Here is a 57,671-nt window from a genome sequence, read left to right as displayed (position 1 = left end):
ATTGCCGCGGGGACACGGCGCGGGCCTGGAAGCCGCGGCAACCTTACAGGAGCACTGGACGCCGACCCTGGAACTGGCACGGGAAGCGGCTTCGCAACTGAATGCGGGCGGCATCAACGCCACTCCCAGCAAGGACTATTATCGCCTGCCCATGGCGGCGGGCGATCGGAACGCCTATCTCGGTCACTGGCAAGCGGCCATCCAGCAATGGTACAGGCAAAATACATCGCCGGTCGATTATAGCGGCGTGGCATCAGCCGATGCCGTGCTGGAGATCGGCATCGGAACCTACAAAATTTTTGCCGGGCAGACCTCGCTGCAGGTTTTGATCAAACTGGTCGATCCAAAAAGCGGGCGTGTAATCGCAAGAACCGACAAGAAAATGTTCTCGGCCGAGGATTCCGCGCAAACCTTGCTGAGTCGTGAAGGCAAAGCGTTCAAGGGCTTGATCGCCGAAACCGGCGCGCGGCTTATCGATCAAGGCTTCAGCGAAATAGGCCTGACGCAGGCGCGTTTGGCTCAAGTCGATCTGGAGAATGAACGGCCTTATGACGACTGAAGCAAAGCCTGATACAACGCTTATGAAGCAGAACTGTAAAAACCATGAGGACATAGTTGTTGTATCGAATCGATATCTGTCGATACAATACTTAAGCACCGCCGGAAACAATGCCGAGGATCTTCAGCCCCTCGACTTGAAGGGCGGTGCGCTTGTACAGACGGAGAAACCGGGGATTCATGGCGATCATCTTCAGTAAACGGCTGCGAGGCTGGCGTTTTATCCTGTTCAACTTCTGCATGGGGGTCGGGCACGCTATCGTCATTTTCAATGCCGGCGCCTATATCGCCATGCTGCCCCGCGTGGCCGGCGGCCTGGGCATTCCGCCCAGTTTCGCGACCTGGACCCAGACCGATTACATGATCGGGCTGGCTCTGGCCTTTCCGGTGGGCGGCTGGCTGGCGCGGCGCGTCGGCGAGTACCGGCCGTTTGTGGCGGCCTTCGTCGTGTTTGCGCTGGCCTCGATGATCTGCGCCTACGCCACGTCGCTGTACAGCTATCTGGCCGGCCGTATCCTGCTCGGGTTTTCCGGCGGGCTGACGCTGCCCCTGGGGCAATCCATGATCCTGAAGGAATATCCCGACAAGCGCAAATCCCTGGGTATCGGGGTCTGGAGCCTGTTCACGCTGACGCCTTTCACCTTCGGTCCGCCGATCGGCGGCTGGATCGCCGACAACCTGGGCTGGCGCTGGCTGTTTATATTCAATATTCCGATTGCGCTGGCGATCGCCGGCATAGTCGGGGCGCTGTTGTACCAGCGTGGTTATCAGGCGATACAGCGCCGTTTCGACATGGTCGGTTTTGTGCTGCTGGTGGTTGTTCTGGGCGGCTTTCAGACCCTGCTGAATCAGGGCAACGATTGGGACTGGCTTAATTCAGCTTATCTGACCGGCTTGATCGCCATCATCGTCATTGCCTTGATGTACTGGGTCACCTGGGAATTGAACACCAAGCATCCTTTTGTCGATCTGACTTTATTCGCGCATCGGAATTTCACGATCGGCGTCTTGATCATGTTTACCGGCTTTCTGTGTTTTCAGGGGCTGTTATCGCTGTTGATCATACAGCTTCAACTGTCGCTGGGCTATTCCTCCTGGCTGGCGGGACTGGTATTTTTGCCGATGGCGATTTTTGCGAAACCCGTAGCCGGGGTATTCCATGAAATCGTCAAACGCTTCGATGCCCGCCTGCTGGCCTTTTTTAATCTGCTGGGCTTTGCCGCGACTTATTTCTGGCTGAGCCGCTTCGATGTGCACGATGCGTATGACCAGCTGTTCTGGCCCAAACTGCTGGAAGGTGTCTGCCTGGGCAGTTTTTTCGTGCCGCTGACGGCGCTGCTGCTGCACGGGCTGCCGCCGGAACGCCAGTGGCGGGCCGTGGAACTGGCCAGCCTCATGCGCATCGCGGCCGGCGCCATCGGTATTACGCTGCAGGGCATTATTTTCTACCGCCGGGCGCCCTTCCACATGACCCGCTTCGCTGAGACGCATACCGTCTTTGACCCGCGTTATGACCAGTCGCTGAATATTCTGGTCGAGGCCGGGTTCACCGAGTCCACGGCCCTGATCAAGTTCGCGAAACTGGCGGCCCGCGATTCGGCCATTCGTGCCGTCAACGATGCCTATTGGATCGCCGGCTGCATTTTTGTCGGCCTGGCGATTCTGGTCTGGTTTGCCTATCCGACCAGGCGCCCTGTCAAACGCACGCCGGAACAGGCCCTGCGGCGCAGGGCTCAGGAACTACTCGCCGAGGAACCGTAATATGTTTATTTTTCCGCGCCGCGCTGCAAGCCGCGGCATGCTGTTTACTGTCTTTTTATCTATGCTGCCCGGCTGCGCCTGGTTTGGGGAAGAAACACGGCGCGCCGAGATGATCAGCCTGCCGTCCATGGAGCGGACCCTGTCGGCGGCGCATGACGCGCTGACGACCGACGGCCAGTGGCCTGAACAGACCTGGTGGCGGGTTTTCGGCAGCGCGGAACTGAATCGTCTGATCGAGACGGCCGTGGCCGACAACCCGGATTTCAAGGCCGCGGCGGCGCGCCTGCGGCAATCCCAGTCCATGGTCGATGCCCAGGCGGCCGAACTTTATCCGACGGTCGACGCCAATGTCAGCTTCAGCGCGCAGCGCTTCTCGGCCAACAGCACCGAGGCCAAGCTCGCCGGCGAACACTTCCGGAAACTGGTGATCAACCCATTTGTATTGCGCTATCACATCGACTTCTGGGGGCGGGACAAGGCGGCCCTGGAAGCGGCCGTCGGCGAGGCGCTGGCCGCCCAGGCCGAATTGGCCGACGCCAGGCTGTTGCTGTCCGTGGCGGTCGCGCGCGGCTATTTCGATCTGGCGGCCGCCAGCGAAAAACAGCGTATTGCCAGGGAGGTCGTGGCTTATCGTGAAAATCTGCTGAAACTGGAGCAGGTACGTCTGGATACGGGCCTCGTTTCCACGGCGCCGTTGCTGTATGCGCAGACGCTGCTGAGCGCGGCGCGCGAGATCGAAGCCGCCGTTCGCGCCGAGGTCGATCTGCAAAAGAACCTGCTGGCCACGCTGGCCGGCAAGGGACCTGACTGGGGGCGGGACATTGTGGCCGAACGCGGGGTTTTACCCAAACCGTTGGCGCTGCCCCGTGATTTGCCGTTGCGCCTGCTGGCGCACCGGCCGGACGTCACGGCCGCGCGACTGCATGCGGAGGCCGCGGCCCAGGACATCAAGGTCGCCGAAACCGCCTTTTACCCGGACGTCAACCTGATCGGTTTCGCCGGTCTGCACAGCGTCAGTCTGACGGACGTATTGCTGCAGGGCTCCAGCCTGGCTTATGCGGTCGGTCCCTCGATCGATTTTCCGATTTTCGAGGGCGGCCGGCTGCGCGCCAATCTGAGTTACCAGGAAGCGGCCTATGACGCCGCCGTGGAACGTTACAACGGCAGCCTGCTGCACGCGGTCCAGGAAGTGGCCGATTCCCTGACCCGCTGGCGCGATATCGACACGCGCCTGGCCGAACAGCGCCAGGCCGTGGAGGCCATCGCCGAAACCAGCCGACTCGCGCAAACGCTGAATCGTACGGGTCTCAATGACCGCAGCGAGTTGCTGGAAGCGGGCGCCGCCGAATTCGAGCAGCGCTTCCGGCTGGCCGTGCTGGAAGGCGAGCATTTCAAGGCGGCCGTCCATGTCATCAAGGCCCTGGGCGGCGGCTATGTCGATGGCAAGTCTCATTAAAACCCGATATGCAAAATCATAGTCATTCAAAAGAAATCATGCGCCGACGGAATCGCCGGCTGAAGCTGACCACCTTGTTCATACTGAAGGGCGTCCGTCCTCGCCATCAGGGAACCCGACGGTGGCTGACCCGGCGTAAGGCTCGTTAAAATTCAGATATGCGGAACAATACTATTCGACCCAAAGAAATCATGCGCAAGCGTAACCGCCGGCTGAAGCAGGTTACGTTGATCATATTGCTGGCTAGCCTAGGCTATTTCGGCTATCACTGGTACGCCAACCGGAACTGGGTGGCTACCGATGACGCTTTCGTTATCGGCCATCTGGTCACGCTGAAAGCCCAGACCGAGGGGACGGTCGTCGAGATTCTGGCCGAAAATACCCAACATGTGAAAAAAGGCGACGTACTGGTCCGGCTCGACGGCAACATCGCCCAAATCGCCCTGCAACAGGCGGAGGCGGAACTGGGCCAGATCGTGCGCGACATCGTCACCCAGACCGCGAAAATCGACACGCTGAGCCAGCGTATTGTCGCCAGGCAGGCGGCGTTGACACAGGTGCGGCACGATCTCAAGCGCTTTATCGTGGCCGCGCGGGACGGCGCGGTTTCTGACCAGCAGGTACAGAACACGCGGGACAAGATCCGCGAACTGGAAGCCGCGATCCAGGAAACCCGTGCTGAAAAGGCCGGCGTCGAGGCGCAGGTGAAAGGTGTGGCGATCGACCATCATCCGGCCGTTGAAAAAGCCAAGAGCCGTGTGCGGCGCGCTTTTCTGGATTACCATCGCCGTAACGTGGTTGCGCCGGTATCGGGCTATGTCGCCAAGCGCCGCGCCCAGGTCGGCGATAACGTCAAGGCCGGCGCCACGCTGCTGGCGATCGTGCCGCTGGACGATCTGTGGATCGAGGCCAATTTTCTGGAAACCCAGATTGCCGGAATCCGTCCGGGGCAATCGGCCGAGATCAGGGTCGATGCCTACGGCAGCGAGTTGGTCTATCATGGCACGGTCGAGGGCCTGAATCCCGGCACCGGCAGTACCTTCGCACTGCTGCCCACCGACAACGCGACCGGCAACTTCATCCACATCGCCGAACGCGTGCCGGTGCGCATCGGCCTTGATCCCAAGGATTTGCAGGACAATCCCCTGCAGCCGGGGCTGTCCACGCTGACGCGCATCAACATCAGCGAAGCGGGCGAGCCGCTGCTGACGTCTTCGGCCCGCGCCGACGGCGACGCTTACCGGACCAGCATTTACGACAACGAACTGGACGGCGTGGAAGCGCGGATAGAGCGGATCATTGCCGAAAACAGTGCATTATTTCATCAGGCCGGAAACAAGTAGGCCTTTGTAAGGCATGCGGGCAGGGCGGCAGGATTGCGTCTGGACCGGCAATCGGGGCACGAGAGGACCGTAGGTGCGATTACGCTGCGCTAATCGCACCTACGGGCTAAAAATAACATCCCGATGTCATTTTTTATGATCTCCTGTGGGAGCGATGCCCTCATCGCGACTTGCGGCGCCTTTAGTCGCGATGAGGGCATCGCTCCCACAGGCGCCGTTTAAAATAATAAGACAGTTATTGATTACCGAATCCTTAATCAAGGCTTATTTTTCCCCCCACATCGAAAAAGGGTGAGAATTTCCCGAAGCCGGAAAAAACGGGGAGAAAGAGGCTTATGGCAAAGGCGGTTTTGGGAGCGCTTTATCCGTGACGAAACGGATTATCGACAGCACGTCGATTACATCCATTGGAATCCGGTGAAGCATGGATACGTAAAATGCGTTAAAGAATGGCCTTATTCCAGCTTTCACAGCTATGTCGCGCATGGGATTTATCCTGAAAATTGGAGTGATGCGGTCGAGTTATTTCCGGCAATGGCTGGGGAATAACTCGATCGATGCGGTTCGTGCCTTACCGCATCCTACCTGGCTTTGAATTTTTATATTTTTTAAACACTACTAACCGCCGACGATAATTCCGAATATGCAACCAATGAAAAATACCGCTTATAAAGAGAATAAAGGGAACAAAGCCGCTAACAAAAACCACTGCACGACCTAATAATCCCAAGGCCTCACCAGAATGCAGCGGGAACAATACATTTAAAAAAGTTTCACCCGCTGTATACTCATAAGGGTTCAAATAAGCAAGAACCTTTCCACTGTATTGATCAATCCAAATTACGGTAGAAGGCCACGCATAATTAGCCTCTTCAGCTTGATATTTTCTGATGATATAAACCCCATCTTCATTATCGGGCGTCGTGATCCTTCTTAATACCGCATCTGGAAAAACTTGATTGGCAATTTCCACCGCTTCAGAAATGGAGATAGCCCGTTTGCCATTGATTTTTGTGGACTTAACGTCTATCCCATGCCCATGAGGTGCCCCGTTTCTTACAGATGAGAACACACTGACAATCGGTTTTAAATCAAAAGCCAGGGAGACCCCACTGAAAGCCAGTACGAATAAGACCACAAAACTGTAGATACCAAAAGCCCGATGAATATCGAAGATTAATCGAGCGAAACCCGCATTCAATTTTATTGAAAATGCCTGTTTTATTTTTTTACCTTTGGGCCACCACAGATATAGACCACTCCCAAGAGATATAATAAAAAGAATTCCTGAAGCCAGAATAATGAAATGTCCTGTACTACCGAGTAATAAGTTGGAATGCAGAACATAGAACCAAGTGCCGAATGTTTCGCCAAAGTTACGGCTTGATACAATCTCCCCGGTATACGGATTAACATAGACCATCAGCCGCCGTTTACTCATCGGATCGGTATTCCATGCATTCAGCGTTGCAGTCGGATACCGAGGTAAACGTAAAATCCATGCGCCTTCACGCCCGGGATAGGCTTCCTTTACAATCGATAGCAATTCTTCCCATGATCGAAATTGCTGCCCAGGATTGCTAATCTTCAATTCAGGATAAATTATTTCATCAAGCTCTCTGTAAAATACATTGATGCTGCCGGTAAGCCCTTGTAATACAAACAGCACGCCAACGATCAATCCTAAATAAAGGTGGACTTTAAGCCACAGCTTCCGGCGGGTTTTAACACCTGCAGTAAGCTGGTATGACGATTTTGACATCACCGTTAATACTCCAACCGTATCGAACCCAGTACAGTCAACGGCTCTGCCGGTATGTTTTGACTTCTTTGGCGCAACGTAAAATATTCAGTGTCGGTTACATTATTAATATTTACTTGGGTGGTGAGACGCGTCGGTCCGATATTAAATTTATAGGCCGCCATCACATCGACACGCGCATAGGCGGCATCGGAAAAGCTGTTCGCATTGTCACCGTAACGTTTATCGGCGGCGAACACGCCGGCGCCAAAACTGAAACCTCTCAAAAATGCTTGCTGTGGATCGTATTTCAGCCACAGACTACCTGAATGCAATGGCGCAAACGGTAGGCGGTTACCTTGATCGCCACGATTGTCTTGGGTGATTTTGGTATCGGTCCAGGCATACGTGCCGATCAGATTCAATTCATCGGTTATTTGTCCTGAAATATCGACTTCTATGCCTTGACTTCTGGTTTCTCCGATCGCAATGCTGAATTGTGGATCATTAGGATCAGGCGTAAGAACATTGGTTTTAGTTAGATGAAAAAATGCGACCGTCGAAGTCAAACGGCCATCAAACAATTCCGTTTTAAAACCGGCTTCATACTGTTCGGCAGATTCCGGAGCAAAAGGTGTGCCACTTCGCGTACGCCCATTATTCGGCGAGCCAATGGATTCAATATAATTGCCATAAACCGAGAGCCATTGCCAGGGTTGATATAAAATACCGACTCTTGGGTTGAATTTGTTGATTTCGATGTCGCTGAAACTAGCATTCGCTTCATCCAATGAGTTAGCTGAAAAACCGGTACCTGATGTAGTGATGTCATAACGTCCACCACCTAAAATATGTAATTTATCCCATATCGTTATCTGATCTTGGAAATAAATACCGTACCAGGAGTTCTCGCTTAAGAAATTGACATTTCTTGGAGCATTCCTCAATTGATTGAGATCTAAATTTGGAAAAACCGGATTGAAAATATCAATGGTATCTAAACTAACATCGGTAACCGATTGCTCGATATGTTCGGAAAAATAGTCTCCACCGACCAATATATTATGCTTTATGCCAAATGTATCAAATTTGCCGTTTAAATCTAGATGTACCGTTTGTAGGTCACGGTTTCGGTTACCAAACCATGAACGCCGTACTAAACTTCTATTATCAGTTAATAATGCGCTGGAATAGGTTTCTTGCCAATCTTCATCGAGAAACATCGCAGTCACACCATTACGCAGTTGCCATTGGTCGTTGAATTTATGGCTCCAGTTAAGATCCACCAAATGATTCTGATAATTATCGAAAAGCCCAGGTTGATCAAATTGTCGATTGATCGGTAACTGACCTAAATTCTTGTCAATTGCCGGATGCCCGGAGTCAAAAGGTCGATCTTCATCGAGATATTCATAGGAAAGATTAAATTCGGTGCTTTCCGTGGGTTTCCAGGTCAAGCTGGGGGCGACGAAAATACGTTCATCAAAAAGATTGTCACGAAAGGAATTGGTATCGAGATAAGATAAATCGACACGATACAACAATGATTTATCATCTGTAATGGCACCGGTAGCATTCGCCTCAGTCCGATATAAATCATATGAACCAAAGCGTTGTTCTAATGAATAATATGCATCCTCTTGAGGGCGTTTTGTAACCGCATTAACCATCCCGCCAGGCTCTATTCGGCCAAACAGAATACTGGCAGGGCCTTTTAAAACCTCAATCTGTTGTATATTGGCAAAGTCCAGGTTTAACAAAGGAATTCTGGTGCCATTACGAAATAGCAGACGCCCTGAATCAAAACCACGTATGATGAAATTATCAGAACCACCGAAAGCCTTCTTTTGAACACCACTAACATTTTTTACAGCATCCTCAATTCTAAACGCCTGCTGATTTTTTAGAACTTCTTGGGTTACTACTTCAATCGACACCGGCGTTTCCATAATCGGCGTATCGGTTTTAGTGGCAGTAGAGCTGTTAGTGACTGTGTAGTCTTTGTTATAAGGATCATTCGGATCATCTTCCATCTTGCCAACCACTGTCATCGCTTTCAACGTGGTGACTGATTCGGCTTCAGGTCTGCCGGCAACTGTAATCACCGAGTTATCCACCACTTTGTAGTCAAGGCCGCTCTCGCCCAGTGCAATAGCGAGCGCTTGCCGAGCCGTGTATCTGCCCTTCACCGGGGCTGCGGTTAAACCTTTCACTGTTGAGTCGGCATAAAGCAGCTGGGTGTGGGTCGATTCGGCCAGATTGTTCAGCGTTGTGGATAGAGGTTGCGCGGGCAGGTCAAAGATATGAGTTTCGTCGTCGGCATAAGCATTTCTCATCAGCAGCGGAGCGATCAGGACGCCATGCCGGATTAATTTACAGATTTCAAGTCTGTGCTCAATACGCCCGGCATTGCTGGTAGCGATAGTCGGTAAGCTTTTAACCATGTTATTTTCCCTGTTTTGGTTTGAGTCAAGATTCAACGTTTTTAGTCGTCTTAACTTTAATAACAAAGCAAAGCCGTCGAACTGGTCATTTTTTGAAATTATTTTCTGATGTTGCGCAATGCATAGGATGTCCATATATGGGCAGAACGCATCCTATGTAAACAGGGATATTGTTGACGACCTAATCCTTAGTCGCAATGAGGGCATTACTCCTGCCAGCTGTTTATTAAACTGTGTTATTTAACGTATAACTATGTCATATGACATAGTTATACCGAGTCAGTCTCAAGATTCTGCTGGCGCAAACGCGATTGTCCTCTTGGGCTTTGCCGCCTTACGAGTATCAAAAATAGTCTCGCGCATCACTTCATGCTTTAGTATTTTGTCAATAAAATCAATTTGTCCTGGCATCCTGATCGTCAATGCTAAACAATAAAACGTTCCGTAATGGCAGCCGAACCCAAGCTTGTGGTGCAAAAATTGCTTGACTTAAGCGGAACCATTCGAAGCTTTTGCGATACAGCTTCGCAGCTGAGTAAAACAATTTTCTGAAGACCTGAGTTATGTCAATCCTGCCGCCGCTCACCAACGATCAGATTTGCCAACTGTTTCAAGACCATCGTAAGTCTCTGTCCCAATTCCTGGTAAACAGGGTTCGCTGCCCTGAAACGGCCCAGGATTTATGCCAGGAAACATACCTGCGCTTGCTGCGCGATAATGCGGTGAAGCATGACGAAAACCTAATCGGCTTACTGTTCCGTGTGGCCGACCGACTGGCCATCAATTATCTGAAATGGCAGCAGCACCCGAGAAACAGCGGGATTGCTCTCGATGAAACCTTGGTTTGCCCAAGGCATCTTCCGGATGAAGTAACGGCGTTGCGTCAACAATGCGAGCTATTGTTGGATGCCATCCACTCAATGCCGAGAAAATACCGGGATGTGTTCTTGCTACGCAAAATCGACGAATTAAGCTATGCCGACATTGCCTTGAAAATGGGGATCTCTGAAAAAACGGTGCAAAGGCGTTTAGTCAAAGCCATGCTGCATTGCCACGAATACATGGAAAAATTCTGACAAACGGTTTGTAAAAATCCCTGATGAGTTCATCTTCTTCATACAATGAAAGGCAATTGAAACAGGCTATCGAATGGTTTGTGCGCTTGCAGGCAGAAAAATGTCCCGCGGAAGCCAGGCTTCGCTTTGAAGCCTGGCTGGCAAAAGACGAAAGCCACCAGGCGGCTTACGTGGAAGCCGAAAGAATCTGGGCCAATATGGATGATATCAAGTTTATGCCGGTGTCCGGATTGGCTGAAGCTCGCTCGGCAAAACCACGAAAATCGGCATCCGTATTGACATCACTGGCTTTTTTTATTGTGACGACTGCCTTGCTCGGCGGCGCATGGCTAGAATATAGCGCCGAAACCGTTAGCTATGCGACCCGCATGGGCGAGCGCCGGCGCATCGATTTGACGGATAATTCTCATATCGACTTGAATACCGATACCCTGGTTTCGGTCAGAATCTCTTTATTGCAGCGTAGCGTTGTGTTGACACAGGGCGAGGCGCTGTTTGAAGTTAGTCACGACCGTCTGCGTCCATTTACCGTACAGGTAGGCGATTTGCATATTCGCGATGTTGGTACCCGCTTTAATGTCCTAAAACAACCGCAAGGCGCGACCGTTTCGGTATTGGAAGGCGAAGTGGAATTGAATAACGATCAAGATGTGGTCGATGTACATCTTAGCGCAGGCGACGAGAGTCGTTATACAGAGGCGACCGGTTTAGGCCGGCTGCAAGCTGAGGAAGCCGATCAACTGACCGCCTGGCTGCATGGGCGATTGGTCTTTAAACGCACGCCATTGCGTGAAGTTGCGCTTGAATTGGAACGTTATCATCCGGTCCGATTTATTTTCGCCGATCCCAAACTCGCGGAAGAGACGCTCAGCGGGATTTTTAATTCGGATGATATTGATTTATTTCTGCATGCCCTTGAGGATATTCTGCCTCTCCAGGCCAAGCGGGACGGCCAGCAAATTCAGTTGCGGCGAACACGGAGAAAATAAACGGGGCGGTGTTGAACCATCACTTGTTTACGATGTTTGGGTGAACTAAAAGGCGACCAGGAAACCGGGGGGCGGATTACGACGAACGCAAAGGGCTTTTCCCAGGCACCTGGTTTTGCGGGTGGCGCGAGCATACAAGGCTATAACAGTTTATTCAGGCATTTTCTTGCTCGGCTACGTCGAAAATCAAAGTGATACAGCAAAAGCAAAGTTATGCTCAAATGTTCCGTTATGCTTTTGATGCTTAAATGGAACGGTGAGTTAAATACCATACTTAACTGATGTTACGCACGCACGGGTGGTTTCATCCCGTTTGCCGCGCCGAGCACCGCAGCTTTCGCCGAGAATAGCCCGAAGGGGCGCTTCAGGGATGAAGCGCGTTGCCAAAGGGACAGGAGTCCCTTTTGGCAACCCTCGGCGAAAGCGAGGAGCACAGGATGAAAGCGGCAACCGGGCGGCCTTTTCTTTGGTTACTTTCTTTTGGCCGCGCAAAAGAAAGTAACTCGCCTTCGGGTGCGATAAACCCGATTAAATAAAACCGTCGCGATAGCGACACTTTATTAAATCAATCTAACTTCTACTGGCTGCGTAACATCAGATACTTAGTAATGGGCATGAAATAAATCAGGGAATTGTAGGTGCGGAATTATCCGCACAGTGCGAATGAATTCGCACCTACACCGGAAATTCATCCGCGCACTTGAGGAAGTAATTTTATGCGCGTTCCTTAATTAACAATGCCGATGAAATATTACAGCACGGTATTTACTCCTGCTGTTTATTCCGTACGGTATCAGCCTAAGCAGCCACCGTTTACGCTATTGTTTCCTTCATTATTAAATTCGTTGACCTGATTATCGGAGTCAACTGTAATTCTGAAAGAGCAATCAGGGCTAAAGCAGTTTGCTGGCACGTTGACCAGAAGGTCAGTCGATCCGCCCGCTGGAATGGGCGGCGTATCAACGGTAACGGAGCCAGTATTAAAGGCGACTGTTGTCCTTGAAGCGGCTGCATTCCCATTGCCCTGATTCCTGACTGAAACTCTCAGCAGCGTTCCCGACTGCTCCATTCTGCAAAAGGCCAAAGGGTCTGTACCGAGAGGACTGAAAGGCACCAAATCCGGCGCCAGAGCGGAAGTAACTGGCTTAAAACCCAAGATGGTGACCTTGTGAGAATAATCATGTATGGGATCACTGTTCTTGTCTTTCAGTATGGATGATAACGTGTATTTCAATGTTCCTGTGGGGGTGTTCGGGGGCTTGTCGTAATGGATCTCGTCCAGCCATGCTCCCAGATCGGTTACATGCTCATCGTCACAAGGATAATACAACTCCCATCCCGTGAGCATGGGAATCGCGTATTCGAAGGGAACGTTATCAACGACGACTTGCTCTGTTTTTACGCCTGCCGGCGGCGGGGCACCAAGGCATCCCCCGAAGATGCCAGTATCCTCGCGCGGCAGGATTGAATAAGGGGGTTGGATCACGCCAACATCTTTTCCGCCGAGCCCGGACACCATCTCGCCAAATCCGTAATCTCTTCTCGCATCGTTGTCCTTGAACATGGCATAGGTATCCCAGCTTGCAAAGCCGGAATCGACCTGGTTCATGGTGCTTGCCGGGGGCGGTTGGGGAACCGGTACCGGGGTCAGATCTTCAATGCCTTTCTTATATTTTTTTCCGTTCTCGACAAAGATTTCGCTATGATCCAGATTGACCCCGACCTGAAGCAGGTGGTGGTCCGTTTCGCAGTCGGCGCTCCACTTGAAGCCGAATCCGCGCGGGAGTATGGCAACCGTTTTGCCGGATGCGAAATTGGGGTTGAAGATGAAGCTGGGAAAAGCAGAAAGTGCGGTTTTCGTGTCTGCGTTATCGGTTATGAAGAAGTTCGTCTCAGCAGGGTTTCGGGAATCACAGTTCCCGTCTTTATGATCGACAACCAGATCGAGATTGGAAGGGTTCCAGGCGACGACGGTATAGTGGTAACACCATCGGTAAGCATCATCAAAATTGTCGTCCGAAAGCACGCCTGCCGCCTGCCATTTCAGGGTTTTGTTTTCCAGCCGGATATGGCTGATCATGGTTCCAAGCCCTGCCACATGATGATCGCTGCTAAGGTAATTCATGCGCCAGCCGTTAAGAAATACAGTGGCATCCGCGGCGTATGGCGGAATCTCAAGACTCTCTTCAATCTTTAACACATCCTCTGTTCCAGATTTGGTGGATTCTGCGCAGGCCGATCCATGGTAGGCGATAATCGTCCCTGGATCTTCAAGTATGACGCTCCGGTTTGAAGACATCGCCTCGGCATCCGGGATACCGCCGATCAAATCACACATATCGGTATAGGTCACACAAGGCGTGCACGATGCCAAAAAAACCGGCATTAAAATGCCATGAGAAACCAAAAAAGTATGTCGAAATAGTATGTTCTTGGTATACATTTTTGTTTCTCCTTACAGCAGAGGATAGGGTATGAGCCAGCAACAATCGCCTTGACTCTCCTAACGCATAGGAAGACCTTGTGATATATATGACATCAATTGGCTGGATTTGTCGCAAAGTTTGGCTCAAGGCGAAGAATGCTTGTCCCGGAGCAGAACTATCCTGCTAAATCTTTAGAAAAGGGTAAGCGTCCAGTCGTTCCACCTGTGCTAACGCCGCCAAAACAGTCATCCTTATTATTTTTTAACGAGGATGAGCAATGGCCTTATCAAAACAGTGGCTCGATCATATCGAAGCCTGGCACCGTAGCGGTTTAAAGCAGTCGGCGTATTGCCGGCAGCACGGCCTGGATACCCATACGTTTGCCGCCCGACTATCGGATTACCGAAAGCGCGAGCGGATGTCTCCGCCGACCTTGATCCCGGTCCAGGTTCAAAGCGCAACAGCGCATGCCGAATGTCTGGTGTTGCAGTGCGGCCAAGGCCATCGCCTGGAACTGCCGCCGACCATTTCAGCCGTCTGGCTGGCGGAGCTGCTGCGATGCCTGGCTTGATCGAAGCCCCGCCACAGATTTGGCTGGCCGTCGAGCCGGTGGATCTGCGCCGGGGCATTGACGGCCTGTCGGCCATCGTGCAGCAGGCGTTGGAGCAGGCGTTGGAGCAGGCGCCGTGCGCGGGCTCGGCGTTCGTGTTCCGCAACCGGGCGGGCAATCGCCTGAAACTGCTGCTGTGGGACGGTAACGGCGTCTGGTTGTGCCAGCGGCGGCTGCATCGCGGCCATTTCATCTGGCCCCGGGATGGCGACCGCTGTTTCTCGATCAGTCAGGCGCAATGGCAGTGGCTGATCGCCGGCGTGGACTGGCAGCGGTTGTCGGTTTTGCCGCCGGCCGATTGGCAGGTCTGAAAGGCCGGGTAAAATGACCTGAAACCCAGTAAAAACAAGGCATGCAGCGGTTTTTCAGGGTATAATGTCGGCCATGAATCCGCTCGCCGAACTCGATCAATTGAACCTCGACCCCGCCGCCAAAACGCAGGTGGCGGCCGTCGTGCAGGCGCTGCTCGAGCAGGCCAATCAGTCTGTCGCGCAGCTGCAAGCCAAGGATGCCGAACTGCAAGCCAAGAACGCCGAGATCGAGCAAAAGGACTTCAAGATCCAGGCCCTGACCCTGGAGCTGGCGCATATCCGGCGGATCCGCTACGGCGTCAAAAGCGAGGCCCTGGCGCCGTTNCAACGCGATGTGTTCGAGGAANCCTGGAACACTGACCTGTCCGCCATCGAAGCCGAAATCGNGCANCTCGCCGATNCCNCGCCCGGCACGACCGTGGCCAAGCCCAAACGGCCGCGTGCCGGCCGCCAGCCGTTGCCGGCGCATCTGCCGCGCATCGAGCACCGCCACGAACCGGACCGCTGCACGTGCGGGCAGTGCGGCCAGGCGCTGGTCAAGATCGGCGAGGATGTCACCGAACAACTCGACGTCGAGCCTGCCAAATTCTTCGTGCATCGCCACATCCGTCCCCAATACGCCTGCCGCGCTTGCGAGACCGTGACGGCGGCGCCGATCCCGCCGGCCGTGATCGACGGCGGCCTGGCGGNCGTCGGCCTGNTGGCCTGGGTGCTGATCGGCAAATACGCCGACCACCTGCCGCTGTACCGNCTGGAGCAGATCGCCGCCCGTGACCAGGTCAGCCTGTCCCGCTCGACCTTGGCCGACTGGGTCGGCCGCGTGGGCGTGGCGCTGCAGCCGCTGGTCGACCGGTTGACCTGGCATCTGCTGCAAGGCAACAGCCTGCATGCCGATGAGACGCCGGTGGCGCAACTGGACCCCGGTCAGGGCAAGACCCGCAAGGCGTATCTGTGGGCTTATCGCAGCAACGACCTGGCGCCGGGGCCGCACATCATCGTCTTCGATTATCAGCCGGGACGCAGCGGTGCGCATGCGCGGCAGTTCCTGGGCGCCTGGCAAGGCCATCTGCTGGTCGATGACTATGGCGGCTATAAAGCCCTGTTCGCCGGCGACAGCCAGACGGCCTGTATCGAACTGGGCTGTTGGGCGCATGTCCGTCGCAAGTTCTTCGACCTGCATAAGGCCAATGGCAGCCCTATGGCGCTGGCCGCCCTGGAGCGTATCGGCCTGCTGTATGCCGTTGAGGCGGCAGGCCGGGGCCTGGACAGCGAAGCCCGAAAGCAACTGCGCGCGGATCGAAGCCAGCCTGTGCTTGAGGCCTTGCATGACTGGCTGCACCAAACCCGTCTTCGCACGGCGCCCAATACCGGCGCCGCCAAAGCCATCGACTACGCCCTGAAGCGCTGGCCGGCACTGGTCCGCTATGCCGAAACCGGTGACCTGCCGATCGATAATAACCCGGTGGAGAACAGCATCCGGCCTATCGCCCTGGGTAAGAAGAATTGGTTGTTCGCTGGCTCCGAGCGTGCCGGCCGCCGTGCGGCCGCCATTCAGACCTTGCTCGGCACCGCCCGGCTCAATGGCCTCGATCCGGCTGCCTGGCTGAAAGAGACGCTGGCAAAGCTGCCGGTCTGGCCGAACAGTCGCATTGACGAATTATTGCCCCTGGCACCGGAGTTCATTGAAACGCTAAAGCAGCAATAATGCCAGGTGGTGGGACTGGATGCTTACAGAAAAGGCGTAATTTCGTGAGGATACCTCTTAATCTGAGCTCCTTGATTTGCCCCTTTGATTTCCGGCGTGTCATTTAAAGCAGGAAAGGATGCTGTTCTTATTGTTCTGCTTCTTCATGCCCCAATTGTTGAGTGCTTTCGCGCTGTTACTGGCGTCGCCCCAAACGTTGTACTCGGAACTGATTCGTGTGAGCCCGGATTCGATTGCGTAATAAATGTTTAAAATGATCGTGCGCAGCTTCTCCCGGTCGTTCCGGTCTTCATAGGGAAGCCACTTGATCATCGATTTGATGTGGTCTTTGGCGCTGCTGGTAATTCTGTCGGGAAGAACGCCGTCATTGTAGCCGTAGCCGGATGAGCGCACATATCGCGTCACTCGGTCCGCTGGAATGTAGTCGTCATCAATGCCGCTTTTTTTCTTCAATTTGTTGAGGAAACACAGCAACCGTTTGCGCTGCTCTTTGTTTGGATAGGTGGACGGCTGGTAGAGCGCCTCATAATAGACCGAGTTGATGACGCGGTCGTAACGCTGTTCTGGTGTCAGGGGATCGTGCGGGTTTACGGGCTTCGGCTTCGGTTTGGGAACTGGCGGTTTGGGAAGAACGCCGGTGATCTCGCCCGGCGGTTTTATCCCTACTTCCTTAATCAACTCGGTTTCCGTCTTGGCCCCGACCCAACCGTCGTCGATCAATCCCTGATAGGATTGGAAAGACAGAACCGCGGTTCTGGTATTTGAGCCAAATATTCCATCCGGTGTTAAGCCCATTCCCGCGCCGGTCGTGTTGAGACTCTCTTGGAGCCAAACGACATATTCCGGCGTCAGATGATTGGCTTTGATCATCTTGTTCTGATCGCCCGAATCCATGTGGCCGGTCTGCGGACTGGCATAAGCGAATTGAAACTCCTGCACATATTCACGATAGCCTGGTGTGGGTATGCCGTCGATTTTCATTGCCGTACCCAGTAACCGGTTTAATGACCGCTGCACCCAGCTGATATATTGTTTCTCAGTAAGTACCATAGTTACTATAGCCTCCCTCTGTTAGCCTGCTAAGCCGGTCGTCATTAATGTTCTTGAGAACCTTGCTCTCTCACTGGCATGTGTGCAACGGTTGCGGCTTTAATCTTGAAAGCAGCTCTAGTATGGGATCTCTTTACACTGCCAGATAATATTAGGGTAGTCCTCGCTCGACGCGCCCCCGATTGGACTGGATCTTACCATGATGATGCGAACTTGCCGCAACTCCAATTCGGACTCTTTTTATTGTACCGGCTCTTTTTAGCGCGAATTAGATTTAGAAGAGTCTCAGAAAGTAAATCACCATGTGTCTTAAAGTCAATCAAAAAATACTGATGCGTCAACATTTTGCGAACACAGGGGTAAGCGGCTTCTCGCAGCGGAAGCCGGAACCCGGCCTCTAAACAAGCCTGGGCTTGCGGCCTTCCAGTAAATCCAGGTCTTTGATCAAGTATTCGACCAGGCGGTCACGAAAGAGACGGACTCTGGCGGTCGTTCGCAAATCGACATGGCTGAGTACCCAAATATCAAGGCCCGGTTCAATATATTCGACCGGCATGCGTACCAGTTCATCCGCCTCATCGCCCAAAGGGCATGGAAGTAAGGCCAGACCCAGGCCGGCTTTACACATTTCGAACATCACCACGGCGGAATTGGTGCGATAGATCCGTTTGAGCTTGGGAAAGTTTTTCTTGATCCAATATGGCAGGGTGACGCCGTCACCCACCCAGGTAATGCAGGGCGGCTTGTTGGGATTCATGTTTTGAAGCAGGTCCTCGTGCCCGTACACATGGAAAGCCATCGTGCCAATGTGTTTTCCGACTAAATTGGGCGGCGGCGTATTGGTGGCGCGAATCGCGATATCCACGTCGTGCGCGGCCAAGTTCAATTCTTCTTCAACGGCGATCAATTCGATGTCGACGTCCGGGTGCGCCTGTTTAAAATCGCGGATCGCCGGCAGCACAAAACGCTTGACGCAAACATCCGAAACGGCAAGCCTGACCAGGCCCGAAACTTCCTTGGAATCGAACTCGACTTTTCGCTGAACGGCATTGACGCTGTCAGCCATTTCTTCGGCAAACTCGACAATCTTTTCGCCGGTGGGCGTAATCACCCAGCCTTTTGTCGTCCGGTCAAACAGTGTCTTGCCAAGTTGCAATTCCAGACTGGCAATCCGGCGGCTCACGGTCGATGGGTTTACATGCAACCGTTTTCCAGCTTCAGAGACATTGCTGGAACGGACGACTTCGATGAAATAGCGCAGATCATCCCAGTTCAAGTCATGCATATTTGCAACCAATGTATGCCAAATTCTGCATTGTATATGCATTTACTTCATTACCGCCAGCCAAGTAGAATTGGGCCGATCTTTATTCGCCATAACGGAGCTGGCGCTTGCCATTCTCTGAAATGGGCGATGGAGTTCGTTTTTGTCCTTATATTACGTATTTTAGAGAGTTATTTATGGCAGATTATGAAGGCGATGTCGTCACCCCTTACGATCAGGATCTCGGACCTGTACTTTTCGATCATTATGGGGCCGATACCGCGAAACGCGTCGCAGAACGGTCAGTCCGCGACGTACTCGAAATTGCCGCGGGCACGGGAATCGTTACCCGTCACTTGCGAGATGTGCTTCCCAAAGACGCGCGACTGACCGCGATCGATATCAGTGATTCCATGATGGAGGCCGCTCGCAAAAAATTTCATCCCCACGAGCAGGTCACGTTTCAAGTCGCCGACGCCACGGCGCTGCCGTTCGATGACAAGGAGTTCGATACGGTGGTCTGCCAGTTTGGGGTCATGTTCTTCGATAAAGAGGCGGGATTTCGCGAGGCGTACCGGACCTTGAAGCGCGGCGGGCGGTACTTGTTCCGTGTCTGGGATTCGGAACACTATAACCCATACGCCAGCTTGACTTTTGAGGTACTGAAGCAATTCTATCCGTCGAACACGCCCCGGTTCCTGTTCGATACCGTTGCCTGCCATCAAATCGACCCGATCAAGGAAAAGCTGATTCGTACCGGCTTTGATCGGATTGTGGTCTCAGTCCATCGCAAGGAACACGACATTCTGGATGTGGAAGCCTTCGCGCGGGCGCTGGTTTACACTCCGATTATCGCGGAGATAAAAGCACGCGGCGGCGTCGATCCCGAGGAGATAACCGAGGCGCTGACGAAGGTGCTGATAAGAGAATATGGCTCGAATCCCACGCGCTATCCGATGCAAGCCATATTGTTTGAAGCGGAAAAACCCTGAGTGTTGACGCGTCGGTGTCCGGCGATGCCGGCGCGGGAAAATGAAAGAAGAGGGCAGGTTTTGGCAAGCACGCACGCTATTGACTGCTATATTGCAGGATCTGACCCTGTTTTATTCCGTAACCCACAAGTATAACTGATGCCTAACGAATAAGGTTAGCCATGGCACTACTACTCGAGCAGCATTCGCATTAACAAAGCGAACTCTGGAACTTCTTTGAACTGCTTGATATCAGACGAAACTGGATGCCAGCTAGAAATTGAACTCGTACACAAGTGAGCTACAACCTTTGCCTTGAGGTCAACGGGGAATAAACCCACTGGAATCCAGTACAAATCCAATCCTCTCAACGGGTTTGGCACGGTAGATCCACACTTCCTGCAGAAATCCGACCTGAAACCTGTCTCTTTGACCCATGAGCCTATGTGATTAGAAGCCTTCAAGAATCTGAAATTATCACTTTTGACTATCGTTGCTGAATTCGAACTTGAACCACTTTGCTTTTTACACAATGAGCAGTGACATTGATAGATATTAAATTCATCCCCATCAACCTCGAATTCAACGCTACCGCACAAACAACTTCCTATCATTATTTTTTCCTTTTGCTAACGTAAAGCATAACCCGCGTAGTGAAGCGAACTCGGGTTAATGCGTTGGTTAAGGTTTTCACGAGACGGCCTCAAACAAACCGATTGCAAGGCCGTAGGTGCGATTAGCGAAGCGCAATCGCACCTACGGCTTATCGATCGCGATGGCGACGGGAGCCACCATCTGCTGCGCGGCACAGCCGTTGACGATCCGCCAGGAGCGCCAACGCATCACCGCGGCATCAGCGCGAACACACCCCAGCCCAGGTATTCACGCGTGTAAGCGGCGTAGCGCTCGGGTTCCGAGGTCAGTTTGGCTCGAACATCTTTCGCGAGCTCGTCGTCGGGATTGGCTTCAAGCCATCGGCGCATGGTGAGCCATTTGGCCGCCTCGTATCTATCCCAGCCGTCTTGGTCAGCCAGAACCATTTCAACGACGTCATGGCCAAGGTGGCCGAAAGACGCGATAAGTTCTGGAAGCATGAGAAAGTCGGAGATTGAGTTGGCAAGACACCCTTTGGCAACATCTTCCGTCGGCGGTAACTGCCGCCAGTAGGGCTCGCCGATGAGTATGATCCCTCCGTTGCGCAGGCTCCGCGCCAGAAGCTCGATAGTGCCGACGACTCCACCAGCGATCCAAGTGGCACCAACACAGGCTGCCAAATCGACCTTCTCGTCAGAGACGTAGCCCGCAGCATCGCCATGGATGAACTTGACTTGATCGGCGACACCGAGTTCTACAGCACGGAGTTTCGCTTGCTCGGTGAACAACTGGCTCATGTCGATGCCGGTGCCGATGATGCCGTGATCGCGTGCCCAGGTGCATAGCATCTCCCCCGAACCGCTGCCGAGGTCGAGCACTCTGGCCCCCGATTCCAGACGCAGCGCCGCTCCGAGAGTGGCGAGCTTTTCGGGTGTGATCGGGTTGTGGATGCGGTGAGCACTTTCAGTGATGTTGAATATTCGTGGGATGTCCACTGTGGAAAATCTCCTTACGGGGGTGAATAGATTCGGTCAGGGCCTAACGCCACGCAGCACGCGTGGCTTTGCAGTGGAGGCGAAGCCGCAACGGAAAAGCCATCGCCGTGACTGCGTTTGTTGTGCGGGGGCTACTGCATTCACACGCAGCCTTCAGCCAGTATAAGTTTACTAACCGTTGCCTTGTGTCGGATAGCGAACAGCGGCTGAGCTTCTGGGTCATTGAGAAACTCTTTGGCTTCTGATGGCGAAGGAAACTCGAGGACCACAACCCTTTCCGGCTGCCAATCACCCTCCATAACTTCGGGAACGACGCCCTGGACGATGTACCGGCCGCCGTGCTTTTCGATGAAGGCAGGTATTTTCTCGATGTATACCTTGAATTCGGCGTAGTTTTCGACCTTAAGGTCCAGGATCAAATATCCTTTCATTCGAAGCTCCTGTGTATTTCGCTCTAAGGGCCGTAGGTGCGATTAGCGCGCGTAATCGCACCTACGGCCCTTCATTGCGCGACTTCGTGCCTCACCTAACCTTATTCATTATGAGGCGAACCCTCATTTCGCCTCATCAACCATTTGCTTGGTTTTGTCCTCAACTTCTCTCGCAACTTGCGCCAATGCGGTATCCTGGGATAATGCCGAAAGCATTTCGGCCGGCTTGATCAGGCCGATCTTCGTTTTACCTTTTTCCGTGAATACAGAGATACGACACGGTAGCGCCATGTTTAGGCGCATGTCGGTTGACAGAACCTTCGCAGCCTGCCCCGGATTGCAGACCTCGAAAATCTTACACTGCTCATCAAACGAAATGCCTTTACTGCGAAGGGTGGTTCCCAAGTCGTGGACATGCATTACTCCGAAACCGTGCCGTTTGACAGCGGAATCAAGGTCCACCGACGCCTGTTCGAATGATTTGGCGGTCTCAACAATGTAGTACATGAATTACCTCCATCTTTGTAGTCGACACATAACAAGTAATTCTCTATCTGTATATCTTACATGCAGGACCATAGCATCAAAACAATTTTTCTGAAAACATTGTAGTTCGGTGCGGCTAGCATAACTGGAGGCATATTTAACCTGTGTTGGCGACGATAAAAACATGCGTGCGATTACGCTGCGCTAATCGCACCTACGGTCCTGAGGCTAGTTACCCCCGGTTACCCGATTAGGACGGCAGGGGTGAGATGATATCGTCATAAGTGATAGGAAATCGAATTGCGTTATCAGGATATAGATCCATAAGAAAGAATCGCTTTTTTTGATTCTGAAAATGGCGATCTTCCTGCGCCAACCCCTCCTTGATACGGCGACGCACCTCGCTTACACCTAAAGCTTTACATTTTGGGTCTTTCATCGCCTGCGTTACTAGATCCTCAATTCGCGCTTGCTTCCCCTTTCCCTGGCAGCTGGTTCTGTGGTAAGCAATGTACGCAAGCTTGAACAACCCAATACTGGATAGGAAATGATATGGTCGATCTTGTCCCTGCACTCCCCTGTTAAGCGCCAGTATTGCATCATTGCCATTCAAGGATTCGAAAAATTTGCGATAGAAGGCTGCGAAATCGCGCTTCACTTCTAGGTCCATCACTTCGTCTTCAGGCCCGATCACCGCCCAGAAAGGAGCTCGATCTAATTGAGTACATACGTTTATTAAATGAATCCCATTGCAAGCCGCTACAACGATGACAACATTGAGGTTGCTCGCAATGCTAATTCTAATCAGTGCATCTCGAAGCTCATGCCATTCAATAATTTGGTCGTTGCCTAACTGCAATCCTTCCTTTCCACCGTGGCACTCAAAGTGGAGTATTGGGAATAGCCCGCGTTCAGATTCGCTCTTTACTTGCTCCAGCGCTTCAAAGAACGTGTCGCGATCAACAGGGCATTCTATGCCAACGTGAAGGTCAGGATTCGATTGTGAAATGGGAAGCAAAACATCGTTATACAGACTCTTTCCTGTTTCTACGTCCCCTGGACGAAGAGACTCAATGATCCATACCTTATTAAATTCTGTGCCTGTGTCCATATGAAGTCCTAACAAGTGATTCTCTAGTTCTGCATATCTTACCTGCTGACCACAGCATCAAAACAATTTTTCTGCACACATTGTGGATTCTAAGCGGGATAACATACATAATTTTCACGGTAGACAGATCGAGATAACTCGACTCAGGATGGCGTTTCGCCCCGCTTTACAGTATCTTTCCGCTTGCCGTTGACTGGGGCAAATTGTTGTAATACCCGGTTTTATCGATAATAAGCACTTAAATTGACAACTGTATAAAAATGCACAGATGGAAGTTTTAGTTCAATACAGAGGATTTCATTGATGTCAGGATTTTTTTCGAAACAGCGTACCGTCGCCAAACCCGGCTATAACCGCTGGATGGTGCCGCCGGCGGCCTTGTCGGTTCATCTTTGTATCGGCCAGGCGTACGCTTTCAGTGTCTTTAATAATCCGTTGACGCGGGTGATAGGCGTTACCGAGTCGACTCCGGACGACTGGAAATTAACCACACTGGGCTGGATTTTCAGTCTGGCTATCGTCTTTCTGGGACTTTCCGCGGCTTTCGGCGGCAAATGGCTGGAGAAGGTGGGCCCGAGGCTGACGATGTTCGTGGCGGCCTGCTGCTTCGGCGGCGGTTTCTTTATTTCGGCTCTGGGCATTTACCTGCATCAAATCTGGTTGATCTATCTGGGTTATGGCGTGATCGGCGGCATCGGCCTGGGTCTGGGCTATGTTTCGCCGGTTTCGACCCTGATCAAGTGGTTTCCCGACCGCCGGGGCATGGCGACCGGCATGGCGATCATGGGCTTCGGCGGCGGCGCGATGATAGGCGCGCCGCTCTCGGTACTGCTGATGGATCAGTTTAAATCCGCCGCCTCGGTCGGGGTCATGGAGACCTTTTTGGTCATGGGCGGTATTTATTTCCTGTCCATGTTCATAGGGTCATTGACCATCCGGACGCCGCCCGAAAACTGGCAGCCGGCCGGCTGGGTGCCGCCGGTGGTCGAGAATAAAATGATCACCAAAAAGCATGTGCATATCGACCAGGCGTTAAAAACGCCGCAGTTTTATCTGCTCTGGCTGATACTGTGCCTGAACGTGACGGCCGGCATCGGCGTGCTGGGCCAGGCTTCGGTGATGATTCAGGAAATGTTCAAGGGTGCGGTAACGCCCGCGGCGGCGGCCGGTTTTGTCGGACTGCTCAGCCTGTTCAATATGGGCGGCCGGTTTTTCTGGTCTTCCGCATCGGATTTCATCGGCCGCAAAAACACCTATTTTATTTTCTTTGTGCTCGGCATAGCGCTTTACGCCACTGTTCCTTCGGTGGGCGCGGCCGGCAACATGGGCTTGTTCATCGCGTTGTACGCGGTCATCCTGAGCATGTACGGCGGCGGGTTTTCGACGATTCCCGCTTATCTGGCCGATATTTTCGGCACCCGATACGTGGGCGGCATTCATGGCCGGCTGCTGACCGCCTGGTCAACGGCCGGCGTCCTGGGACCCGTGCTGGTCAATTACATTCGCGAGTTTCAGATTGAACAGGGCATTGCCAGGGCGGACGCCTATAACGTGACGATGTATATCATGGCGGGCATTTTGTGCCTGGGCTTTATTTGCAATTTGATGGTCAGGCCGGTGCATGAAAAACATCATATGCGGCACGAGGCGACCGATGAAGAGGGCGGGGTTTCCCGCGCAGCGACTGCCTGTACGCGCGGCTGAAACCGGAACAGTCAACCCTTGGCCGATCAATAACATTCTGGAAACGATATGAACCAACCAAAGTCCTTTAAACCGCTTGATTTTTTATTCCTGCTGCTCTTCTGGCTGTATGTCACGGTTCCGCTGGCATGGGGGATCTGGTCGACGCTGCGGAAAGCGCTGGCCTTGTTTAACTAAGGAACGCGCACAAAATAACTTCCTCAAGTGTGCGGATGAATTTCCGGTGTAGGTGCGGATTTATTTATGCCCTATGGGTACTTGTGTCCTTCAGGGTATCAACACAGTGCGAATGAATTCGCACCTACAATTCCCTGATTTATTCGATGCGCTACTACAAGGCCAGTATTTTTTCGAAGTCGGCGGCAAGCGGAGGCTTAAACGTGTCGGGCGGGCGACAGGCTCCGTCCCTGACGTTTTCATCGCGATCAGACCCCGCTAATCAACATTCCGTCAAGTTCACCGCCAGACCGCCGCGTGAGGTTTCCTTGTATTTGGTTTTCATGTCGGCGCCCGTTTCACGCATGGTTTTGATCACTTTATCCAGCGACACGAAATGCGTTCCGTCGCCGCGCAAAGCGATACGCGCGGCGTTGATGGCCTTGACCGAGCCCATGGCGTTGCGCTCGATGCAGGGTACCTGAACCAGGCCGCCCACCGGATCGCAGGTCAGGCCCAGATTATGCTCCATGCCGATTTCGGCGGCATTTTCGACTTGTTGCGGCGTGCCGCCCAAGACTTCCGCCAAGGCGCCGGCCGCCATGGAGCAGGCGACGCCGATTTCACCCTGGCAGCCGACTTCGGCGCCGGAAAGCGATGCGTTTTCCTTGTATAAAATGGCAATCGCGGCGGCCGTCAGTAAAAACCGGATCACGCCGTCTTCATCGGCGCCTTTACAGAATCGCCAGTAGTAATGCAGCACCGCCGGGATGATGCCCGCCGCGCCGTTGGTCGGCGCGGTCACGACCCTGCCGCCGGCGGCGTTTTCCTCGCTGACGGCCAGCGCAAACAGGTTGACCCAGTCCAGCGTGCCTACCGGCAGGCTGGAGGTTTGCCGGGGGATCTGGCCGGTCAATTGCTGGTACAGATTGGGCGCCCGGCGTTTAACCTTCATGCCGCCCGGCAATGTGCCTTCCTCGCGAATTCCTCTTTCCACGCAGGCCTGCATGACCTGCCAGATTTTGAGCAGATTTTCCCTGATATCCTTTTCGCCGCGCCAGGCTTTTTCATTGTTCAGTATCAGCGTACTGATCGGCTTGTTATGGGTAGCGCAAAGTTTCAGTAATGCCGCGGCGGATTTAAACGGATACGGCAGACAGGTGTCGTCATCGGACAAACGGTCTGCCGCCGCCGTGTGTTCCGTGACCACAAAGCCGCCGCCGATCGAGTAATAGTCTTTTTGCATCAGTTCGGTTTCCGAGGAATCGAAAACGGTAAAACGCAAGCCATTTGCATGATAGGGCAGGGCCCGGCGATGAAACAGCAGATGCGCTTTTTCCTCGAATCGGACCGGCCATCGCCTTAACAACCGGATCTGTCCGTTTTGCCTGATGACTTCGAGACGTTCCTGAATGATCGAAGGATCGATCAAATCCGGCGCCTCGCCCTCAAGTCCCAGCATGACGGCTTTATCTGTCCCGTGGCCTTTCCCCGTGGCGCCTAAAGAACCGTATAACTCAATCGTTATGCGGTTAATTTTGTCCATGCATCCGGATTTTTCCAGATTAACGGCAAACTCCATTGCCGCGCGCATCGGGCCCACGGTATGGGAACTCGACGGGCCGATGCCTATTTTAAAAATATCGAAAACACTGATGGCCATAAAACGAATCCTGTGACAGATGAGTATTGCATCCCGAAGCATAGCAGGATGATGGGTATTGATTTAAAAGCACGGAGTCAGGTTTTGCAATCGAATTCTGAGAGGGGAACTGCGGAGACGCCGGGCTTAAAGACGTTTTCCCAGCTCTAAGTAATGGGCATGGAATAAACCAGGGAATTCGCACCTACAGCGGAAATTCATCCGCGAACTGGTTTCAGGCAGTCATTTTCAGCCAAATCCTTAGGCCCGTGACAGGAAACGGGCGGTTTATAAGGCAAATGCCACCAGAAAAATAAAGCCGGCCACGGCCAGCGAGCCATGAAGCAAGGCCAGCCATTTGGGGATGGATTTACCGGTAATGTCGAGGACGCTGATGGCCGCGCCGCCGATCGCCGCGATAATGAATAAAGCCAGGCTGGCTATGGGCGCGGGCCTGTATTGAAAGGAATAGATGATCAAAAGAATCAGTCCGATAGCGGCTACCGGGCCATGAATAAAAGTAACGGCTTTGGGCGTTTCCTTGTTTTTCAGTATAAACACTAAAAGAAAAACGCCGAGTAGGGCCGCAAATGCAAATAAGTCAATGGCGGTAATGATCATGCCCGATGCTCCGCGAATTATGGCAGGTTGTTGGTTTCTTTTTTCGGCAAGTCCGCGATGGCCGGCCCTTCGATCACCTGGCCGTCAACGGTAAAACGGCTGCCATGACAGGGGCAATCCCAGCTTTTTGCTTCCTCGTTCCAGTTGACGATGCATTTCATGTGCGTGCAGACGGCTGAGACCAGATGGAGTTCCGCGCTCTCATCACGGTAGGCGGCGAATTTCTCGCCTTCGATTTCAACGGTTTTGCCTTCGCCGGGCACGATGCTGGAAACCGTTTCAACGTCGGCATGGTAAGGAATATCCTTCAAGTACTGGGCAAAGACATTAACGTTTTCCTTGATGAAGCGGCCCGCTGTCTTGAGCGGGTTATGCCGGTGGGGGGCATAAACTTCCGACCACGGGTTTTTGATGCCCAGGATCAAATCGCTGATGATCATGGCGGCCAGCGTGCCATACGTTAGCCCATCCGCAGCGAAGCCAGTGGCGATATAAACGCTGGATTTCGGGTGGAGGGCGCCTATGTAAGGTAAGCTGTCGGCCGCTTTATAATGCTGCGCGCTCCAGCGGTATTCCACGGATTTAACGTCGAAACGTCTTCTCAGGTAGGCTTCCAGGCTATCAAAGCAGGCTTCGTTGGCTTCTTTCTGGCCGACCTTATGCGGTTCGCCCAGGACCAGCAGATAGCTTTCCCCGCTTTTGCTGGTATAGGTGCGTATTGAATAGTGATGGGGCTTATTGAGCACCCAACAAATGCCTTCGGGGTAATCCCCCGAATTCAGCTTGGCCGCGAGCACATATTCCCTATAGGGTCCCAGCAGGCTGTGGACTGCCATGATGCCTTTCGGCGAATGCGTCGCATGGATGATGTTTTCGGCTGTCACCGAGCCGTTTTCCGTATACAGGATATTCGGCGAGCCTTCCTTGATGCTGACGACCTTGCTGTGTTCGAATATCGCGCAGCCGGTCCCCTGGATATGCGTGGCCAGCGCCTTGACATACTGCATGGGATTGAATTGCGCCTGGTCATCGATGCGAAGCGCGGCGTTGATATAGAAAGGCACGGGAGCCATGGTGTCTATGTAGGCTTCCAGGCCGGCTTCCAGGCAGGCCTGGTATTCCCTTTGCAGGGTGCTGGTGTCGTCTTCGGTTTCCGATATCAGGCGAAAAGGCGTTCTGTGGAAATCACAATCAATGGAAAATCCGCGAATGATGTTTTCAACTTGCTGGATGGCGGCAGTGCGCGAGGCGGCCACGTCATGAATGGTATCGGTATCGAACTTGGATTGGAGTATATAAAGCCGCTCATCGACAACGGCATAGAGATTGCCGGTGGAAAAACCGGTGGTGCCGCCGCCGATTTGCTGCGCTTCAAGCACGGCAACGCTTTTGCCGGCATGCGCTAGCAGATAGCCGGCGGTTATGCCGGTAATGCCGCCGCCGATAATCGCGACATCCACGTTTAAATCTGTCTGCAGAGGACTGTAATGACTGGCTTCGGCATCGTCTTTCCAAACGGAAGTTTTTTTCATAAATACCTCTGTCCATGGTCTGATCAAGAAGAATTTATCGAAGTTTAACGGTTAAAAAACAGCTGTATATGACAAAAGTCAGGGAAAATAGCAGAGGTGGAATTATTCTCATTCAGTATCCATGCTTCTCAAAAGGTACGCACTGCGTACCCTAGTGTGCCCAGCATGGGCCAAAACTAGTTACCTGAAAGGAGGTAACCGGAAGTAGTAACGACAACCGTAGCGAAACCGCAAGGGGGAAGCCGCGAGGCCAGCCTGAAAGAAGCGGATAGCAAATGCACGACCGTAGGAACACGAACAAGCAGAGAGGCCGGATGTGGGCGATGAGTGTGCTAGGAAACACGAAATCCAACCGTTACCGAAAGACACATCAAGTAGAGCTTGGCGGCACGGGCAGACAGTTTAGGCACCTTACCTGGGGAGATCTCCTAAATGAGAGTTTGGGAGAAGTCAGCAGAGGCCGTAGTAGTGAGGAAGTGCCTGTAATGGGCATGGAGCGAAGGGCTGAAGAATCAAGTTCATTAAACCCAACGAGGCTAATCGGACGCGCATAGTATTCTGAAACAAGCGGGCGTTGCAACTGCGGCAACCACCCCCTTGGCGGGAAATCAACTAGTAAAGTGGATTCTTTAACGAACAAGATCGCGTGGGATGCAAGCTACGATTAGCGGTAAAAGGCGAAAGAGAAAATGACAGAAGAGTTACTGATGGATGCCATGTTCAACTGGCTAACCCTGCAAGAAGCGTTTGACGCGGTAAAGCGCAATAAAGGCGCAGCAGGAATAGACGGGCGAAGCATTGCAGAGACTGAGCAGCATTTAGAGCAGCACTGGGAAGCAATAGAAGCCAAGTTAAGAAAGGGAAGTTATATCCCGAGTCCCGTGAAAGCGGTGACCATTCCAAAACCGAATGGAGGCGAGCGCGTGCTGGGGATACCGACGGTGCAAGATCGAGTCATACAGCAAGCGATGCAACAAATCTTAACGATAAAAGTTCGACAGCGGGTTTAGTCAATATAGCTATGGCTATCGCCCTTATCGCAGCGCGCAGGATGCCGTGAAACAAGCTCGAAATTTTGTTCAGCAGGGTAAAAGTTGGGTAGTGGACATCGACATCAAGGCGTTCTTCGATGAAGTGAATCACGATATTTTTACTGCATCAAATCAGCCGGAAAATATCAGACCGCCAAGTGTTAGGCCTGATAAGAGCGTATCTGAAAGCGGGTGTAGTGAAAGACGGAAAAGTAGAACGACGGTATAAAGGAGTTCCGCAAGGTAGCCCGTTGAGTCCCTTGCTTGCAAATATTTACCTGGACAAATTGGACAAAGAACTGGAAAAGCGAGAACTGAGTTTTTGCCGCTACGCAGACGATATTTACCTCTATGTGAGTAGCGAACGCAGTGCGCAACGAGTCTTGAAAAGTCTGACGTTATGGATAGAAAAGCACTTAAGCCTGACCGTCAACCAAAACAAAAGCGGAACGGGGCGACCTTGGGATAGTCAGTTTCTTGGTTTTAGAATAACGGAAACATACGAAATCGCGACTAGCCAAAAAAGTATCGACCGCTATAAAGCCAAAGTACGCGAACTCTGGGATGCTCGGCAAAGCTTGACCAGTAACGAGTTGGTTGAGCAGTGGCGGCAATACGTTGTAGGTTGGTGGAATTATTTCAAACTCACTACCGACCGCCAACATCTCCTGAAATGGGAAGGCTGGACGCGCCGTCATATGCGAAAATGTTTCTGGTTACGCTGGCATAACAAAAAGGGGCGACTGAAGGCTTTGCGCCGATTAGGTGCGACACCAAGGCAACAAGAAACCGCGAACAGTACACGCGGAGCTTGGCGAATAGCGAAAAGCCCAGCACTACACAGAGCGTTGAGTAATGCCACGTTGAGACAATATGGGTTATGTGTACCATCAGAACTATCAACGGCCTAAGCCGTTGGATTCAACCGCCGGATGCGGAAAACCGCATGTCCGGTGGTGTGGCAGAGGTGACGGGCGCAATCCCGTCACCCCGAGCCGATCATTTTTGTGGCTTTGTGGCTTTGTGGCTTTGTGAGCGGCGTGTTTTCGGTGTGCTTTAAATCGGTAAGGGCACGTGCTTCCAGCCCAGTTCCGCGATGACGCGGTTGTAGGCCTGATCGAGCGGAGCGGTGATATTCACGGCGGCGCCGGAATAGGGGTGGGTGAATGTCAGGCCGGTCGCCGCCAATAACAGTTGATGACAGTCGAAATGGTTTCTGAAAAAATCGTTATGCCGGCCGTCGCCGTGCGTGGTGTCGCCGACGATGGGGTGGAAGATATGTTTCATATGCCGCCTGATCTGATGCTTGCGTCCGGTTTCGGGCGTTATTCGCAGCAGGGAATAACGGCAAGTCGGGTAGCGTCCCACGGCATGAGGCAGCTCGGTTGTCGCCAGGCGCTGGTAATGCGTGACGGCGGCCTGGGCCGGCTTGTCCGGGTCGGCTTTGGCATCGGTCATCTTGTCCAGTTCTTCCTTCAGCGGATAATCGATGGTGTCGGTTTCGGCGGTGTGGCCGCGCACCACGGCCAGATAGGTTTTGCCGATGCCGTCGCCCATGAAGACGGCCGTCATTGCTCTTGCCGCGTCCGAATTTAATGCGAACAGCAGCACCCCCGCGGTCGGTTTATCGAGCCGGTGCACCGGAAATACGTGGCGGCCAAGCTGGTCGCGCAATATCTGCACGGCAAACCGGGTTTCACGCCGGTCGATTTCGGAGCGGTGCACGAGCAGGCCGGCCGGTTTGTCGATGGCAACGAAGTGGTCATCCTGATAGAGAATTTTCATGAAGGCATAGCGGTAATCTGGTTCATGGCCGAGGCAAGCAGTTGCAGTTTCTCGGTACGGGGCAGTTTCTTGATGGCGCTTTCGCGTTTGCTGGCGGAGCTGCGGTCATGTCCGGTTTCGACATAAACCAGGGCTTCGGGTTGGCGCCCGCGAAAATATTTGGCGCCCAGGCCATCGGTATGTTGCTGAAAGCGTCTTTGGACATCATTGGTGATGCCCGTGTAAAGCGAGCCGTCACTGCAACGGATCATATAGACACACCAGGGCATTACGCGACAGTGCCGAAGAGAGAGCCGACGAGGGCTGTCAAACCCATGGCCAGCGCGCCCCAGAAGGTGACGCGGCAGGCACCCTTGACCAAGCTTGAGCCGCCGGTTTGGGCCGCCAGCATGCCCAGCAGAGCCAGGCACAACAATGATGTTGCGATGACGGAGGCCATTAAATGGACAGCGGGGGCAATCAATACGATCAGCAGCGGCAAAAACGCACCCACGGCAAAGGTGGCGGCCGAGGTTAACGCCGCCTGGACCGGGCGGGCGCTCACGGTCGCCGAGATGCCCAGTTCGTCGCGCGCATGGGCTTCCAGGGCATTGTTCCGCATCAGTTGCTCGGCAACCAGCTCGGCCAATGACGGCTCCAGTCCGCGCATGACATAGATCGCCGCCAGTTCCTTTTTCTCATGGGGTTCGTCCGCGTCGAGTTCCCGGCGTTCGCGGGCCAGATCGGCCGTTTCGGTATCGGCCTGGGAGCTGACCGATACGTATTCGCCTGCCGCCATCGACATGGCGCCGGCCACCAGGCCCGCCGCGCCGGCCAGCATGATCTCGGTATGGGCGGCATTGGAGGCGGCGATGCCGACGATCAGGCTGGCGGTGGATACAATGCCGTCGTTGGCGCCTAAAACGGCGGCGCGCAGCCAGCCGATGCGATGCGTGCGATGTGTTTCCGGGTGAGGGCTGGGCATGGGATGTCCTTGGAAAAATACGATTGGTTCAAGTTGGTTCAATGGGGTAATTGGCCCGGCGGGGTATGTATTGGTGCTATTGAATGCCTTCAAAACGCCATTAAGGATTTGGTCATAAATAATTTCCCTGTTTAAACATAGGATGTGCCGACGACAGGAGGCGCATCGTTCGCGAGCGATGCGCTTCACTGCGTCGCCTGGAGCGCCTACTTTGGGTCAGCACATCCTAAGATTTTGAAAAGATGCACGTTGCGTCCCCTGCGGTTTCTTGAATGATCAGGCCGCAGCAGGCTTACAACGGCTCGGTCAGGGGTAAAACGACTTCCACGCAGAATCCGCCCAAGTCGCGGGAGCGATGAAATTTCAGCTCTCCGCCATGGTGTTTAGCAATGGATTGCGCCGTGGACAGGCCGATGCCGTAATCGCCGAGGCCTTGGTGCGGGAGCATATTGGCCGGAGTGTGCTCAAGCATATCGGTGTCGGAAATGCCCGGTCCGTCATCTTCAATTCTCAGGTAAATGGCCTCATCGATTTCAAGGCTCAGCTTGACTCTGGACTGGGCCCATTTGCAGGCGTTTTTGAGCAGACTGCTGGACAGTTCCAGCATATCTTCACTATCGATCAATAAGACATCGGTTCTCGGCATGATAAAGATAATGTCCAGATTCTTATCCCGGTACATGCTTTGCAGGGCGTTGATCAAGGTCAATATTTCCTGCTCAATATCAAGTTTCATCAGCGAAGGTTCCGGATCCTCCAGGAATGACGACTCCAGCGGGCAACCGCTGCCGGCGGTTTCTTCCGCTAAAGGCTGGCTGATTTCAGGCTCGGTTTGCAGGGGCTCTTCGTCAGGCAATTGCGGCAGTTCTTCCAGCGATGGTTTTAACGCCTGAGCCAGATCATCAAGGGCGTTCTGCGGGCGCTGCACGCGTTGTTCCAGTGCCTGCAGCAGCCAATTGATCTCATCGACCAGCGCCGATACCTCTTTGGGCGCTTCGGTCGTATCGAGTCGGGTGATCGTGCCTCGTTTCAAAGCGCTGAGTTGGCGCCGCATGGACTTTAACGGCTGAAATACGGTGCCGATAATAAGGGTCTGCATCACTATCAGCAGCAGCAATAGGGTCACCGCGATGATCAGAAAACGCAATTGAAACGGTTCGATGAACGCCAGTGTCGGCGACAGGTCTTCGGCAACAGCAACGACGATGGTCCGGTCGTGCCGGTCATAACCATAGGCCATGACCAGCAAGGACTGCTGCTGCGGGCCGGACAGATAAAGCCGGCGCTTTTCGCCGGCTGCCAAATTCGGAATGGACAGGTCCATATCCCATAACGAACGCGAGCGCATGATCTCGTTATCGCTGTATAGCTGGTAATACTGACCTGAAAAGGGTTGCTGGTAGGCCGGGTTGATCTGTTCCTTGTCGAGCCCGATTTTTTTGGTGTTATCGATCCGGGTTGCCGCCAGCACATTTTCGGCTTCCTGCGCCAGACGCGATGCGACATGCTTTTCGGCGATATCCTGTAGGGTGCCGTCGGTCAGCCACCATAAAGCCGTAAATGTGGCTGTTAAACTGATCAATAGAGCAACGCCGAGACGTTGTTGCAACGATTTCATACGGATTGTTCCTTCAACTGGTTAAATCCCGTCTATTTTCAATTAGTGGCGGTTGCACGTTTTTTAGAGCCCTTCTTTTTGGCCAGAACCAATTCAGGTTGTATTAATTGACCGGATTGCGCGTTAATGGTTAAAGTTTTCACGATACCGTTATTGTCGGCGATGTCAATTTTATAAAAGATCAGCTTGTTTTTCCTTTCCAGTTTGATATCCATGACCGGCCCCGGGTATTTTTCGACATACAGATCCAGGATGGTTTCAAGCGGTTGCACAATGCCGTCGTCGAGCAGTTCCTTGGCCCGGTCATGATCATCGCTCATGGCCATGCCGCTGGTGCTGAACAGCATGAACAAGGCGCCGAGCAACAGCAGTTTTCTCAACAACTGGAAAATACTCGGCAGATAGGAATGAAGGCCTGCGTGCAGGCGGTACAGGTGTTGTTGCCGAGAGTGTGACCTAGTAGAGGATAAAGTAATCATTATCATTTTTTTAGTCCAATCTCATAAAGTTGACAGTATTCTCTCTGACGGGAGCGCTGAACTACACGACATTAATAGTCAGAGAGGGTTTTCGGCGGTATCGCCGCCCTTAAGGCATTCAATACCGCAAAGACATCAATAATCTCCTGGGTAATGGCGCCCGCGACCGGCGTCAGATAGCCCAGGCCTGCCGCTATCATGCCGATCACGCTGAGCGACATGCCGCCTATGGCACTCTGCAGGGCAATCGCCCGCATGCGTTCGCCGATATGGAACAGTTCGTCGACTTTCAGCAGCGAGCTGTTCATAATCACGGCATCGGCGGACTCGCCGGTAATGTCGCTGTTCTGGCCAAAGGCAATGCCGATGGTCGCGGCGGTCAACGCCGGGGCGTCGTTAATGCCGTCCCCCAGAAATACGGTTTTCGCGGCTTTGGTTTCCCGGCGTACGATATTCAGTTTTTGTATAGGACTCTGTCCGAAGTACACATGTTCAATTCCGACCTGTTCCGCCAGATAACGGACTTCCGATTCCCGGTCGCCCGAAACCAGCATAACCCGGTCAAACAGATGGCTGGGATGCAGGTGATTGATGAAGGATGAACTGTCGGCGCGTACTTCATCGCGAAATTGCAACGTGGCCGCGTAGGCGCCATCAATCAGTACAATGCATTCCAGACCGCCACAAACGGGCGGTAACCGCGCTTCCGGCTGAAGGGCAAGCAACTTCTGGCGGCTGGTGACCTGGACCCGTTTTCCATCCACTTCGCCGCTCAGCCCTTCTCCGGGCAGTTCCATGATATTGCTAACCTTGAGTAATGGCAAAGCGGATTTTTCGGCGGCTTTGATTATAGCGCCGGATAACGGATGCTTGGAATAGCGTTCCAGGCTGGCAATCAGTGACAGCACGGCCTGTGCGCTATGGCCGTGGCCGGGAATCAGGGCAGTCAAGGCCGGGCGGCCGTAGGTCAGCGTGCCGGTCTTGTCGAAGATAGCCGTGCGGCAGGTGCCCAGAGTCTCCAGAATGGCCGGGTTCTTGATGATGATCTCGCGCCGTGCCGCCAGCGAAATGGAGCTGATGATGGTGACCGGTATGCCGATCAGCAAAGGGCAGGGCGTGGCGATGACCAGCACGGCCAGAAAGCGGATCACGTCGCCGCTGGCCGACCAGGCCACCAGCGCGAGCGTCAACGCCACCGGCGTGTAGACGGCGCCCAGCTGATCGCCCAGGCGCCTGAGTTTGGGCCGGTGCTGCTCGGAGGAATGCATGACCTCCATGATCTTGGCATAACGCGAGTCGACGGCCAGTTTATCGGCGCGAATGGTCAGCGCCGTTTCGCCGTTGATCGCGCCGGACAGCACTTGCGAGCCGTTGACTTTCGACATCATGTACGGCTCGCCGGTCAGATAGGATTCGTCCATCGTGCCGGTGCCTTCCACGACCGTACCGTCGACAGGACAGATTTCATGGGGCAGGATCAGCAAGATATCGCCGATAGCAACCTGCTCGGTGGTGATGTCGGTCATCGTATCGTCCGTTTTGCGGTGCGCGATGGACGGCATGCGCCGGGCAAGCGCTTCCAGCACCGAAGACGCCCGGCGGACGGCCTGGGATTCCAGTACCGCGCCGCCGGCCAGCATCAGCACGACCAGGCTGCCCGCCAGGTATTCATGCAGCAGAACGGCCGTGACGATGGATATGCCGGCCAACAGGTCGGCGCCCAGGTCGCGCCGGAACAGCTTGCCGAGCAGCTGGTAAAGCAACGGCACGCCGCCCAGTATCAGCACGGCGATCAGCGGCAGTTCCTGTTGCAAAATACGAAAACTGAACCGGCCTGAGTACGTGTCGGCGCGCGGCGAGGTCAGGGAGGCATGGCCCGACAGGGTATAGAACTCATTGCCCGCGTCGAGGGCATAACGCAGTATCAGATAGGCGCCGATGCCGAGAAGGCTCAAAACGGAAATGAGGGTTTCCGGTTTTGAAGAGAGTTGTGGGTTATGGGCCATTTTGTCTTACTGATGTTGCGCAATTAAATTGTAATGACAGCGGTTTGGCAAAATACCGTTAGCGCGACGGTATTCTGAATCGGGTTCGGCCTGCCGGATGGTGCGAATTTTCCGGCCGGTATATCACTGTATATTAGCAGTGCCTTAAAAAAAAACCGATTATATCATTGCAAATTGCCCGGTTGGGTTGCGTTTTGACTGCTGAGCAGGCGTTCAAATGCCTCGGCGGGCAGCGGTTTCGAGAACAGGTATCCCTGGCCGTAATCGCAGCCGACGGTCGTCAGCAGGTCGCGTTGCTGCGGTGTTTCCACGCCTTCCGCGATGACCTTGATGCCGAGCTTGTGCGCCATGACGATGATCGCCTCGCACAGCGCCATGTCGTCGGAGCCATAGGCCAGGTTGCTGACAAAGGACTGGTCGATCTTGAGGTAGTCGATGTCGAATTTTTTCAGGTAGGACAGTGACGAATAACCGGTGCCGAAATCATCGATCGCCACTTGTATGCTGGCGTCGCAAAATTCGAGCAGCTGGTCGGTGACGGCCGTGCTGGCATCGAGCAATACCCCTTCGGTGATCTCGACGACGATGCTTTGCCCGGAGAGTTCCTGTTGCTGCAGATGCTCGAACCAGGCGGCATGGTTGCTGTTTTCGTTATGGAACTGGATGGGCGATTTGTTGACGCTGATCTGGAAATCCGGCCGGTACAGCTTACGCCAGTGTTTGACCTGGCAGGCCGCTTCGCGGAACACCCAGTCGCCGATGTCGATAACCAGGCCGGTTTCCTCGGCGATGGTGATGAACTCGGCCGGACTGATCGGGCCGCGGATCGGGTGCTGCCAGCGGATCAGCGCCTCGGCCTTATGAATCACGCCGGTCGCCATCTCCACGATCGGCTGATAGGCCATGCTGAACTGGCCGGCTTCGAGCGCGCCGCGCAAGTCGTTGGCCAGCCTCATGCGGTTGTGGGCGGCTTCCTGCATGGACGGCGTGAAATAATTGTAGCGGTTGCGGCCCTGGTTTTTGGAGGCGTACATGGCCTGGTCGGCATTCTTGAGCAGCGTGTCGATGCCTTCGCCGTCATCGGGATAAAAGGTGATGCCGATGCTCGCCGAGACATAAGCCACTTCGTTTTTCATGTGAAACGGTTCGATCAGTTTCTGCAGGATCGTGCGCGCGATGCGTTCGACGATGCTGATGTCGTCCACTTCGGTCAGAATAATAGTGAATTCATCGCCGCCCAGGCGCGCGACGGTGTCGGTTTCGCGCACGCAGCCGCGCAGGCGTTGTGCCGCATCGATCAGCAGAATGTCGCCCATGTCATGTCCCAATGCATCGTTGACTTCCTTGAAGCGGTCGAGGTCCAGAAATATCACCGCCAGCGGCAGGCCCGTGCGGCGCGATTTCTTGCAGGCCTGTTCCAGCCGGTCATAAAGCATGCGCCGGTTCGGCAGGCCGGTCAGCGGATCGAAATTCGCCTGCTGCCAGATCAGAACCTCGGCTTCTTTACGCTTGGTGATGTCGCGGGTAATGGATAATTGGACCAGTTTCTCGCCCGGCTTGCTCGAGAACGGCACGGCATGGGTTTCCATCCACCGGCGCGTGCCGTGCAGACCGATGATTTCGTATTCGAGCGTGTCTTTCTGCCCCTGGCAGACCCGCTCGTTTAGCTCACGGAAGGCATCCCGATACTCGGGGGCAATGACGGGATAAACGTTTTGCCCGACAACGCCGGCCTCGTTGTCGGCTTCGATCATTTTAAGGCCGGCTGCGTTGATCGCTAGCAGTGTGCCATCCTTGTCAATCAATTTCACGCATTCAGGCGAGGTTTCGATGATCGTACGCAGATATTGCGAGCTCTCGCGCAGCGCATCGCTGGCCAGTTGTCTTTCAATCGCGATGCCCGCCAGCTTGGCGGACTGCTCGAGCAAGTCGATTTCAGCGGCATCCGGCGCTTTGGTGGTGCTGTGGTAAATGGAAAAGGTGCCGAGCATCTTGCCGGCCGCGGTCATGATGGGTTCCGACCAGCATGCGCCCAGGCCGGCGCTGGCGGCCAGGGCTTTGTAGGACTGCCAGTAGGGGTGAGAAGCGATATCCTCGACAATGACGCGCCGGCCCGTGCAGGCCGCGGTGCCGAAAGAGCCCGCGCCGATGCCGACAGGTGTGCCGTGAATGGCTGAGTTATAGTAATGCGGCAGACTGGGCGCGGCGCCGGTCAACAGATGCTTGCCGTCGCCGTCCAGCAGCAGGAGGGAACAGCGCATGGCGGGATTTTGCACCTCCACGCTCAGCGCCAGGGTTGCCAGAATGTCCGGCAGAGGCAGGCCTTTCGATACCTGCTCCAGCACCTGGCTGTGCGAGCGATTCGCCATTTCCTGCCGCTTGCGTTCGGTAATGTCGGTTTGCGTGCCGATCAGGCGCAAGGCCTTGCCGGAGGCGTCGCGGCTGACTACCATGCCGCGCGTCAGCAGCCATTTCCAGCTGCCGTCGCGATAGCGGGCGCGGTGCTCGTTGTTAAAATACCGGGTCTTGCCGTCCAGGTGCGCGTGCAGGTCCTGCATCATGCGCGCATAGTCCTCGGGATGGATGGTCGATTGCCAATGCCGGTATCCGCCTTGGCGTTCTTCCTCCGTGTAACCCAGTATTTCATGGCAGCGTTCGGAGAAGAATATTTCGCCGGTCCGGAAATCCCAGTCCCATACGCCATCGCCGGCCCCTTCCAGGGCAAATTTCCAACGTTCCTCGCTAGTACGCAGCGCCGCCTCGCTTTGCCGCCGCTTGAAAATGGTCAGCGCCTGGGTCATGCCGACTAGGGTCAGCACGATCAGGTAGAGCCAAAAGTTGCTCAGGTGGATCTGGGGGAACTCACTGGCGAAATACCCGACTTTGTGAATCGAGCCCAGCAGGCCTTGCAGCGCCGTGATGCCGATCACCAGCAGCACGCCGTGACGGCCGAAACGGGCAGCGCTCCAGGTGATGAAAGGGAAGATTAAAAAGGCTTTCAGCGAATCGCCCACGATGTCGTGAAACCAGCCGAGGAAGATAATCTGGCCGGCAATAAAGGTCAGGCCGAAACAGCCCGCGGCCTCCAGCGCGCGTTGCCGCCCAAGCCAGTAGGGGGGCGCCCTGCGCCAGATTAATATCAGCGGTGTTGCCAGTATGATGCCCAGCATGTCTCCCTGCCACCAATGCAGCAGGCCGGGCGCCAGCGTTTGCCGGGTCAGGAATCCGGTCAGCAGCAAGGTCGTCGTCCCGGTCAGGGCGCTGACGCAGGCGCCGGCGGCGGCCGCCAGGGTCAGCCAGAGGAAATCCCGGGGATGGGTCAAAGCGGTATCGAAGTGCCCGGAACGGAATAGCACCTGCAGGCAAACGAATGCCTCCAGTGTATTGCCGGCGGCAATAAACGCGGCGACCCAGGCAGTGCAGCCGGCCATCAGGGCGCCGGCGAGGGCGCCGGCAAAAATACCGGGCCAGTACTTTCGGCCGCCGAGCAGCAGCGCGGCCAGCGCCAGGCCGCTGGATGGCCATATGACAGAAATGACACCGTTGGCGGAAAAAAAGTCCAGCACGATTTTGGCAAGCAGCGCATAGCCGAGTGCCAGGGCGGCCAGCCAGGGCACATCGGACCAGCGGTAAATCAGTAATCGGGTCAAGGTGGTGTTACCTGAAAGCAGGTTGTCGACAGCGGCAAGTCGGGCAAATGCCGCGCTAAACTATCAGTGGCAAGCCGGCGAACGGTCAGCATGGGGCGTTTTCCGTGATGTGGTCACTAATGAGCAGGGCTTCAAACTCATCGGCCGGCACGGGCCTTGAGAACAGATAGCCCTGGCCGTAATCGCAGCCGACGGTGGTCAGCAGGTCGCGCTGCTGCGGCGTTTCCACGCCTTCCGCGATGACTTTGATGCCGAGCTTGTGCGCCATGACGATGATCGCCTCGCACAGCGCCATGTCGTCGGAGCCATAGGCCAGGTTGCTGACAAAGGTCCGGTCGATCTTGAGGTAGTCGATGTCGAATTTTTTCAGGTAGGACAATGACGAGTAACCGGTGCCGAAATCATCGAGGGCGACTTGTATGCCCTCGTCGCGAAACTCGAGCAGCTGGTCGGTGATGGCTATGCCGGCATCGAGCAATAGCCCTTCGGTGATCTCGACGACGATGCTTTGCCCGGGCAGTCCCTGCTGCTGCAGATGCTCGAACCAGGCGGCATGGCTGTTGCCTTCATTATGGAACTGAATGGGCGATTTGTTGATGCTGATCTGGAAATCCGCATGATGCCGTTCTCGCCAGTGTTTGACTTGGCAGGCCGCTTCGCGGAACACCCAGTCGCCGATGTCGATAATCAGGCCGGTTTCCTCGGCGATGGTGATGAACTCGGTCGGACTGACCATGCCGCGGGTCGGGTGCCGCCAGCGGATCAGCGCCTCGGCCTTATGAATCACGCCGGTCGCCATCTCCACGATCGGCTGATAGACCACGCTGAACTGGCCGGCTTCGAGCGCGCTGCGCAAGTCGTTGGCCAGCCGCATGCGGGTCTGGGCGGCTTCCTGCATGGACGGCGTGAAATAGTTGTAGCGGTTACGGCCCTGGTTTTTGGAGGCGTACATGGCCTGGTCGGCATTCTTGAGCAGCGTATCGATGCCTTCGCCGTCATCGGGATAAAAGGTGATGCCGATGCTGGCGGAGACATAGGCGACTTCGTGCTTCAAATGGAACGGTTCGGCCAGCTTTTTCAGGATGTCCTGGGCAATCCGTTCGACATTGCCGGGGTTGTCCAGTTCGCTCAGGATAATGGTGAACTCGTCGCCGCCCAGGCGCGCGACGGTGTCGGTTTCGCGCACGCAGCTGATCAGACGCCGGGCGCCTTCCGTGAGCAGGATGTCGCCCATGTCATGGCCCAGGGTATCATTGACTTCCTTGAAGCGGTCGAGGTCCAGCAGCATCAAGGCCATCGGCAGGCCGGTGCGGTGATTTTTCTTGATGCCCTGTTCCAGCCGGTCCTGGAACAGGCGGCGGTTCGGCAGGCCGGTCAGCGGATCGAAATTGGCCTGCTTCCAGATCGTCTGTTCGGCCAATTTCTGATCAGTGATGTCCGAGAAGATGGCGATGCGTTGCTGGACATTGCCGGTGCTGTCGTAAATCGTGTTGATCATCAGCCATTCGAAATATTCCTCGCCGTTTTTGCGCCGGTTCCAGACTTCCCCCTGCCAGCGCCCGGTTTTTTCCAGCGTATGCCACATGTCCCGATAGAAGGCGATGTCATGGCGGCCGGATTTAAGCAGTTTGGTCGATCGGCCGACCGCCTCCTTCTCGGTATAGCCGGTCAGCTGCGTGAATGCCGGATTGATGGCGACGATGCGGTTATTGGCATCGGCTATCATGATCGCTTCACCGATGGCCCGGTAGACGGTGGCCGAAAGCTGTAGTTTCTGCTCGAATTGTTTGCGTTCGGTGATATCGATGACGCAGGCGATGACGGTCATGCGATTATCGAGCTCGACCGGACTCAGGCTGATTTCGACGGGAAATTCGGAGCCATCCTTGCGGACCGCGGCCAGCCGGTTATTGTGTCCCATAGGCCGTGGGTGCAGGGTCTGCATGTATTCGGCGCGCTGTCGGCCATGATCAGCTCGGGAGAGCTTCGGCACCAGCGCGTCAACATCAAGGCCGATCAGTTCGGTGATCGGATAGGCGAAGATTCGCGCGGCAACCTGATTGGCGAACAGAATGACGCCGTCATGATCGACCAGCAGCATGCATTCAGGCGATGCTTCCAGGATGGTATGCACCTGTCGCCACTGCAGCTGCTTGCGTTTGCTGATGTCTCTATGCGTGCCGATCATGCGCAGCGGCCTGCCGTCTTCGCCGCGGCTGACTACTACGCCGCGCGTGGCCAGCCATTTCCAGTTGTTATTGGGGCAGAGAATGCGGTGCTCATTGATAAAAGCGGCGGTCCGGCCGTCGAGATGGGCTTGCAGATCGGCCATCATGCGCTCATAGTCAGCCGGGTATATGGTTGACTGCCAGTCCTCGTCACTGTTTTTCCGCTCATTCCAGGGCAAGCCGACTATGTCCTTGCAGTACGCGGAAAGGAAGGTTTCATGCGTTTGCAGATTCCAGTCCCATACGCCGTCTCCGGCGCCTTCCAGGGCGCACTTCCAGCGTTCCTCGCTGATGCGCAGCTCGTCCTCGGCCTGGGCGCGTGCGGTGATGACCAGCGCCAGCGCCATGCCTACGATCGTCAGTTCGAGGGTATAGAGCCAAAAATTGATCAGGCCGGTTTGCGCGATGTCGGCGGCAAAAAAGCCGACGCCGTTTAACGCGCCCAGCAGGGCTTGCATAGACGTCATGCCGATGATCAACAAGACCCCGTGCCGGCCGAAACGCACGGCGCTCCAGACCACAAAGGCGAACATGATGAAGCCGTTGGCAAAACCGCCCAGGTCATCGACAAACCAATCCAGAAAGACAAACTGGCCGGCCAAAAAGGCCAGGCCGAAACAGGCCAGTGCCTCAAGCGCGCGTTGGTGTTTAAACCAGTCGCCGGGCGCTTGCCGCCATACCAGGATCGGCGGCGCCGCCAGGATAATGCCCAGCGTGTTGCCCATCCACCAGTGCAGCAGGCTGTCCGGCAGCATTTGCAGCGTCAGCAGGCCGGCCTGCCAGAATGCCGTGACGCCGATCAGCGCCGCCGCGGCGGCGGCCGTCGCGCCGGCCAGCGCCAGCCGGTAATAGTCGCACGGGTGCATCAATGAAGGGTCGAATCGATGCGGACTTCCGCATTTTCGGGCGAATCCCTGCCTGAGCAGCCAGACGGCGAGCAAGGGTTCGATGGTATTGCTCAAGGCGACGAATAAGGATGGCGGCAGCGCATGCCCGAGCGCAAGGCGGCCGAGCAGGGAGCCGGTCAACAGGGCCGGCCAGTATCGCCGGCCGCCGGACAGTAAGGCAGCTAATCCCACCCCGCTGGGGATCCAGGTGATGGAGATGGTGGTTGAATCGATAGTCAAATAACGCAGTACGATGTAGACCGATAGCGCATATGTCAGCATCAATCCGGCTAATTTGGGCAAATCGGGCCAGCGATAAACCCGCAATAGGTTCGGAATGTTTTTGCCTGTAAATAAAGGCGAAGTAAGAGAGAATTTCACGGATTGCTATCGGGCATAAATGACGGTTACAAAACTTCCAATAGGGTTAGCCCGCCATACGCTTGCCGCGGTGGTCGGCATGCCGATGGTGTGCGCCTTGTTGATTGTGCCTCGCTCCTGATATTGCTCCGGCGGCGTCGAATGTGGAATGAGAGCAAGGAATGATGGATACGGAACGGCAAGAAACCGCTTGTATGGCGTTTCTGATCTGATGGAAGGGTATAACGCGGAGCATGAAATTCAAAGCGGTTTTGATTTGATATACGGTAAAAACTCCGGCGCCGGCCGTTACCCATGGCCTGTTTGCCGCCCGTATTCTCACTGGCAATCTGTGACAACGCAGTTACAAGTTGATATTTAAGCATTATGGCCAAAATGCTGGGCTCCTGAATTGTAAGCTTTCGCGGACGCAGTTTACCAAATATTACCGGTACTTTCTAAATAAAGTGCGTACCCGGAATACCGCCTTGTTACCGCTATCGGCTTTCAGTCGGCGTTTGAAAGATTGGAAAGTTGGAATCGGGCGAGTAATATAGGCAGGCTTTGCAATCGCATTCGGTGAAAGGGATTGTGAGCGGCTGTTCTGTCACTATATTTTACTTATCAGGTACATATAAATGCGCAAATATCTTTTAAACCTCGGTTTTTTAGTCCTGGCTATGCCCGCATTCGCCGTCGGTGCCGCCGTTGTGGCAAAAGAAGCCATTCCCGAAAAAATCATGGCCCGGATTCATGAACAACACCCCAATGCCGCGGATATCGAGGCCGAACGAAAGACACATTTTGGCCAGGCGGTGTATGAAATTCATTTTAAGGACGGCGAGAGCGATCTGATTGAGCTTTATAGGGAAAACGGGCATTTTTATGTCAGCGGCGAAAAAATCGATGCCATGAATCTGATGCCGGAAGCTGTCGATGCCAATTTGAAAGCCGAGTTTACAACGTTTGAAATCAAGGAAGCGATATTAATCGTCAATCCCAACGGCCCGGGGGAGGAGTACGACTTGACGGTCGTCTCGAACAATCAGGAGTGGAGCCTTACCATCGATGGCAAAGGCAATATCATCAAAAAAGAACGCAATTAACGGCTAACTGCAAGACGCCTGACGTTATGCGTTTACTTATTATTGAAGACAACCAGGATCTATGCAGCGAACTGGCCGATTTTCTTGAGCTTCAGGGCGATACGATAGATACCGCGGCCGATGGGGTTACCGGTCTGCATCTGGCCGTGGTCAATGAGTATGATGCGGTTATTCTGGATTTGACGCTGCCGGGCATGGACGGGTTGGAGCTATGCCGGCGCTTGCGCCATGATGCCGGCAACTGGGTGCCGGTGTTGATGCTGACCGCGCGCGATACCTTGGAAGACCGGCTTAGCGGTTTTGAGCACGGTACGGATGATTATCTGGTTAAACCTTTTTCATTGCAGGAATTAAAGTGCCGGCTTGATGCATTGGCGCGCCGCACTGCCGGCCTGCACCAACCGACGTCATTGAGTGTCGGCGATTTGCAGCTGATGCCCGAAACGCGCGAGGTCAGAAGGGCCGGGACGTTGATCGAGCTGACCGCGATTGAATTCCAGATCCTGGAATTGCTGATGAGGCAATCGCCCAAGGTTGTCTCAAGGCCGCATCTTGAATACAGCATCTGGGGCGATAGCCCGCCCGACGGGGAAGCGTTACGCGTACACATTCATCATCTGCGCCAAGCTATCGACAAGCCATTTTCCACTCCATTGCTGCATACCATTCGAGGCGTGGGCTATCAATTGAAGCAAAGTCATGCCGTATCGGCATAAGCTAAGATTCCGGATATTCCTATCCTATCCCTTGCTGGGGCTGTTGTTGAGCGCGTTGATGGTGGCGTTCGTGATTGTGGCCTTTGATTCGCTGGAAAGGCAAATGATAGGCTCTTATCTAATCGGAGAGCTGGATCATTTCATCCAGCAGGCGGAGCGTAATCCGGCGCTGTCGATGCAGGCGTCGAAAAACTGGATTATATATAAAGAGGCAGGCGGCAAGTTGCCGGATGAAATCGGCTTTCTGTCGGGCTATCCGGAAGGCATTCATGACGTCGATCACAACCGGCACAGTTATGATGTCGTGATCAAGGCGCATAACTCGGCCCGATATTATATAGTCCACGACGATACCGGTCTGGAAAGGCTGGAATACAAGCTTATAACGTATCTGTTTGCCGCCGTCGTCATTATTCTGTGGATGTCCGCCTGGTCCGGACTTTGGCTTTCCAAAAAAGTCATTGAGCCGATATCGACGCTGGCTTCGCGTATCCGGACATTGAATCTGGAAAATTCCTCCGATTACATATCAGTGGATTACACCAACGACGAGGTCGGCATGCTGGCTTTGGAATTCGATGTCTATAAGGAACGCCTGCAGGCGTTAATCCAGCGTGAAAGAGAGTTCACCGGCAATGCCAGCCACGAATTAAGGACCCCGCTGGCCATTATCATGGCCGCCGCCGAGGGATTGTTGCTGCGCCCCGATCTGCCCGATGATATCAGACTGCGCGTAGAGCGGATGCAACGTTCGGCCACTGAAATGAAAGCACGCCTGGCGACTTTGCTAAGCCTGGCCCGCGGCCCCGTGTCCATGAATGAAGCAACCGATAAAACCGAACTGGTTGCGATCATTGACCGTTTGACAGAGGAACACAGGAATTTGTTAAGCCCGCAGGTACAAGTCATCAAGAAATTTAACGGATCGCCCCGCATTAACGCTTCGCCGCCGGTTATTTCGATGTTGATGGGTAATCTGATCAGAAACGCGTTTACTTATACCCGCCAGGGCAGCGTGACGATTTCCCTCTACGAAGATGCGTTTGTGGTCGCCGATACGGGGCAGGGTATCGATACGGATGAATTGAACCGGATATTCGAACGGGGCTATCGGGGGCAGGCCAGTCAGGGCAGTGGCCTGGGTCTGGCTATTTCCAGGCGTATTTGTGAATATTACGGTTGGCAGCTGAAAATCGACAGTGTTAAAGACGAAGGCACGCAAGTGCAATGGTTGTTCAGCTCGGATTCAACGGTTTGATGGCTTCGGTTCCCAAACCGAAGGTTTGGGAACCGGTGAAAAGCTTTGTCGTTTTATCGATAGTTGTTCACAGGCCTATCGAAAAATCGAACCTCCTCGGATTATTATAATGCGCTTTCAGCTTTTTTATTGACGTCGTGGCCAACAGCATAAGCAGAGTTATTGGCATCTTCCGCTATTAATCTTTTTGCAGTTTCATATTTTCCACTCTCGGAGCCTTTGACAAAGAATATGACGGCAGCAAAAACAACAACACCAACGCCAATCATCAGCCAGAAATTATCTTTCTCTTGATTTTCAATCATTTTATGTACCTTCAGAATATATGAATATTTAAAAATGCTGTTAAGAAAACCAGCGGGCTAACTATAACATAATAACCATAAAAAAAAAGTGGTTTTTTGTTCGTGCTTACAATTAACGCAAAATTAACACTGCGTTAACTTTTGTTTAACCCTGTCTTTCTTAAACTGTTGTCTTTATTACCGAAGGAAACAGGATTTGCTGGAACCGACCAAGCTAAATTTTGATAAGTTTGTCCTTGTCCATTTCATCATTCCGTTGTTGCTGTTTGTGCTTGTGCTTGCGGTCCTGGAGTATTTCCATGTGGATTTATGGATCGCCGGGCATTTTTATAATGCCGGCTTGCACCAATGGCCGCATAAGGAAAGCTGGCTGACCGAAAACGTCCTGCATGTCGGCGGCCGCTATTTCACGTACTTGCTGGCAGCCGCGGTTGCGCTCTGTTGGCTGATTTCATTGCGGGCGGATTCAGCCTTTTTTCGTTATCGCCGGCATCTGCTTTTTTTACTGATTTCGGGTATAAGCGGGCCACTGATTATCGTGTTGCTGAAAAATCATACCCATATTTATTGTCCCTGGAGCCTTGAGTTGTTCGGTGGCGATAAACCCTATGTGCGGCTATTCGATTATGCGGGCGGCAATCTGGAAGTGGGACATTGTTTTCCCGCGGCGCATGCCGGCGCGGGATTCACTTTCCTCAATCTGTATTTTTTCCTGTTGCTGGTGAAACCGGACTACAAATTTTACGGGTTATGTTTTGGCCTGGGCCTAGGCATGGTCTATGGCATCGCCCAGCAGATGCGTGGCGCGCATTTTTTAACGCATGACTTGTTCGCGCTGGCCGTGTGCTGGTTTTCTTCATTTGTATTATTCATGCTGTTTTTCAGGAAGCAATTGCAATGGCTGTAGTAGCAAGATTATTTGAGCAATCGCGGTTTTCCGGTATTTTGCTGTTTTTATTGATTAACCTGGGCGGTTCCGCCCTGCTCAGGACCGCGTTGCTGATCAGGCAACTGGCGGACCTGGATGTTTCGTTTTATTCGATAGCCCTGGTTTTTCTGCTGGGCGTTGTTAACGATCTGGCTTTTTTCAGTTATCTGATGATTCCTTTCGCGTTGTATTTGCTGGTGCTGCCGAACGCGGCCTATCAGAGCAAACTCAACAGGATCCTGGTTTTTGCCGGTTTTTTCGTCAGTTTATACGGCCTTTTTTTTGTCGAGATGGCGGAGTGGACGTTCTGGGATGAATTCGGCGTCAGATTTAACTTTATTGCCGTCGACTATCTGATTTACACCCATGAAGTGGTGCGCAATATCATTGAGTCGTATCCGCTGGGCAAGATTCTGTCAGGGATTTTTATCGTGACGGCCGCCTGTTTTCTGGCAATGCGAAAACTGCTGGCGAAGAGTTTCAAAGCCAGCGAACCGTTTCTATCACGGCTGAAAATCACGGCTGCTTTACTGAGCCTGCCGCTGATCAGCTATGTGGGGGTCGGGCAGTCGGCGCATCAGTTTTCCGCCAATACTTATCTGAATGAACTGGCCGCCAATGGCCCTTACCAGTTTTTCGCGGCTTTTCGGAATAATGAACTGGATTACCGGCATTTTTATAAATTGGGCGATGACCGGCAGTTGTCCGGCGTCATCAGGGCAAAACTGGCCGCGAATGCCCACTCATCCGACAAAGAGCTGTATAACATCAGGCGAACGATCAAACACGCTGGAGAAGAGAAACACCTGAATGTGATTCTGATTACCGTCGAGAGCTTGAGCGCCGAGTTTTTAACGCGTTTCGGCAATACCGAGCACATTACGCCGTTCATGGACGAATGGTTTGAGCAAGGCCTGTTGTTCACCAACTTTTACGCGACCGGCACGCGCACGGTCCGCGGGCTGGAAGCCTTGACGCTGTCGATTCCACCGACGCCGGGGCAATCCATCGTCAAGCGGCCTGACAACGGCAACTTATTCAATCTGGGCCATGTGTTCCAGCAGCGCGGTTACGATACGGCGTTTTTATACGGCGGTCGGGGCTATTTCGACAATATGAACGCGTTTTTTGCCGGCAACGGCTATCGCATCATCGACCAGACTGATTTTACCGACGAGGAAGTGACTTTTTCCAATGCCTGGGGGGTATCGGACGACATTATTCTCAAGCGCACGCTCAAGGAAGCCGACAGGGATTATCAAAACCGCCGGCCGTTTTTCTTTCAGATCATGACCACGAGCAATCATCGGCCTTATACCTATCCCGAGGGCAAAATCGATATCCCGCCGGGCATCGGCCGTACCGGCGGGGTCAAATATACCGATTACGCGCTACGGGAATTCATCGGTCTGGCCAAAACCAGGCCCTGGTTCGACGATACCCTCTTCGTCGTGGTGGCCGATCATTGCGCGGGCAGCGCGAGCAAGGTGGATCTGCCCGTGGACAGATACCATATCCCGCTGTTCATTTATGCGCCCAAGCATGTGCCGGCCAAGCGCAACGATATCCTGTCCAGCCAGATTGACGTCGCGCCGACGATTTTGGGGCTTTTGAACTTCAGCTATGAAAGCCAGTTTTACGGCCGCGATCTTATGCGCCTGCCCAAAGACGAGGGCCGGGCGCTGATCAGCAATTACCAGAAACTCGGTCTGGTGAAAAACAATAAGCTGGTGTATTTGTCCCCGCAGCAGAGGATTGATGTGATAGAGGACCCCTTGGGCGCGCATCGGCCCGTCGAGATCGGCTCAGCGGTCCGGTTGATCGAGGAAGAAATGGCTTATTATCAATCGGCCGATTATATCTGGTCGCACCGATTAAACCGCTATCAATAGATGAGGCTGTGAAAGTAGGGGATCAGCGTGTCAGAACGATTCTTTACAGAATGCTTTCACAGCCTCTTTTCCGGTCTAGCCTGAATATTTCACCACGAAGGACACGAACGCTATCCAAGGATGGAGGCGGTAGAATTGCGTCTGGAACAGCAATCGAGCACACGAAGGCTTAGCAATTCAATTACTTGCAAATATTTCATAATGAGTTCATGAAGTTATCGGTGAGAATTGGTAATGCCATGATTTTCTTCGTGTTCTTCGTGTTCTCTGTGGTTTTATGAAATATCCGGGCTAGCGAGCGTATTTCAATGAACGAAAGTGGTCCTGAATCTGAGTGTGGTCCGAAGGCAGCAGGCGATCAAACTCCTGCTTGACCACCTTGTAGCATTCGCAGACCCTCTGTTCCAGTCCCGGCCTGTCCTGGATGGTGATATGCCCGCGGCTATACTGGATCAGGCCGGCTTGCTGCAGTTTTCCCGCCGCCTCCGTGACGCCTTCGCGGCGTACGCCGAGCATATTGGCGATCAATTCCTGGGTCATGGTCAGTTCATTCGAGGGCAGCCGGTCCATGCTCAGCAACAACCAGCGGCACAGTTGCTGGTCGACCGAATGATGCCGGTTGCAGACCGCCGTTTGCGAGGTCTGCGTCATCAGCGCCTGAGTGTAATGCAGCAGCAATTGGTGCAGCATGCCGTAACGGCGCCCGCCGGAGCGGTTGAATTCCTGTTTGAGTACGCTGCCCTTCATGCGATAGGCGTGTCCGGCGCTTTGCACGACCGCCCGGTTGGGCATGGTTCCGCCGCCCATGAACAAGGCCACTCCAACCATGCCCTCATGGCCGACCACGGCAATTTCGGCCGATGCGCCGTTTTCCAGCACATAAAGCAGGGATACGATGCAGGTTGTCGGGAAGTAAACGTGATACAAAGGATCCCCGGACTCGTACAGTGCTTCGCCGAGCGGCATGGGAACCAGTTCCAGGTGCGGCGACAAGCGTTCGAAGATGAACGGCGGCAGCGCATTAATCAGATAATTTTGTCGTGGGTTATGTAAAGACATAATGTAATTCGGTCTCTGTTAAAATTGCGGGGCATTGTCCGTTAGCTATCAGTTGAGAACAATAAGCAAGAATACTTAATGCTATGATTTATTAAGGATTTTTTAAGGTAACTGCAAAAAATCCAAGCGTAATTCCGGGTGCTCGGACTCAAGTAAAAACCCATTTCAACCTGTAGAGCCTGTTAGAAAACCAAGGTTCAATGAACGATTATCTGTTCGACACCGTACAGACCTCATTTCAAACTTCAGATATCTTTTTCCGGCTAAAAATTCATTAAAGTTAACAGTCAGGACTTACGCAAACCCGTGGGGACGACTTCGCCTAAAGCGCTTACTGTTGGCAGTCGCCTCTTGGGTCTGAAATGGGCGACTACCCTAAAGGGCATAAATAAAGTCGCCCCAACAGGTTTTAGAACCGCTTGTCTCGACGGTTGAACAAGCAAGCTGCGTAAGTCCTGACAGTGATTTTTCAAATAGCAGGATGACCATGTTTAAGCCCGGAAAGTTTTTTTATCACGGCTTGCAGGCCGTGCTGATCTGCAGTCTGGCATTGTCCGGGTGCGCCAGGGAAGAGACGGACGGCCAAGGCCAAAAAAATCAGGACGCGCCCCGGTCGACCTACCAGGAAGTTGGCGAGGCCTCCTGGTATGGCCCCGGGTTTCATGGCCGGGAGACCGCCAGCGGCGAGATTTTCGATCAGGGAAAAATGACCGCCGCCCACCCCAGCCTGCCGCTAGGGACCGAGGTTGAAGTGACTAATCTCGAGAACAGGAAAAAGGTCGAGGTCGAAATTACCGATCGCGGACCTTATGCGAAGGATCGGGTGATCGATCTGTCCAGGGAGGCGGCGAAAAAGCTCGATATCAAGGAAGACGGCGTCGGCAAGGTCAGGATTGAGGCGACTGAACCGATCAGGCAGAGCCCGTCAAGCAAGGCCGGCAAAGAAACAGGCGAGTAAAGCAGGCAAACAATCCCGCCCGTCAAAAGGCTTCTTCCTGGCCCCCCCCCCTCCCGCCAGACGAAATAATGAGCGAAAAGTCACTTATGTTCGACACCGTACGGACGTCGGCTGATTTTAAACCTAGATTTATTCTAGGTCATGCATTACAGCCAGTCTTTGCGACAGAGCCTGATTGTCTGCCGAAATAACTGATCTTTTCTGGTATGGCTTTTTTGTCAAGGAACAGGCATGAAATAACCTGAGCATTGTCTGCCTCTACCGCGGCTCCCGGTCACTGTTCCACTGCCTGCGTTCATGCAGGCCCACGGCGGTAAGGGGAACAGAAGGATGAGGTTATTTTGTGATTGTTCCTGGCTGGATGGCATGGGTTAACCGTGTCAGTAACAGCGAGGTCAGCCTGACGCATTGCCGTTTCGCTGCGAGGGTGTGTGCCATCTAATATCCGGGTATCAATCATGATCGAATTGCCCGTCATCACTTTATTATTCATCTGGAGAATTAGCTATGAAACAACTTACCAAATACTGTTCAGCATTTTTTCTAGCGCTGTTGTTGACCTGGGTAACCGGTTGTGCGTCCACGGATGAAGTCTCGGATACCCGGGCTGAATCAAGCCAAACTCCCGGCGCCTACATTGACGACAGTATGATTACCACCAAGGTAAAGGCGGCCATCTTTAACGAGCCCGGCCTGAGTGCTGCTGAAATCAATGTGGAAACCTATCAGGGCGACGTGCAATTAAGCGGTTTTGTGGCATCCGAGGAAGATATCACCCGGGCGGTTGAGGTGGCTCAACGGGTCGAAGGCGTCAGGTCGGTGCAAAATAATATGCAGGTAAAACAAAGCCGCTATAGATAGGCTTGTCAGACTGCGGGCCACTGCTAAAGCGGTGGCCGCGGATTTTCAACCAACAGACGATTTTGCCTCTCAGGGAGGGCGATATGTCAAAAAAAACTCATTTGACCGATGTCCAAACCTTGCGCGCGCAGGCACGCCAGCATATTGACAACGGTGCCGTAACAGCCGGCTATGCGGCGGATGCCAAGACGGTCATCAAGCTGCTGAATGACGCACTGGCCACGGAACTGGTCTGCGTATTGCGTTACCGCCGCCACTATTTCATGGCCCAGGGCATTCAGTCCAAGGGCATCGCCGACGAGTTCCTGGTGCATGCCAATGAGGAACAGGGCCATGCCGACCAGATTGCGCGGCGTATTGTCCAGTTGGGCGGCGAACCCGACTTTTCGCCGGACAGCCTGTCCGGACGCAGCCATGCGGAGTACGTGGAGGGCAACTCCCTGGTCGATATGATCAAGGAAGACCTGGTGGCCGAACGCATTGCCATCGACAGTTATCGCGAGATGACTCAATACCTGGGCGACCGCGATCCGACCACGCGCAACATGCTGGAGGACATCCTGGCCGTGGAAGAAGAGCATGCCGACGAACTGGCCGATCTGCTGCAGGGACGCCTGGCGGAAGTCAGTTCATGAAACTGGCGCGCCCGGCAACGCTGTTTGCGCTGTCAGCCGCGTCAGCGCAAGTTGCCGGTTGCGGGTATGTCGAGCTGGTCCGGCTGTATTTCCAGGAGCAGGAATATCAAAAAGATCAGGAACTGATCGCCAGGGTCAAAGGCGCCTTGCTGGCCGATCAGGCAATCGGTGATGCGCCGGTTCAGGTCGAGGCCTATCTCGGCGCGATCCGGCTCAGCGGCGCGGTGCCGTCAGCGGCCGGTAAACGGCAGGCGGAAGCGATCGCCGAACAGGCCCGCGGCGTGGAGTCCGTGGACAACGACCTTATGGTGCAGGCGCCATGATGCGGCATCATGGCGTATACAACAGACGGTCATGGCCTGCCAGGAAGATGGCTTACGCTTGCATGGCCATGGTGCTGGGGTTAATGAATGCCTGCTCCCTGATGCCCGGCACGAAACTGGAGCGCATAGCGCTGCCGGCCGGCTTCTCCATTACCCTCTATGAGGACGACGTGCCCGGCGCGCGGACACTGGCGTTCGGAGACAACGGCACGCTTTTTATCGGCACTTACAAGCAGGGGAAGGTCTATGCCATCCCGGTTCGCAGCGGCCGGAAAGGCGAAGTGCGGGTCATTGCCAGGGATCTGCAGGACCCGCACGGCGTCGCCTTCAGGGATGGCTCCCTGTATGTGGCCGAGCGCAGCCGCATATTGCGCTTCGATGATATCGAGAAGCACCTCGACCAGCCGATGCCGCCCGTCGTGATCTATGATCTCGGCCTCAAATATGCGCATCACGGCCTGCGCGTCATGCACTTCGGCCCCGACGGCAAGTTATACGTGTCGATTGGCGTGCCGTGCAATATCTGCATGCCGGAAGCCGACCGGTACGGCGTCATCATCCGCATGGACCGCAACGGCGGCGGCGCCGAAGTGTTCGCGCGCGGCATACGCAACTCGGTCGGTTACGATTGGCATCCGGAAACGCACGAACTGTGGTTTACCGACAACGGCCGCGATCTGTTGGGTAACGATACGCCACCCGACGAGCTCAATCATGCGCCCGTGATGGGGCTGCATTTCGGATATCCCCATTGCCATGCCGGCGAGTTGCCCGACCCGGTTTTCGGCCTTCGCAATCCCTGTTCCGATTTTACTGCGCCGGCGCAAAAGCTCGGGCCTCATGTCGCGGCATTGGGCATGCGCTTTTATACGGGACGCCAGTTTCCCAGTCCGTACCGGAACCGTATTTTTATCGCCGAACACGGTTCCTGGAACCGCAGTCCAAAGCTGGGCTACCGGGTCAGCATGGTCACGCTCGGCGACAATGACGCGGTGACTTACGAACCCTTCGCCGAAGGTTGGCTGCAGGGCAATTCCGCCTGGGGACGGCCGGTTGATGTCATCGTCGCGCCGGACGGCGCCCTGCTGGTTTCAGACGATAAGCGGGGGGCGATTTACCGAATCAGCTACACCGGTCCCTGAGCCGCTGTATTCAGCGCAGGGATTCAGCGGCAGCCGCGCGGTAATGAAGAGGCGCGCTTCATGCTCTTATGTGCGTTATCGTACTGACGGTAGGGCATTTTATTCTTAATATGTTAGTTAACATGCATCACAGAGAAATGACGCAGGAAGCAACGGAAAAAATAGCCTTGATGACAGCTTTTCGTTATGACGTTTTTGTTGATGAGTCGCTGATGGATGCAGTGGACGAAATGCCGGCATTAAGGAGCAACAGTTTAGAGGAGACAGATCATGGGCAAATATGTGCTTGGATGGTTACTCGGTGTACCAGTGTTTGTGCTGGTCATCATTTATTTGATTTTTAATTGAGATGATTACGCCAGAAGGTTTTGAACGCTGAACTTCGGCGATCGGAATCGGGCCAATAGCATGTGTCGCATAGAGGGCACTTTTTCGAGATCGTTGATGATCTTATAACTTTAATCGATATAGGAAACCATTATGGAAACGACAAAATCAGGCGGTACAGGTGAAACGGTTGAACGCGTCAGAGCCGGCGCGCATGAAGCGGTGGAAAGAGCCGCTGAGGTAAGCCACAAGGCCGCGGAAACCATCAGCGAGAAAAGCGAGCAAATGAAAGATGCTCAGGAACGGTTGATGGAGCATGCGCGTGAGTATGTCCGCGAAAACCCGGTAACATCGTTAGGCATAGCCTTGGGCAGCGGCTTCATCTTGAGCCGTCTGATGGGCCATCGCTAGAAAGCCATGCCCGCATGTTTCGAGAAAGAGCGGTAATCCGTAAAACAAAAAGGAAGCGATGAAGCCGGGCGATTATGCACCTGATGCTGTCGCTGAGCCATAAGGCCGATTAAGTGGTTCGCGTCCTTTTTGACCAGGGTATCAATTAACAATCATGCCGACAACGCGTCAGGTTATGTTAATGGTGGTGGCGCTGCGCAAACACGCAGTGTCATCACAGGTAATGCCGGTAATGGATCAATGTACGTTGATTCGATTAAGACATCGCCAATGCTTTTTCTCCTGACATCGTACCCGGACTCTTTATATCAGAGCCGGGAACAGCACGCGGCTCAGCTGATGTGTTAGCGTCAAATGCTATGTTCAGGTGATTGGGTATTGTTCAGTAAAGGGATAAGGTTGGCAAGGAGCGCAGGGTAAGCCTTGAAAATAATTACAATTTTTCTTTAAGGAGAATCACTATGTCAAAACGACTACCATTACTGACCCTGGCGGCGGGCTTAATGCTGATGACCGGTCTAGCCAGCGCCGAAGGAACGACCGAACGCGAAAGAATCGGCAGCCCAGCTGAAAACACCGAACGCAATGTGCGTGATGAGGGCGGTGCGACTTTAACGCCTGAGGACCAGCTCGAAAATGAGAGCGATCTCCAGATCACGGCCAATATCCGCAAAACCATTACCGACGATGAATCGCTGTCCGTCAACGCGCACAACGCCAAGGTGATTACGAGAAACGGCAGGGTATCCTTGCGTGGCCCGGTCGATAGCGCAGCGGAAAAAACCAGGCTGCAAGCCATCGCTCAGCAAACGCCGGGCGTGAGTCAGGTTGATAATCAACTTGAAGTCAAAGCCAAGTAATCGCGGGTTAAGGAGAATGTTATGAACAAATCAGTCTTTTGTATCGCGCAAACGAATGACCAGGTGGAACATATCATCAGCCAGCTGAAAGCGGCTGGTTTTGATAATAACGATATTTCCGTGCTATTGCCGGACAAAACCAGCGAGCATGAATTCGGTCATGAAAAACACACCAAATCGCCGGAAGGCACGGCTATCGGCGGCACAGTCGGCATCGGCACCGGCGCCATCATAGGCTGGCTGGTCGGTATCGGCACGCTGGCAATTCCTGGCCTTGGCCCGTTGATTGCCGCCGGGCCTATCATGGGCGCTTTGAGCGGCGCGGCCGTGGGCGCCGCCACCGGCGGTCTGGCCGGCGCCTTGATCGGCCTGGGGATTCCTGAATATGAGGCCAAACGCTATGAAGGCCGGATTCAGGGCGGCAATGCATTGATTTCCGTCCACACGGAAACCTCAGAGGCACGCTCCCAGGTCAAGGACATTTTCGAGCAAGCCAATGCCGAAGATATCTCGACAACGGGTGAGGTTGAAGCGCCGCATCATTAAAGAATTTAGTTTTAAAAACCCGAGGAGGTTGGTATGCAAAACATCGATAAAGTCGAGAAATTACTGAAGAATGAATTGTCCGCGGCAGAGACCTATCATCAGGCATTGGAAAAGTTTGAAGAAGAGGCGCAGCGCAAGGAAATTGCCTATTTAGAGCCGATTTATGAAGAACACACCTCTGCCGTCTCCGAACTGCAAGAAAAGATTCAACAAATGGGCGGCACGCCCACCAGTGATTCAGGCATATGGGGTTCATGGTCGGAAACGGTGATGAGCGGTGCCGAAATGCTGGGCAGGGATGCCATGTTGAATGCCTTGCTGGCCGGAGAAAGAAACGGCCTGGAAGATTATGAACAAGC

Annotated in this window: 54 protein-coding genes and 1 pseudogene (2 of these 55 running past the window's edge); 32 read left to right on the top strand and 23 right to left on the bottom strand. The window is 53.8% G+C overall.

What is annotated here, in order from left to right:
- The 5 genes from METMA_RS0122820 to METMA_RS28275 form a co-directional block, all read left to right on the top strand.
- Positions 1-559 carry the 3' portion of a hypothetical protein gene (locus METMA_RS0122820; RefSeq protein ID WP_020161444.1) on the top strand. Its footprint begins 347 nt before the window's first position, so the window shows 559 of its 906 coding nt (coding positions 348-906); the start codon falls outside the window, past its left edge; its stop codon occupies positions 557-559.
- 179 nt (positions 560-738) lie between these two features.
- Positions 739-2,319 (top strand): DHA2 family efflux MFS transporter permease subunit, encoded by a 1,581-nt coding sequence (locus tag METMA_RS0122810; RefSeq protein WP_020161442.1) that lies wholly within the window; start codon positions 739-741, stop codon positions 2,317-2,319.
- A 1-nt stretch (position 2,320) separates the two neighbouring features.
- Positions 2,321-3,775: an efflux transporter outer membrane subunit gene (locus METMA_RS0122805; protein WP_020161441.1), complete on the top strand. Its 1,455-nt coding sequence runs from the start codon at positions 2,321-2,323 to the stop codon at positions 3,773-3,775.
- Positions 3,776-3,966: 191 nt separating this feature from the next.
- Positions 3,967-5,118, top strand: a complete 1,152-nt coding sequence (locus METMA_RS0122800; RefSeq protein WP_232216416.1) for an efflux RND transporter periplasmic adaptor subunit — start codon at positions 3,967-3,969, stop codon at positions 5,116-5,118.
- Positions 5,119-5,409: 291 nt separating this feature from the next.
- Positions 5,410-5,667: an REP-associated tyrosine transposase gene (locus METMA_RS28275; protein WP_408605823.1), complete on the top strand. Its 258-nt coding sequence runs from the start codon at positions 5,410-5,412 to the stop codon at positions 5,665-5,667.
- A gap of 22 nt (positions 5,668-5,689) precedes the next feature.
- On the opposite strand, the gene METMA_RS25435 is transcribed toward METMA_RS28275, so the two are convergent.
- Positions 5,690-6,880 carry a PepSY-associated TM helix domain-containing protein gene (locus METMA_RS25435; RefSeq protein ID WP_020161438.1) on the bottom strand — a complete coding sequence of 397 codons (1,191 nt, stop codon included), beginning with the start codon at positions 6,878-6,880 and terminating at the stop codon, positions 5,690-5,692.
- Between the two features lie 5 nt (positions 6,881-6,885).
- Positions 6,886-9,303 carry a TonB-dependent siderophore receptor gene (locus METMA_RS0122785; RefSeq protein WP_198014586.1) on the bottom strand — a complete coding sequence of 806 codons (2,418 nt, stop codon included), beginning with the start codon at positions 9,301-9,303 and terminating at the stop codon, positions 6,886-6,888.
- Between the two features lie 563 nt (positions 9,304-9,866).
- On the opposite strand from METMA_RS0122785, the gene METMA_RS0122775 reads away from it, so the two are divergent.
- The 3 genes and pseudogenes from METMA_RS0122775 to METMA_RS28270 all read left to right on the top strand — a co-directional run.
- Positions 9,867-10,379: an RNA polymerase sigma factor gene (locus METMA_RS0122775; RefSeq protein WP_020161435.1), complete on the top strand. Its 513-nt coding sequence runs from the start codon at positions 9,867-9,869 to the stop codon at positions 10,377-10,379.
- A gap of 23 nt (positions 10,380-10,402) precedes the next feature.
- Positions 10,403-11,368 carry a FecR family protein gene (locus METMA_RS0122770; protein ID WP_027147554.1) on the top strand — a complete coding sequence of 322 codons (966 nt, stop codon included), beginning with the start codon at positions 10,403-10,405 and terminating at the stop codon, positions 11,366-11,368.
- Positions 11,369-11,503: 135 nt separating this feature from the next.
- Positions 11,504-11,650, top strand: a pseudogene (locus METMA_RS28270) (IS1 family transposase); the annotation flags it as partial.
- Between the two features lie 511 nt (positions 11,651-12,161).
- On the opposite strand, the gene METMA_RS0122765 reads toward METMA_RS28270, so the two are convergent.
- Positions 12,162-13,811: a CARDB domain-containing protein gene (locus METMA_RS0122765; protein WP_020161433.1), complete on the bottom strand. Its 1,650-nt coding sequence runs from the start codon at positions 13,809-13,811 to the stop codon at positions 12,162-12,164.
- Between the two features lie 260 nt (positions 13,812-14,071).
- Here METMA_RS0122765 and tnpA point away from each other — a divergent pair, with 260 nt between their 5' ends.
- The 3 genes from tnpA to tnpC all read left to right on the top strand — a co-directional run bounded on the left by tnpA (position 14,072) and on the right by tnpC (position 16,420).
- Entirely contained in the window at positions 14,072-14,365 is a 294-nt protein-coding gene (gene tnpA, locus METMA_RS0122760) for an IS66 family insertion sequence element accessory protein TnpA (RefSeq protein WP_020161432.1), read from the top strand.
- Complete coding sequence (gene tnpB / locus METMA_RS0122755) at positions 14,353-14,715, top strand: IS66 family insertion sequence element accessory protein TnpB (protein WP_020161431.1); 363 nt, start codon at positions 14,353-14,355, stop codon at positions 14,713-14,715. Before tnpA ends, tnpB begins: the two co-directional genes overlap by 13 nt.
- Before the next feature lie 73 nt (positions 14,716-14,788).
- Positions 14,789-16,420 carry an IS66 family transposase gene (gene tnpC, locus METMA_RS0122750; RefSeq protein ID WP_040591484.1) on the top strand — a complete coding sequence of 544 codons (1,632 nt, stop codon included), beginning with the start codon at positions 14,789-14,791 and terminating at the stop codon, positions 16,418-16,420.
- Positions 16,421-16,519: 99 nt separating this feature from the next.
- Here tnpC and METMA_RS0122745 read toward each other — a convergent pair whose 3' ends face one another.
- Both METMA_RS0122745 and METMA_RS0122740 read right to left on the bottom strand, forming a co-directional pair.
- Positions 16,520-17,401, bottom strand: coding sequence for a peptidoglycan-binding domain-containing protein (locus tag METMA_RS0122745; RefSeq protein ID WP_198014584.1), 882 nt, complete (start codon positions 17,399-17,401; stop codon positions 16,520-16,522).
- Between the two features lie 466 nt (positions 17,402-17,867).
- A complete protein-coding gene (locus METMA_RS0122740; protein WP_156830596.1) occupies positions 17,868-18,755 on the bottom strand; it encodes a LysR family transcriptional regulator in 888 nt (295 codons plus the stop codon).
- A gap of 176 nt (positions 18,756-18,931) precedes the next feature.
- On the opposite strand from METMA_RS0122740, the gene METMA_RS0122735 reads away from it, so the two are divergent.
- Positions 18,932-19,726 carry a class I SAM-dependent methyltransferase gene (locus tag METMA_RS0122735; protein WP_027147553.1) on the top strand — a complete coding sequence of 265 codons (795 nt, stop codon included), beginning with the start codon at positions 18,932-18,934 and terminating at the stop codon, positions 19,724-19,726.
- A gap of 170 nt (positions 19,727-19,896) precedes the next feature.
- Here METMA_RS0122735 and METMA_RS28265 read toward each other — a convergent pair whose 3' ends face one another.
- From METMA_RS28265 to METMA_RS0122710, 5 genes are all read right to left on the bottom strand, one after another.
- On the bottom strand, positions 19,897-20,319 hold the full coding sequence (locus METMA_RS28265; protein WP_084254171.1) for a GFA family protein: 423 nt from the start codon (positions 20,317-20,319) through the stop codon (positions 19,897-19,899).
- Positions 20,320-20,547: 228 nt separating this feature from the next.
- A complete protein-coding gene (locus METMA_RS0122725; protein ID WP_020161426.1) occupies positions 20,548-21,294 on the bottom strand; it encodes an SAM-dependent methyltransferase in 747 nt (248 codons plus the stop codon).
- Between the two features lie 140 nt (positions 21,295-21,434).
- Positions 21,435-21,725: a DUF1330 domain-containing protein gene (locus METMA_RS0122720; protein ID WP_020161425.1), complete on the bottom strand. Its 291-nt coding sequence runs from the start codon at positions 21,723-21,725 to the stop codon at positions 21,435-21,437.
- A 123-nt stretch (positions 21,726-21,848) separates the two neighbouring features.
- Positions 21,849-22,232, bottom strand: coding sequence for a DUF302 domain-containing protein (locus tag METMA_RS0122715; RefSeq protein WP_020161424.1), 384 nt, complete (start codon positions 22,230-22,232; stop codon positions 21,849-21,851).
- Positions 22,233-22,461: 229 nt separating this feature from the next.
- Positions 22,462-23,322, bottom strand: coding sequence for a hypothetical protein (locus METMA_RS0122710; protein ID WP_020161423.1), 861 nt, complete (start codon positions 23,320-23,322; stop codon positions 22,462-22,464).
- Between the two features lie 303 nt (positions 23,323-23,625).
- Between METMA_RS0122710 and METMA_RS0122705 the strand changes: the two genes are divergently transcribed.
- Complete coding sequence (locus METMA_RS0122705; RefSeq protein ID WP_020161422.1) at positions 23,626-25,026, top strand: L-lactate MFS transporter; 1,401 nt, start codon at positions 23,626-23,628, stop codon at positions 25,024-25,026.
- 48 nt (positions 25,027-25,074) lie between these two features.
- Positions 25,075-25,203 carry an MFS transporter small subunit gene (locus tag METMA_RS28100; protein WP_020161421.1) on the top strand — a complete coding sequence of 43 codons (129 nt, stop codon included), beginning with the start codon at positions 25,075-25,077 and terminating at the stop codon, positions 25,201-25,203.
- Positions 25,204-25,465: 262 nt separating this feature from the next.
- On the opposite strand, the gene METMA_RS0122690 is transcribed toward METMA_RS28100, so the two are convergent.
- The 3 genes from METMA_RS0122690 to METMA_RS0122680 form a co-directional block, all read right to left on the bottom strand.
- A complete protein-coding gene (locus METMA_RS0122690; protein ID WP_020161419.1) occupies positions 25,466-26,845 on the bottom strand; it encodes an L-serine ammonia-lyase in 1,380 nt (459 codons plus the stop codon).
- A 267-nt stretch (positions 26,846-27,112) separates the two neighbouring features.
- Positions 27,113-27,445 carry a hypothetical protein gene (locus METMA_RS0122685; protein WP_020161418.1) on the bottom strand — a complete coding sequence of 111 codons (333 nt, stop codon included), beginning with the start codon at positions 27,443-27,445 and terminating at the stop codon, positions 27,113-27,115.
- A gap of 17 nt (positions 27,446-27,462) precedes the next feature.
- Positions 27,463-28,977 carry an FAD-dependent oxidoreductase gene (locus METMA_RS0122680; protein WP_020161417.1) on the bottom strand — a complete coding sequence of 505 codons (1,515 nt, stop codon included), beginning with the start codon at positions 28,975-28,977 and terminating at the stop codon, positions 27,463-27,465.
- Positions 28,978-29,666: 689 nt separating this feature from the next.
- On the opposite strand from METMA_RS0122680, the gene METMA_RS26740 reads away from it, so the two are divergent.
- The 3 genes from METMA_RS26740 to METMA_RS28095 are packed head-to-tail and all read left to right on the top strand — an operon-like array spanning position 29,667 to position 30,919.
- Positions 29,667-29,987, top strand: a complete 321-nt coding sequence (locus METMA_RS26740; protein ID WP_020161416.1) for a reverse transcriptase family protein — start codon at positions 29,667-29,669, stop codon at positions 29,985-29,987.
- Positions 29,988-30,033: 46 nt separating this feature from the next.
- Entirely contained in the window at positions 30,034-30,237 is a 204-nt protein-coding gene (locus tag METMA_RS28260) for an RNA-dependent RNA polymerase family protein (RefSeq protein WP_084254170.1), read from the top strand.
- Positions 30,167-30,919 carry a reverse transcriptase domain-containing protein gene (locus METMA_RS28095; RefSeq protein ID WP_020161415.1) on the top strand — a complete coding sequence of 251 codons (753 nt, stop codon included), beginning with the start codon at positions 30,167-30,169 and terminating at the stop codon, positions 30,917-30,919. The genes METMA_RS28260 and METMA_RS28095 overlap by 71 nt, the downstream gene beginning before the upstream one ends.
- 145 nt (positions 30,920-31,064) lie before the next feature.
- Here METMA_RS28095 and truC read toward each other — a convergent pair whose 3' ends face one another.
- From truC to METMA_RS26725, 8 genes are all read right to left on the bottom strand, one after another.
- Entirely contained in the window at positions 31,065-31,793 is a 729-nt protein-coding gene (gene truC, locus METMA_RS0122670) for a tRNA pseudouridine(65) synthase TruC (protein ID WP_020161414.1), read from the bottom strand.
- Positions 31,790-32,044 (bottom strand): GIY-YIG nuclease family protein, encoded by a 255-nt coding sequence (locus METMA_RS0122665; RefSeq protein WP_232216414.1) that lies wholly within the window; start codon positions 32,042-32,044, stop codon positions 31,790-31,792. Before METMA_RS0122665 ends, truC begins: the two co-directional genes overlap by 4 nt.
- A gap of 17 nt (positions 32,045-32,061) precedes the next feature.
- Positions 32,062-32,757, bottom strand: coding sequence for a VIT1/CCC1 transporter family protein (locus METMA_RS0122660; RefSeq protein WP_020161412.1), 696 nt, complete (start codon positions 32,755-32,757; stop codon positions 32,062-32,064).
- A gap of 292 nt (positions 32,758-33,049) precedes the next feature.
- Positions 33,050-34,375, bottom strand: coding sequence for a sensor histidine kinase (locus tag METMA_RS0122655; RefSeq protein ID WP_020161411.1), 1,326 nt, complete (start codon positions 34,373-34,375; stop codon positions 33,050-33,052).
- 38 nt (positions 34,376-34,413) lie between these two features.
- The gene (locus METMA_RS0122650) at positions 34,414-34,854 is read right to left on the bottom strand and encodes a PepSY domain-containing protein (protein ID WP_156965694.1); all 441 of its coding nucleotides are present in this window, start codon (positions 34,852-34,854) and stop codon (positions 34,414-34,416) included.
- A gap of 71 nt (positions 34,855-34,925) precedes the next feature.
- Positions 34,926-36,860 carry a heavy metal translocating P-type ATPase gene (locus METMA_RS0122645; protein WP_027147552.1) on the bottom strand — a complete coding sequence of 645 codons (1,935 nt, stop codon included), beginning with the start codon at positions 36,858-36,860 and terminating at the stop codon, positions 34,926-34,928.
- 164 nt (positions 36,861-37,024) lie between these two features.
- Entirely contained in the window at positions 37,025-40,510 is a 3,486-nt protein-coding gene (locus METMA_RS25425) for an EAL domain-containing protein (RefSeq protein WP_020161408.1), read from the bottom strand.
- 85 nt (positions 40,511-40,595) lie between these two features.
- On the bottom strand, positions 40,596-44,006 hold the full coding sequence (locus METMA_RS26725; RefSeq protein WP_156830594.1) for a bifunctional diguanylate cyclase/phosphodiesterase: 3,411 nt from the start codon (positions 44,004-44,006) through the stop codon (positions 40,596-40,598).
- A 617-nt stretch (positions 44,007-44,623) separates the two neighbouring features.
- On the opposite strand from METMA_RS26725, the gene METMA_RS0122630 reads away from it, so the two are divergent.
- From METMA_RS0122630 to METMA_RS0122620, 3 genes are read left to right on the top strand one after another with little or no spacing between them, the layout of a single operon-like run.
- Positions 44,624-45,091: a PepSY-like domain-containing protein gene (locus METMA_RS0122630; RefSeq protein WP_020161406.1), complete on the top strand. Its 468-nt coding sequence runs from the start codon at positions 44,624-44,626 to the stop codon at positions 45,089-45,091.
- Positions 45,092-45,117: 26 nt separating this feature from the next.
- A complete protein-coding gene (locus METMA_RS0122625) occupies positions 45,118-45,807 on the top strand; it encodes a response regulator transcription factor (protein WP_020161405.1) in 690 nt (229 codons plus the stop codon).
- Positions 45,791-47,065, top strand: coding sequence for a sensor histidine kinase (locus METMA_RS0122620; RefSeq protein WP_051114378.1), 1,275 nt, complete (start codon positions 45,791-45,793; stop codon positions 47,063-47,065). Before METMA_RS0122625 ends, METMA_RS0122620 begins: the two co-directional genes overlap by 17 nt.
- 104 nt (positions 47,066-47,169) lie before the next feature.
- On the opposite strand, the gene METMA_RS0122615 is transcribed toward METMA_RS0122620, so the two are convergent.
- Positions 47,170-47,370 (bottom strand): hypothetical protein, encoded by a 201-nt coding sequence (locus METMA_RS0122615; protein WP_020161403.1) that lies wholly within the window; start codon positions 47,368-47,370, stop codon positions 47,170-47,172.
- A 196-nt stretch (positions 47,371-47,566) separates the two neighbouring features.
- On the opposite strand from METMA_RS0122615, the gene METMA_RS0122610 reads away from it, so the two are divergent.
- On the top strand, positions 47,567-48,277 hold the full coding sequence (locus METMA_RS0122610; protein WP_020161402.1) for a phosphatase PAP2 family protein: 711 nt from the start codon (positions 47,567-47,569) through the stop codon (positions 48,275-48,277).
- The gene (locus METMA_RS0122605; RefSeq protein WP_020161401.1) at positions 48,268-50,190 is read left to right on the top strand and encodes an LTA synthase family protein; all 1,923 of its coding nucleotides are present in this window, start codon (positions 48,268-48,270) and stop codon (positions 50,188-50,190) included. The genes METMA_RS0122610 and METMA_RS0122605 overlap by 10 nt, the downstream gene beginning before the upstream one ends.
- A gap of 291 nt (positions 50,191-50,481) precedes the next feature.
- Here METMA_RS0122605 and METMA_RS0122600 read toward each other — a convergent pair whose 3' ends face one another.
- Positions 50,482-51,249: a Crp/Fnr family transcriptional regulator gene (locus METMA_RS0122600; RefSeq protein WP_020161400.1), complete on the bottom strand. Its 768-nt coding sequence runs from the start codon at positions 51,247-51,249 to the stop codon at positions 50,482-50,484.
- A 487-nt stretch (positions 51,250-51,736) separates the two neighbouring features.
- On the opposite strand from METMA_RS0122600, the gene METMA_RS25415 reads away from it, so the two are divergent.
- From METMA_RS25415 to METMA_RS0122550, 10 genes are all read left to right on the top strand, one after another.
- A complete protein-coding gene (locus METMA_RS25415) occupies positions 51,737-52,207 on the top strand; it encodes a septal ring lytic transglycosylase RlpA family protein (RefSeq protein ID WP_020161399.1) in 471 nt (156 codons plus the stop codon).
- A gap of 507 nt (positions 52,208-52,714) precedes the next feature.
- Positions 52,715-53,068, top strand: coding sequence for a BON domain-containing protein (locus METMA_RS0122590; protein WP_020161398.1), 354 nt, complete (start codon positions 52,715-52,717; stop codon positions 53,066-53,068).
- 83 nt (positions 53,069-53,151) lie between these two features.
- Positions 53,152-53,703 (top strand): ferritin-like domain-containing protein, encoded by a 552-nt coding sequence (locus tag METMA_RS0122585; protein WP_020161397.1) that lies wholly within the window; start codon positions 53,152-53,154, stop codon positions 53,701-53,703.
- Positions 53,700-54,026 carry a BON domain-containing protein gene (locus METMA_RS26010; protein ID WP_020161396.1) on the top strand — a complete coding sequence of 109 codons (327 nt, stop codon included), beginning with the start codon at positions 53,700-53,702 and terminating at the stop codon, positions 54,024-54,026. The genes METMA_RS0122585 and METMA_RS26010 overlap by 4 nt, the downstream gene beginning before the upstream one ends.
- Positions 54,023-55,168, top strand: coding sequence for a PQQ-dependent sugar dehydrogenase (locus tag METMA_RS0122575; RefSeq protein WP_232216413.1), 1,146 nt, complete (start codon positions 54,023-54,025; stop codon positions 55,166-55,168). The genes METMA_RS26010 and METMA_RS0122575 overlap by 4 nt, the downstream gene beginning before the upstream one ends.
- A gap of 122 nt (positions 55,169-55,290) precedes the next feature.
- Positions 55,291-55,512, top strand: a complete 222-nt coding sequence (locus tag METMA_RS0122570; protein WP_156830591.1) for a hypothetical protein — start codon at positions 55,291-55,293, stop codon at positions 55,510-55,512.
- A 136-nt stretch (positions 55,513-55,648) separates the two neighbouring features.
- Positions 55,649-55,906 carry a DUF883 family protein gene (locus METMA_RS0122565; RefSeq protein ID WP_020161393.1) on the top strand — a complete coding sequence of 86 codons (258 nt, stop codon included), beginning with the start codon at positions 55,649-55,651 and terminating at the stop codon, positions 55,904-55,906.
- 461 nt (positions 55,907-56,367) lie between these two features.
- Complete coding sequence (locus METMA_RS0122560; RefSeq protein ID WP_020161392.1) at positions 56,368-56,766, top strand: BON domain-containing protein; 399 nt, start codon at positions 56,368-56,370, stop codon at positions 56,764-56,766.
- A 21-nt stretch (positions 56,767-56,787) separates the two neighbouring features.
- Entirely contained in the window at positions 56,788-57,312 is a 525-nt protein-coding gene (locus METMA_RS0122555; protein ID WP_020161391.1) for a hypothetical protein, read from the top strand.
- 33 nt (positions 57,313-57,345) lie between these two features.
- Positions 57,346-57,671: the 5' portion of a DUF2383 domain-containing protein gene (locus METMA_RS0122550; protein WP_020161390.1), read on the top strand. Its footprint extends 109 nt past the window's final position; 326 of the gene's 435 nt are visible here — the first part of the coding sequence; it begins with the start codon at positions 57,346-57,348; its stop codon lies beyond the right edge, outside the window.

The organism is Methylobacter marinus A45 (assembly GCF_000383855.1).
Classification (GTDB): Bacteria; Pseudomonadota; Gammaproteobacteria; order Methylococcales; family Methylomonadaceae; genus Methylobacter; species Methylobacter marinus.
Note: the sequence above shows the minus strand (reverse complement) of the source record. Positions and strands in the feature narration are given on the sequence as shown.

Bases quoted from the DNA above. Each gene is read 5' to 3' on its own strand.
- METMA_RS28265 (WP_084254171.1), bottom strand. From the start codon at position 20,319: ATGATAGGAAGTTGTTTGTGCGGTAGCGTTGAATTCGAGGTTGATGGG.
- METMA_RS0122600 (WP_020161400.1), bottom strand. From the start codon at position 51,249: ATGTCTTTACATAACCCACGACAAAATTATCTGATTAATGCGCTGCCG.
- METMA_RS0122765 (WP_020161433.1), bottom strand. From the start codon at position 13,811: ATGTATACCAAGAACATACTATTTCGACATACTTTTTTGGTTTCTCAT.
- METMA_RS0122810 (WP_020161442.1), top strand. From the start codon at position 739: ATGGCGATCATCTTCAGTAAACGGCTGCGAGGCTGGCGTTTTATCCTG.
- METMA_RS26740 (WP_020161416.1), top strand. From the start codon at position 29,667: ATGACAGAAGAGTTACTGATGGATGCCATGTTCAACTGGCTAACCCTG.
- METMA_RS0122615 (WP_020161403.1), bottom strand. From the start codon at position 47,370: ATGATTGAAAATCAAGAGAAAGATAATTTCTGGCTGATGATTGGCGTT.
- METMA_RS0122625 (WP_020161405.1), top strand. From the start codon at position 45,118: ATGCGTTTACTTATTATTGAAGACAACCAGGATCTATGCAGCGAACTG.
- METMA_RS0122685 (WP_020161418.1), bottom strand. From the start codon at position 27,445: ATGATCATTACCGCCATTGACTTATTTGCATTTGCGGCCCTACTCGGC.
- METMA_RS0122650 (WP_156965694.1), bottom strand. From the start codon at position 34,854: ATGATTACTTTATCCTCTACTAGGTCACACTCTCGGCAACAACACCTG.
- METMA_RS0122715 (WP_020161424.1), bottom strand. From the start codon at position 22,232: ATGTACTACATTGTTGAGACCGCCAAATCATTCGAACAGGCGTCGGTG.
- METMA_RS0122630 (WP_020161406.1), top strand. From the start codon at position 44,624: ATGCGCAAATATCTTTTAAACCTCGGTTTTTTAGTCCTGGCTATGCCC.
- METMA_RS0122690 (WP_020161419.1), bottom strand. From the start codon at position 26,845: ATGGCCATCAGTGTTTTCGATATTTTTAAAATAGGCATCGGCCCGTCG.
- METMA_RS26010 (WP_020161396.1), top strand. From the start codon at position 53,700: ATGAAACTGGCGCGCCCGGCAACGCTGTTTGCGCTGTCAGCCGCGTCA.
- METMA_RS0122805 (WP_020161441.1), top strand. From the start codon at position 2,321: ATGTTTATTTTTCCGCGCCGCGCTGCAAGCCGCGGCATGCTGTTTACT.
- METMA_RS0122620 (WP_051114378.1), top strand. From the start codon at position 45,791: ATGCCGTATCGGCATAAGCTAAGATTCCGGATATTCCTATCCTATCCC.
- truC (WP_020161414.1), bottom strand. From the start codon at position 31,793: ATGAAAATTCTCTATCAGGATGACCACTTCGTTGCCATCGACAAACCG.
- METMA_RS0122740 (WP_156830596.1), bottom strand. From the start codon at position 18,755: ATGCATGACTTGAACTGGGATGATCTGCGCTATTTCATCGAAGTCGTC.
- tnpA (WP_020161432.1), top strand. From the start codon at position 14,072: ATGGCCTTATCAAAACAGTGGCTCGATCATATCGAAGCCTGGCACCGT.
- METMA_RS0122735 (WP_027147553.1), top strand. From the start codon at position 18,932: ATGGCAGATTATGAAGGCGATGTCGTCACCCCTTACGATCAGGATCTC.
- METMA_RS0122775 (WP_020161435.1), top strand. From the start codon at position 9,867: ATGTCAATCCTGCCGCCGCTCACCAACGATCAGATTTGCCAACTGTTT.
- METMA_RS0122560 (WP_020161392.1), top strand. From the start codon at position 56,368: ATGTCAAAACGACTACCATTACTGACCCTGGCGGCGGGCTTAATGCTG.
- METMA_RS0122575 (WP_232216413.1), top strand. From the start codon at position 54,023: ATGATGCGGCATCATGGCGTATACAACAGACGGTCATGGCCTGCCAGG.
- METMA_RS0122655 (WP_020161411.1), bottom strand. From the start codon at position 34,375: ATGAAATCGTTGCAACAACGTCTCGGCGTTGCTCTATTGATCAGTTTA.
- METMA_RS0122680 (WP_020161417.1), bottom strand. From the start codon at position 28,977: ATGAAAAAAACTTCCGTTTGGAAAGACGATGCCGAAGCCAGTCATTAC.
- METMA_RS0122660 (WP_020161412.1), bottom strand. From the start codon at position 32,757: ATGCCCAGCCCTCACCCGGAAACACATCGCACGCATCGCATCGGCTGG.
- METMA_RS0122720 (WP_020161425.1), bottom strand. From the start codon at position 21,725: ATGAAAGGATATTTGATCCTGGACCTTAAGGTCGAAAACTACGCCGAA.
- METMA_RS0122590 (WP_020161398.1), top strand. From the start codon at position 52,715: ATGAAACAACTTACCAAATACTGTTCAGCATTTTTTCTAGCGCTGTTG.
- METMA_RS0122665 (WP_232216414.1), bottom strand. From the start codon at position 32,044: ATGATCCGTTGCAGTGACGGCTCGCTTTACACGGGCATCACCAATGAT.
- METMA_RS0122800 (WP_232216416.1), top strand. From the start codon at position 3,967: ATGCGCAAGCGTAACCGCCGGCTGAAGCAGGTTACGTTGATCATATTG.
- METMA_RS25415 (WP_020161399.1), top strand. From the start codon at position 51,737: ATGTTTAAGCCCGGAAAGTTTTTTTATCACGGCTTGCAGGCCGTGCTG.
- METMA_RS0122745 (WP_198014584.1), bottom strand. From the start codon at position 17,401: ATGAAAATCGACGGCATACCCACACCAGGCTATCGTGAATATGTGCAG.
- tnpB (WP_020161431.1), top strand. From the start codon at position 14,353: ATGCCTGGCTTGATCGAAGCCCCGCCACAGATTTGGCTGGCCGTCGAG.
- METMA_RS28100 (WP_020161421.1), top strand. From the start codon at position 25,075: ATGAACCAACCAAAGTCCTTTAAACCGCTTGATTTTTTATTCCTGCTG.
- METMA_RS0122645 (WP_027147552.1), bottom strand. From the start codon at position 36,860: ATGGCCCATAACCCACAACTCTCTTCAAAACCGGAAACCCTCATTTCC.
- METMA_RS0122710 (WP_020161423.1), bottom strand. From the start codon at position 23,322: ATGGACACAGGCACAGAATTTAATAAGGTATGGATCATTGAGTCTCTT.
- METMA_RS0122705 (WP_020161422.1), top strand. From the start codon at position 23,626: ATGTCAGGATTTTTTTCGAAACAGCGTACCGTCGCCAAACCCGGCTAT.
- METMA_RS0122605 (WP_020161401.1), top strand. From the start codon at position 48,268: ATGGCTGTAGTAGCAAGATTATTTGAGCAATCGCGGTTTTCCGGTATT.
- METMA_RS0122770 (WP_027147554.1), top strand. From the start codon at position 10,403: ATGAGTTCATCTTCTTCATACAATGAAAGGCAATTGAAACAGGCTATC.
- METMA_RS25435 (WP_020161438.1), bottom strand. From the start codon at position 6,880: ATGTCAAAATCGTCATACCAGCTTACTGCAGGTGTTAAAACCCGCCGG.
- METMA_RS0122585 (WP_020161397.1), top strand. From the start codon at position 53,152: ATGTCAAAAAAAACTCATTTGACCGATGTCCAAACCTTGCGCGCGCAG.
- METMA_RS0122555 (WP_020161391.1), top strand. From the start codon at position 56,788: ATGAACAAATCAGTCTTTTGTATCGCGCAAACGAATGACCAGGTGGAA.
- METMA_RS0122785 (WP_198014586.1), bottom strand. From the start codon at position 9,303: ATGGTTAAAAGCTTACCGACTATCGCTACCAGCAATGCCGGGCGTATT.
- METMA_RS0122570 (WP_156830591.1), top strand. From the start codon at position 55,291: ATGCATCACAGAGAAATGACGCAGGAAGCAACGGAAAAAATAGCCTTG.
- METMA_RS0122565 (WP_020161393.1), top strand. From the start codon at position 55,649: ATGGAAACGACAAAATCAGGCGGTACAGGTGAAACGGTTGAACGCGTC.